We start from the raw sequence: 54971 nt of genomic DNA on the forward strand, positions 1-54971 counted from the left end.
CGAGGAAATCCCCGCCCGGCCGCGCAACCGCAGCGCCGGAGGCGCGAGGACGCGCAATCAGGGAGAAGGCATGCGGGTGGAGAAACTCTGATGCCGGATTTGTTGCTGGAACTCCGCTCCGAGGAAATCCCCGCCCGGCCGCGCAACCGCAGCGCCGGAGGCGCGAGGACGCGCAATCAGGGAGAAGGCATGCGGGTGGAGAAACTCTGATGCCTGATCTTTTGCTAGAACTTCGCTCCGAGGAAATCCCCGCCCGCATGCAGCGCAAGGCGGCGGGCGATCTCAGGAAGATGCTGACCGACGGTCTGGTCGAGGCGGGTCTGACCTATGACGCCGCGCGCGAATACTGGACGCCGCGGCGCCTGGCGCTCGATGTCAGGGGCCTGACCGCGCGCTCGAAGGACATCCACGAGGAGATCAAGGGGCCGTCGACGGCGGCGCCGGACCAGGCGGTGCAGGGTTTTCTGCGCAAGGCAGGCCTTGCCTCGGTTGCCGAGGCGCATGTCCATTCCGATCCGAAGAAGGGCGATTTCTACGTCGCCCATATTTCGAAGCCGGGCAGGGCGGCGGAAGAAATCGTCGCCGAACTGGTGCCGGCCATCATCCGCAGCTTCCCGTGGCCGACATCGATGCGCTGGGGGCCGGCTTCGGCTAAGCCCGGTTCGCTGCGCTGGGTGCGGCCGCTGCAGACGATCCTGTGCACCTTCGGCCCGGAGACCGAGGAGCCGGCGGTGGTCGATTTCGAGATCGATGGCATCCGCTCGGGCAATATCACCTATGGCCATCGTTTCATGGCGCCGGGTGAAATCACCGTGCGCCGCTTCGACGACTACGTGACCAAGCTGGAAGCGGCCAAGGTCGTGCTCGACGGCGACCGGCGCAAGGAGATCATCCTTGCCGACGCCCGCAACCTCGCCTTCGCCAACGGGCTCGATCTGGTCGAGGACGAAGGGCTGCTGGAAGAAGTGTCGGGCCTGGTCGAATGGCCGGTGGTGCTGATGGGCGAATTCGAGCAGGCCTTTCTTGCCATTCCGCCCGAGGTGGTGCGGCTGACCATTCGCGCCAATCAGAAATGCTTTGTCACCCGTCCGCAAGGCGACGGCGAAAACCTTTCCAACCGCTTCATCCTCACCGCCAACATCGAGGCGAAGGATGGCGGCAAGGAGATCGCGCACGGCAACGGCAAGGTGGTGCGCGCGCGCCTGTCGGATGCGCTGTACTTCTGGCGGACCGACCAGGGCGATCTGCCCGATCTCGAGCAGCTTGAAGCATCGGCGGAAAAGTTCGGGCTCGATCTGAAAAAGCCGCTCGACCAACGCATGGCCCGCCTCGACCATCTCGGGGTGACTTTCCACGCCAAGCTCGGCACGCAAGGCGAGCGGGTAGAGCGCATCAAGCGGCTGGCGGAGGAACTGGCGCCAACAGTGGCGCAGTCGATCTCCCCCCTTGAGGGGGAGATGGCCGGCAGGCCAGAGGGGGTCGGTTCGGCTGCCGCGACGCAATCTGGCTTTGCAAAGAAAGAGGGAGTTGGCGCTCCACGCGAGACGACCCCCTCTGTCGCCTTCGGCGACATCTCCCCCTCAAGGGGGGAGATTGCCGCGCTCGCCGGGCGTGCGTCGGTGCTCGCCAAGGCCGATCTCACCACCGAAGTGGTCGGAGAATTCCCCGAACTGCAAGGCGCCATGGGCCGCAAATACGCGCTGCTGCAGGGCGAGCATCCGTCCGTGGCTGCAGCGATCGAGGAGCACTACAAACCGCAAGGTCCGTCTGATCGCGTGCCGACCGATCCGGTGTCGATTGCCGTCGCGCTGGCCGACAAAATCGATACGCTGGTCGGCTTCTGGGCCATTGATGAAAAGCCGACGGGGTCGAAGGACCCTTACGCGCTGAGAAGGGCCGCACTGGGCGTGGTGAGGATCCTGATCGAGAATGGGATCTCACTGCCGCTGACATCGCTCTTCGATAGTGCCTATCAAACGGCGAGTTATCTCGCGTCTAAGGCTGGACGGGCCTTTGGCCCCGACCTCCTCGCCTTCTTCCACGACCGCCTGAAAGTCTATCTCCGCGACCAGGGTGCCCGCCATGATCTCATCGACGCGGTGATCACTCCGCAGTCGGACGACCTCCTGCAGATCGTGCGTCGCGTCGAAGCTCTGGGGTCCTTCCTCGACACCGAGGACGGCAAAAACCTGCTCGCCGGCGCCAAGCGGGCGGCCAACATTCTGGCTGCCGAGGAGAAGAAGAAAACGCTCGTCGCCGAGACTGTTGAGCCGGCGCTATTTCGCGAGGAGGCCGAGAAATCGCTGTTTGCAGCGGTGAATCAGGCGGAGAGAGAAGCCGGCGAAGCGATTCAAAACGAAGACTTTTCCGCCGCCATGCTGGCGCTTAGCGTGCTGCGCGAACCGGTTGATTCATTCTTTGAACGTGTTCTCGTGAATGATGAGGACCAGGCCGTGCGCGCCAACCGTCTGGCATTGCTCGCCCGCATCCGCACGGCCACCGACCAGGTGGCTGATTTCTCCAGAATAGCTGGCTAGCTAAGGGACGGACAAGCCCGAACACGGGCGGCGTTCACACGCCGCCCGTCTTGTTTTCAGTCCTCCCGAGGCTGACTCCGTCAGTCCTCCAAAATGCTGACATGCACGCTGTCTGAATAGACGTCGACCTGGATCAGCGGCTCGCCATTGACGATGGCGTTCCGTGTCGAGGAGCTCATCGCGCCACCGCGCTTCAGCATGCGTTCCAGATACGCGCGATCATCGTTGCTGCGGAACCAGTCATCGCCCTGGTCGTCGGCATCGCGCCGGTGGAACTTGTGCCAGTTGGCACGGTCCTGCCGCACCATCTGTGCTGCGCTGCTCAGCTCATAGCCGTCGCTGGCATGGTGGTCGCGATCGGAAATGCGCGCGACGTAGGACCCTAGCTCGTCACCGGCCTGCGCGCCGCCGACACCTATAGGTGACGCCAGCAACAGGCCGGCAATAATCAAAGATTTCGTCATGTTCATGATAACCCCTCGCTCTCCTACAACCCGGCGCGCTCATGCCAAAACCGATTGGCGAAATTGGGGCCGCCGCCGCCAAGCCGATCGTGCGCCGGGCTGTCGATTGGCGTCAAGCGGCATGGATTGGCCGACTGTCTTGGCCGACTGTTTTGGCTGAATGGCCTACTCGGCTTTGCCGACGCCCTCGATCGGCTGCTGCGGTGTTGTTGCCGGCTGCGGCGCTGCCGGTTGCGACTCAGGCTTGCCGTTCGATGCCGTTGCAGTTCCGGCTGGTGCGGTCTCTGCCGTCGGCTCAGTTGCCGGCGCCGCGGCGCTCGCCCTGGCCGGAGCCGGCGCGGCGAAGGCGCCGCCGACGATGCCGCCGCGAATGATCATCGGATCCTGCCTAGGCTTTTCGGGGATCGCCGCGACCTTTTCATAAGTCACATCGGGCTGGGCATCGCCGAGCGCGACGATCGATGGCGTCGAGGCGGTCCTGACCGGTTCGGATCCGCCAACCTTGATGACCGATGGCGTCGAGGTCGAGACGCCGAGAAAGACGATCGACGAGGCGTGCGCCCCACCGGTCATCGCCGCCAGGGTGAAACCAAGCGCTCCAAGCACACGCATCGACATCGAAACCGTCCCCTTGCCCAACAAGCCGCCAGCCCTAACCCAAATAGCCTTAACCCGAGTGGATTGATGCCGGCTTGCAGGGAAACATAGCATTTTAGGCATTGATAATTCGCCAACGCCGGCTTGCCCGAAAACCACTGCCGTATTAGAGCAATTCCAGGAAAAGTGAGTAGCGGTTTTCCGTCCGGAATTCCGCAAAAACAAATACTTAGAGCGTTTAAGCGAACAGCTGAACCGCTCTAATGCATGTCGCTCAAAAGTGGCCCCGGTTTTGAGAGAACGACATGCATCAAAACAAAGACCTAAAGCGCGTCGCATGAATCCGGTTCAGCGCGACGCGCTTTAGGTCCGGTGCCTGTGAGGTGAAGCGAGTGGCTGAGATACTATCCGTCGGCGAAGCGATGGAGCAGGCGTTGGCGCTGCTTGAGGGCGGCGACGTGGTCGCCATCCCGACGGAGACCGTCTATGGACTGGCCAGCGACGCGACCAATGGCGTCGGCGTCGCCCGCATCTTCGAAGCCAAGGGCCGGCCGCGCTTCAACCCGCTGATTGCCCATGTCGCCGATCTGGCGATGGCCGAGCGCATTGCGGCCTTCGATCCGCTGTCGAAACGGCTGGCCGAGGCGTTCTGGCCGGGGCCGCTGACGCTGGTGCTGCCGCTCCAACCCGGCAACGGCATCCATCCGCTGGTCACCGCCGGGCTGGACACGATCGCGCTGCGCATGCCCAGGGGGTTCGGCGGCGAGCTGATCGCCAGACTCGGCCGGCCGTTGGCCGCGCCCAGCGCGAACTCTTCGGGCAAGATCAGCGCCACGACGGCGCAAGCCGTCGCGGCCGATCTCGGCGCCAAAATCCGGCTGGTGGTCGATGGCGGCGCCACCCCGGTCGGGCTGGAATCGACCATCGTCAAGGTCGAAGGCAACAGCGTGCGGCTGCTGAGGCCAGGCGGCATCGCTGCCGCCGATATCGAGGCCGTCACCGGCATCAAGCTGCAGCGCGGCGCGACAGCCGGCATCGAGGCGCCCGGCATGCTGGCGTCGCATTATGCGCCGCGCGCATCGGTGCGGCTCGATGCACAGAGTGTGGCTGAAGGCGAGGCCTTGCTGGCCTTTGGTGGCGACCGCGCCGAAGGCTGGCAAGCGGCGGCCGCCTTGCGCAACCTGTCCGCGTCAGGCGATTTGCGCGAAGCCGCAAGCAATCTGTTCGCGTATCTGCAGGAACTCGACCGCAGCGGTGCGGCGACGATCGCCGTCGAGCCGATCCCGTTCGATGGGCTCGGCGAGGCGATCAACGATCGGCTGTTTCGTGCCGCTGCCCCCCGTGACAAGCTCGACTGAGCGCCATAGTTTGCGCCCATGAACGACGCACCCTTCGACCTCGATCCCGCTCTCATCGACCGCTTTGCGGCAATCGTCGGCGACAAATATGCGCTGCGCGACCAGGCCGATATTGCGCCGTATCTTACCGAGCGGCGCGGCCTATGGCACGGCAGGACCGCCTTGGTGCTGCGTCCCGGCAGCGTCGACGAGGTCAGCCGGATCATGCGGCTGGCGAGCGAGACGGGAACGCCGGTCGTGCCGCAAAGCGGCAACACCGGGCTGGTCGGCGCCCAGGTGCCTGACGCATCCGGCCGCGAGATCGTGCTTTCTTTGTCGCGGCTGAACCGCATTCGCGAGATCGACGTCTTCTCCAACACGGTAACAGTCGAGGCCGGCGTCATCCTGCAGACGCTGCAGGAAGCCGCCGACGCCGCCGACCGGCTGTTTCCGCTGTCGCTTGCCGCGCAGGGCTCCTGCCAAATCGGCGGCAACCTCTCGTCCAATGCCGGCGGCACCGGCGTGCTCGCCTATGGCAATGCGCGCGAACTCTGCCTCGGCGTCGAAGTGGTGCTGCCGACCGGCGAAATCTTCGACGATCTGCGCAAACTGAAGAAGGACAACACCGGTTACGATCTGAAGAACCTGTTCGTCGGCGCCGAAGGCACGCTCGGCATCATCACCGCGGCGGTGCTGAAACTGTTTCCCAAGCCCAAGGGGCGCGAAGTGGCCTTTGCCGGCCTGTCGTCGCCGGAAGCAGCGCTTTCGCTGTTCAGCCTGGCGATGGACCGGGCAGGGGCGGCACTCACCGCCTTCGAGCTGATCGGCCGGCGTCCGTATGATTTCACGCTGCGCCATGCGCAGGGCGTCACGCGGCCGCTGGCGCAGGATTGGCCATGGTATGTGTTGATGCAGGTGTCGTCGGGCCGTTCAGCCGAGGACGCCAGGGGGCTGATCGAAGAAGTGCTGTCGGCAGGCCTCCAGCAAGGCATCGTCGGCGACGCGGTGATCGCGGCCAGCCTGGCGCAGGGCGACGCGTTCTGGAACTTCCGCGAGGTGCTGCCGGATTCGCAAAAGCCCGAAGGTGCTTCGATCAAGCATGATATTTCGGTGCCGGTGGCATCCATCCCGGCGTTTATCGAAAAGGCGGCCGGTGCAGTGGCTTCGGTCAGTCCGCAGGCGCGCGTGGTCTGCTTCGGTCATATGGGCGACGGCAATCTGCACTACAACATCTCCCGGCCGGAGGGCGGTGACGACGAAGCGTTTCTCGGCCTCTACCACGCCATGAACCATGCCGTGCACGATGTCGTGCGCTCCTTCCACGGTTCGATCTCGGCCGAGCATGGCATCGGCCAGTTGAAGCGCGACGAACTGATCGCCACCGCGCCGCCAATGGCGATCGAACTGATGCGCCGGGTGAAGGCCGTCTTCGATCCGGCCGGCATCATGAATCCCGGTAAGGTTATCTGATCCTTTCAACATTTTGTGGCTGGTCTCATTCCGATAACCATCGCCTGAGATCAGCAAAATTTAACTGACTTTCTTAAGCCGGGCGGCAGAAGCTCGCGCTAATGTTTCACACAACGAGGCCGGGAAAACCGGCCCGGTGGGATCCGTGAAAGCGGCTCTCAGGAGAAACACAGGAAGGCAGCAGATGAACAGTGTATTGAAGCCCGTCTGGGCCGGGCGCAACATGCGCCTCGACCCATTCCGCCTGCCGCAAGTGGTGAGCTATGCCACGCGCGACGACTATGGCGACGTTACCTTCACCATCGACCAGCGCGGCGCCGTCATCCGCCGCACGCTCGAGATGAGCGGCGTGCCGGCGATCATCGCGCTGCCCGCCAACGCGTTTCGCGGCGTCGCCGCCCGCGCGATGGAGGATGCGCAAGGCAATGTCACGGTAACCCTCGAACTCCTGCACAACGACCCGATGCTGTCGGTGCCGCTGCTGGTGGCCGACGATCTCGACGACGTCGCCGCCGACTGGCGCGCCTGGGCCGATGCTTACCGGCTGCAGATGCTGCTGATCGAATCCGACGGCATTGCCCGCACGCTTGAGGAATCGCTCGGCGCCGCCATCAAGGCGCTGCCGGCCAAGGATCGCCGCAAGGGCCGGGTCTCGACCACGCGCCGCCCGCGCTTCCTCGCCCGCCGCAGGGCCGGCGACCTCGGGCTGAGGCTGGTTATTGATGGCCAGGAGATTATTTCGAGAGAATAGAGCGCTCTTCTCCTTCCCCCCTTGTGGGGGAAGGTGGATTGCCGCGAAGCGGCAAGACGGATGAGGGGTGTTCCAGGGAACGCCAACGCCTCACTCCGCTGGAGCACCCCTCATCCGTCTCGGCGCTGCGCGTCGATCCACCTTCTCCCACAAGGGGAGAAGGAAGAGGGAGCCTACACCAGCGGCTTCAGCGCCACCCACAGCGCACCGCCGATCAGGCCGAGGAAGATCAGCCAGCCGACCTGGTTGCTCGATTTGAACAGCCGCAGGCATTGATCGGGATCGTTGATATCCAGAACCGCTATCTGCCGCGCCATATGCGCGCCGGCGGCGATCAGCCCGGCCAGCGCCACCACCGGCGCCTGCACCGAGGCGAAGGCGATGGCGAAGCAGACCAGCGTGCCGCCATAAAGCCCGACCAGCCAGGTCTTGGTGTTGTCGCCGAACAGCCGCGCCGTCGAGCGCACGCCGACGATTGCGTCGTCTTCCTTGTCCTGATGTGCATAGATGGTGTCGTAGCCGATCACCCACAGGATCGAGCCGATGTAGAGCATGATGGCCGGGCCATCGAGATCGCCGAACTCGACCGCCCAGCCCATCAGCGCACCCCAGGAGAAGGCGAGCCCGAGCACCAATTGCGGCCAGTTGGTGAAGCGCTTCATGAAGGGATAGACGGCAACGATGACCAGCGAGACGATGCCGAGCGGAATGGCGAAGTCGTTGAACTGCAGCAGCACGACGAGGCCCAGCAAGGCCTGGATGACCAGGAACGCCCAGGCTTGGCGGCGCGTCACCTTGCCGGCCGGCAATGGCCGCGAGCGCGTGCGCTCGACCTTGTTGTCGATGTCCTGGTCGACAATGTCGTTATAGGTGCAGCCGGCGCCACGCATGGCGACGGCGCCGACAAAGAACAGGAACAGGAACCACGGCGACGGCAGCAATGTCAGCAACGGATCGGTGGGGCGGGGATAGGCGCTGGCCGCTAGCGCTGCCGACCACCAGCAGGGCCACAGCAGCAATTGCCAGCCGATCGGCCGGTCCCAGCGGGCAAGCTGCGCATAAGGCCACAGCCAGCGCGGCAATATCTTGTAGACCCAATGGCCGCTCGGCGCATCGGCGACGCGGCCCTGGGCGGCTTTCGACTGGATGGTTTCCATCGTGCTGGAGTGGCAGCAGCAGCAGGCGCCGTCAAGCGGCCGCATTGTCGCTCAGGCGGTGAAAACATCGTGGCTGGCAAACCACTCCTTCGCCACCTCGATGAAGGCCAGCGCCGCCTTCGACAGCCTTTGCCTTGTGTCATGGGTCAGGATGATCCGCTGCATCGGCAGCGGATCGGACAGCGGCTTGCAGACCAGCGGCAGCCCGTCATAACTCCTGTCGCCATAGGGCCTTGTGTAGCTCACCGCGACGCCGAAGCCGTTGGCGACCATGCTGCGCTGCAGTTCGAATGAACTCGTCGTCGGTTGCGAGACCGGCGACAGGCCGCGGCTGAGGAACAGGTCCAGCATATGCTGCCAGCTATGCGGCTGGTCGGTGGTGATCAAGGGATGGGTCGCCAGCTCCGCCAGGCTGACGCTCGCCTGGCTGGCCAGCGCATGGCCCTGCGGCAGAAGCGCGTGCGGCCGCAGCTCGTGCAGCAGGATGCGGGCGAAGTGCGAGGGCAAGCCGAGATCGTAGGTCAGGCCGAGATCTATTGCCGCATCGCCGAGCCGCCGGCCCAGCGTCTCGAAGGTCTCGTCGCGCACGACTACGGTGACCGCCGGACAGCGCTGCGAAAAAGCGCGGATCAGCGCCGGCGCGAAATAGGGCGCCAGATCCTCGAAGCAGCCGAGCACCAGCTCGCCGCCGACATCGGCGTCACGCGTCCCGAGCCCAACCAGTTCATCCACCTCGGCCAGCACCTGCTTTGCCTTCGCCACCGCGCTGCGGCCGAACGAGGTCAAAGCGATGCCGCTGCCGCGCTGGCGCACGAACAATTTCTGGCCGAGCGCCGCTTCGACATTGTCGATCGCCACCGAGATCGACGGCTGCGAGACGTTCAGCATCCGGGCGGCCGCGGTGACGCTGCCGTGGCGGGCAACGGCGACGAGGTAACGCAACTGGGTGAGGGTAAGGTTCATAGGTCAAGACTATAAGAGAGATGAGAAGTTATTATTTTACGCGATGTGCGGCGGCTGCGATAGTCGGTCATCGAAACAGGGGAGACATGAGATGGCCGCCAGACACATCGACGCCGCAGCGATTGCCGACTACCAGCGCGACGGCGCGGTCTGCGTCCGCGGCGTCTTCAAGGACTGGGTCGGCACCATCGCCGCCGGCATCGAGCGCAACATGCAAAACCGCAGCGCCGCAGCGTCCGACATCGCCAATGGCAAGGGCAGCTTCTTCGACGATTATTGCAACTGGGAGCGCATTCCTGAATTCGTCGACGTCGTGCGCAATTCCCCGGCCGCCGAAGTCGCGGCGGCAGCGATGCAGTCGCGCAGCGCCCAGTTCTTCCACGACCATGTGCTGGTCAAGGAGCCGGGCACGCAGAAGCCGACGCCCTGGCATCAGGACATTCCGTACTATTTCGTCGACGGCAGCCAGACCGTCAGCTTCTGGATCCCGATCGATCCGGTCAAGGAGGCGACGCTGCGGCTGATCGCCGGCTCGCACAAATGGGACAAGATGGTGCTGCCGGTGCGCTGGCTGAACGATGACAATTTCTACGCCGGCGAGGGCGATTATCGGCCGGTGCCCGATCCCGACAACGACCCGTCGCTGAGGGTGCTCGAATGGGCGATGGAGCCGGGCGACGCAATCCTGTTCGACTTCCGCACTGCGCACGGCGCGCGCGGCAATCTAACCTCGGCGCGGCGCCGGGCGCTGTCGCTGCGCTGGGTCGGCGACGATGTGCGCTATGTCGAGCGCCCCGGCCGCACCTCGCCGCCCTATCCCGGCCATGACATGAAGCCCGGCCAGAAACTGCGCGAGGACTGGTTTCCGGTTGTCTACCAGAGCTGAGTCGCGAGAGCCGCGCTTCTGCTTCGGCTTGCCGGTGCGTGCGACGCTGCCGTGCGCAACCGGCAAGCAGCGGACCAAAAGTCTTGACCCGCGCCGCGCAGCGCAATAGCGCAGTCCCTGTCGTGAAATGACAAGGGACATCGGCATGCGCGTTTTGTTGATCGGCTCCGGCGGCCGCGAACATGCCCTGGCCTGGAAGATCGCGGCCTCGCCGCTTTTGACCAGGCTCTATGCCGCGCCCGGCAATCCGGGCATCGCCCACGAGGCCGAACTGGTCAAGCTCGACATCGCTGACCATGCCGCTGTTGCCAGCTTCTGCCAGAACAACGCGATCGATCTCGTCGTCGTCGGGCCGGAAGGGCCGCTGGTCGCCGGCATTGCCGACGATCTGCGTGAGCAGGGCATCCGCGTCTTCGGCCCGTCGAAGCGGGCAGCGCGGCTCGAAGGCTCGAAAGGTTTTACCAAGGACCTTTGCGCCAAATACGGCATCCCGACCGCCGCCTATGGCCGCTTCACCGATCTTGCCTCGGCGAAAGCCTATGTCGAAAAGGTCGGCGCGCCGATCGTCATCAAGGCCGACGGGCTTGCCGCCGGCAAGGGCGTCACCATCGCCATGACGCTGGACGAGGCGCGCGCCGCCCTCGATGCTTGTTTCGACGGCGCATTCGGTGACGCCGGCGCTGAGGTAGTAGTCGAGGAATTCATGACCGGCGAGGAGGCGAGTTTCTTCTGCCTGTGCGACGGCACGACCGCACTTCCCTTTGGCACCGCGCAGGACCACAAGCGCGTCGGCGACGGCGACACCGGCCCCAACACCGGCGGCATGGGCGCCTATTCGCCGGCGCCGGTGATGAGCCCCGAAATGGTCGAGCGCACCATGCGCGAGATCGTCGAGCCGACCATGCGCGGCATGGCCGAGCTTGGCGCGCCGTTCGCCGGCATTCTCTTCGCCGGGCTGATGATCACGGACAAAGGGCCGAAGCTGATCGAATACAACACCCGCTTCGGCGATCCCGAATGCCAGGTGCTGATGATGCGGCTGAAGGACGATCTGCTGGTGCTGCTCAACGCCGCCGTCGACGGCCAGTTGGCGCACAGTTCGATCCGCTGGCGCGACGATGCCGCGCTGACCGTGGTGATGGCGGCACAGGGCTATCCCGGGACGCCGGAAAAAGGCTCGGTCATCCGCGGGCTGGAAGAGGCGGCCGGCGATGGTGTTGAGATTTTCCACGCCGGCACCGCCATCAATGGCGGCGCGCTGGTCGCCAATGGCGGCCGCGTGCTCAACGTCACCGCGTCAGGCAAGACGGTCGGCGAAGCGCAGAGCCGCGCCTACGCCGCGCTCGACCGCATCGACTGGCCGCGAGGCTTCTGCCGCCGCGACATAGGCTGGCAGGCGGTGGCGCGGGAGAAAGCCAGCGCCACCTGAGCCTCAGCGCTCGCGAACGAGTTCCGTCGAAGCGGTGCTGACCGGGTCGGCGGCCTGCGAGAAGGCGGCCTCGAGCAGAGCCTCCGAACGATACGCAGTCCGCTTCCAGGCGACATACTCGGCAATGCCGAAGCGCGCGCGGCGCGGCACCGTCTTGACCACCGGCATGCGGAAGGCGGCGCGGAATGTCTGCCAGCGCGCGCCCAGCACCGCCACCATTTCCTCGACCGTCGGTGGCGTCGCCACATCGGCGTATGTGATGGTGACTTTGCCGGCGAGCCCGGCCGCGCGCGACACCGGCACCGGTATTGAGGCGAGGTAGTCGGGCGGCACGTCGATCAGGCCGCCGAAGGGCCATTGCTGGCGCAGTGCCGCCGCGTCCATCGGCGCGACGTTGACGTCGATGTCGTTGGGCGTGCCGGCGACGCGGTAGGGGCAGCGCAGGCGCCCGCAATTGGCCTGCGCCGAGAACTGCCACAGCGCATAGCCCTGCCAGTTGCCCATCGGAAAATGCACGTCGATGTCGGGCTTGTAGCGCGCATACCAGAGCGGCAGCCGCGACAGCAGACGGTATTGGTAGCGGTTGTCGGCGATGTACTGGGCGGTCTTGCCGTTGGTGTAGAGGATCGGGAAACGGCCGAGCCGCCGGTGCACCTGGCGCACGAATTCCTCGGCATCCTCGAGCGACATCCATTGCGAGGGGTCGTTGCCTTCGAGATCGAGGGCGAGCAGATCGTCAGGGGCTGGCTCGGCGAAATCGATGAAACTGTTGGCCTGCTCGAGCGGATTGCCGGGGCGGGCAAGATGATACGCGCCCCATTTCAGGCCGAGCGCCTTGGCCACCACCTTGCGCGTCTGGAACAGCTCGCGCGTCACCGCAAAGCGTTTCCACAATGTCTTGCAGAGTTTGACCGTAGGCTCGTCGCCGTAGCAGAAATAGGGCGGCGGCAGCCCGTCGGAGGCCTTGTTGATGAAGCCGACAATGCGCTTGTCGGTGGCAAGCTGCGCCCAGTCGATGGAATTGTATTCATAGGCGTCGACCACCAGCGCGCGGTCGCCATCCCGCCAAGGCTCGGAAAAGTCCGAGGCTGTAGCCGCTGACGTCAGCGCCATCATCGCCGCGAGAGCGATCGCTGAGCGGCGAAGAAGATGCGCCGGCGTTTTCAAACAGGGGATCCCCGCTGACCAAACACCGATGGTGGACCGGTATGGTTAAGGAAGTGCTTTCGGGCAGGAGTCCTGTCGCTCTCGCGATTTCGTCATTCTATGGCGAAGCAAGGAGCGAAGCGACGCGGCGCGGGCCATAGTATGCATTCCGCGACTTCGAAGCGCTGCCACGGCGCGGAATTCTGCACCGTTGCGCCCCTAGCGCGAGGTCGCGACATGGTACTCGGCGTCCGCTACGCTCCCGCTCCACCTGTGGACGACGAAGTTCGATGAAAATCCGCGTGACAAAGTTTGACGTTTACGTAAAAAGAAGGTCGGAGGCCGCCCAGAGGCGGATGGTTTTGCATCGGCCCGGGTCCTAGGATCGAGCGGCCGGAGCAGCGGAGGAGAAAGCGGCATGTACAAGGCCCCGGTCGGCGACATTTCGTTCACGCTCAAGCATGTCGCCGGGCTCAAGCCGGCGCTCGACCGCGGCACGTTCGGGGACCTCGGCGAAGACCTTGTCGACGCCATCCTGTCCGAGGCCGGCCGCTTCGCCAGCGAGGAAGTGGCGCCGCTCTACAAGATCGGCGACCAGCATGGCGCGGTGCTGAAGGATGCGACCGTGACCACGCCGCCCGGCTGGAAGGCGCTTTACCGCAGCTGGATCGACGGCGGCTGGAACGCGCTGTCGGGACCGGAAGAATTCGGTGGCCAGGGCCTGCCGACCATGGTCGGCGTTGCCGCGCTCGAAATGTGGAACTCCGCCGCCATGGCCTTTGGCATCGGCCCGACGCTGACCATGGGCGCGGTCGAGGCGCTCGACAAGCATGCTTCCGAAGCGCTGAAGGCAAAGTATCTGGCAAAGCTCGTCTCCGGCGAGTGGATGGGGACGATGAACCTGACCGAGTCGCAGGCCGGTTCCGATCTCGCCGCCTTGCGCAGTCGCGCCGAGCCTGCCGGCGACGGCACCTACCGCATCTTCGGCCAGAAAATCTTCATCACCTATGGCGAGCATGATTTCACCGACAACATCATCCATCTGGTGTTGGCGCGGCTGCCCGACGCACCGGCCGGCACGCGCGGCATCTCGCTGTTTTTGGTGCCGAAATTCCTGGTCAATGATGACGGCTCGCTCGGCGCCCGCAACGACGTCTTCTGTTCCGGCCTCGAGCACAAGCTCGGCATCCATGCCTCGCCGACTTGCACCATGATCTATGGCGACGGGTTCCAGGGTGCTGCGCCCGGCGCCATCGGTTGGCTGATAGGCGAGGAGAACAAGGGGCTCGCCTGCATGTTCACCATGATGAACAACGCGAGGCTTTGCGTCGGCATGCAGGGCGTGGCAGTGGCCGAAGCCGCGACGCAGAAGGCGATCGCCTATGCCAATGAGCGCCGCCAGGGCAAGGCATCGGACTTTTCAGGCGCCGGGATGGCGCCGATCGTCCATCACCCCGACGTGCAGCGCAATCTCTTGACCATGAAGGCTTTGACCCAGATCGCCCGCGCCATCTCGTATTCCTGCGCCTATGCCATCGACTTCGCGCGTGTGTCGACAGGCGAGGAGGCCGCGCATTGGCGCGATCGCGCCAATCTGCTGACGCCGCTGGCCAAGGCCTTTTCCACCGATATCGGCGTCGACGTTGCGTCGCTGGGTGTCCAGGTCCACGGCGGCATGGGCTTCATCGAGGAGACGGGCGCGGCCGCGCTCTATCGCGACGCCCGCATTGCGCCGATCTATGAAGGCACCAACGGCATCCAGGCGATCGACCTTGTAGCCCGCAAATTGCCGCTTGGCGGCGGCGAGCATGTGCACGGCTATATCGCCGAACTGAAGGCCATCGCCGACGAGGTGCGGACCTCGAACCTGCAGGGCTTCGGCCGCGCCGCCGAAGCGCTTGACCAGGCGTTCGACGATCTCACCGAGGCGACGCGCTTCCTGCAGAAGCTGCTGGCCGACGGCCGTCTGGACGAAGCGCAAGCCGGTGCGACCCCCTATCTCAGGCTGATCTCGCTTGCTGCCGGCGGCGCTTATCTGGCGCGTGGCGGACTTGCCCAGCAGAGCCGCATCGCCCTTTGCCGCTTTTTCGCCGAAAACCTGCTCGGCGAAGTCAGCGCCTTGAAGGAACGCGTAATCGATGGCGCCGAGAGCCTCGCTACCGCCGGCAAGGCGCTGATAACGGCCTGAATACCAGAGCGCTCACCAGGGAAGAATGACCGTGACAGACCATATTCTCGTCGAGCGCCAGGGCGCCATCCAGATCATCCGCATGAACCGTCCCGACAAGAAGAACGCACTGACGCGCGCCATGTACGCGACAATGTCCAAGGCGCTGGCCGAGGGCGATGCCGATCCGGCGGTCCGCGTCCATGTCTTCCTCGGTGTTTCAGGCGCCTTCTCTTCCGGCAACGATCTCGCCGATTTCCTGGTCATCGCCACCGGCGGTGAGGGCGGCAACGAGGTCTGGGACTTCCTGATGGCGCTGGCCAAAACGGAGAAGCCGATGGTCTCCGGCGTCGACGGCATTGCGGTCGGCATCGGCACCACGCTCAATTTGCATTGCGACCTGACTTTCGCCACGCCGCGCACGGTGTTCCGCACACCCTTCGTCGACCTCGGCCTGGTGCCGGAGGCGGGCTCCAGCCTGCTGGCGCCGCTCATCCTCGGCAGGCAGGGCGCCTTTGCGCTGCTTGGACTCGGCGAAGGTTTTTCCGCCGAACGCGCCAAGGCCGCCGGCCTGATCTATGAGGTGGTCGAGGAGGACGGGCTAGAAGCCGCGGCACTCGCCGCGGCCGGCGCGATCGCCGCCAAGCCGCCGCAGGCGCTGAAGATCGCGCGTGACCTGATGCGCGCCCCGCGCCACGAGCTTGTCGCCCGCATCAAGGTGGAGAGCGAGCATTTCTCCGAGCGGCTGAAGTCCGACGAAGCGCGCGCCGCGTTGACGGCCTTCATGACGCGCAAGAAGGCCTGAACCTCTCCTCAGGGATAAAGCCGTGTCTTGTCCCAGCCGCCTTCGGCGTTGCGCGAAAAGACCAGCCGATCGTGCAGCCGGAATGGCCGGTCGTGCCAGAACTCGATCGCCTGCGGCACGATGCGGAAGCCCGACCAGTGCTTTGGCCGCGGGATTTCGCCGATAGGGTAGCGCGCCGTGTATTCGGCCACCGCCTTCTCCAGGGCAAAGCGGCTTTCCAGCGGCCGCGACTGTTTCGAAGCCCATGCGCCGATCCGGCTGCCGCGCGGCCGCGTCGCGTAATAGGCGTCGGCTTCAGCGTCGCTGACCATCTCCACCGGACCGCGTATGCGCACCTGGCGGCGCAGCGATTTCCAGTGGAAGCACATCGCCGCCTTCATGCTGCCAAGAATCTCGCGGCCCTTGGCGCTCTCGAAATTCGTGTAGAAGACAAAGCCGCTTTCATCGAAACCCTTGAGCAGCACCATCCGCACATCCGGCATGCCGTCGGCATCGACGGTTGCAAGTGCTACGCCGTTGGCGTCGTTGATTTCGCTTTTCTTGGCGTCCTCCAGCCACTCAGCAAAGAGCCGGAACGGCTCGGCGGCTTCGGTAAAGTCACTACTTGTTAACTCAGTGTCACTCATAGTTTTTCTCAAATTGTCTCGAGCTTCAGGAGGTTGCCGATTGTCGCGTATCGCGCAAGCTTTTGACAGCGGGCAATGGAGCGTTATCGCTTCGGCCAGTTCGAAAGCCGTGATCGTGATTATCGCCCTGCCGCTTGCCGCCTGCGGCGCCGGCGGCTTCAGCCTGGAAAAGGCCGAGGTCGACCGTTCCATCGTCACCTCAAGCGCGCCGGCCAGGGTGACATCGACGGACGCCGACAGCGCTTCCGACCAGACCACGATCGGCAATGCGGTGTCTTCGGCCGACATCGAGGAGCTTCGCGGCCAGGCCGTGCCGTGGGCGAATGCCGACACCGGCTCGCGGGGCTCCATCACCGAACTCGCCGAAGTGCAGGACAACGGCCAGGCCTGCCGCAGCTTTACCGCCTCGCGCGAAAGCTTCGACGGCGTCGCTTTGTTCAAGGGGCAATTGTGCATCGCCGCGGCCGGCGGCTGGCACATGCAGGACTTCAAACCGCTCTGATTTTCGAGGTTTGCGGGCATCGCAATTTCAACCCTCGATAAGCCTGCGCGCCACTGGAATTTCTTCCTATGGGAGCGCATATAAGGGCCAACGTGGATTTAACTCATTTTCCAGGGCAGGACGCATGCGCGACCCCTATGAGGTGCTGGGCGTTGCCAAGAACGCATCGGCCAAGGACATAAAATCGGCTTACCGCAAGCTCGCCAAGAAGTATCATCCGGACCAGAATCCGAATGATCCCAAGGCCAAGGACCGTTTTGCCGCCGCCAATCAGGCCTATGAGGTCGTCGGCGACGAGAAGAACCGTGCGGCCTTCGACCGCGGCGAGATCGACGCCGACGGCAAGCCGAAATTCCAGGGCTTCGAGGGCGCAGCCGGCGGCGGCGATCCGTTCGGTGGCTTCCGCCGCCAGCAGGGCGCCGGCGGCTCGCGCTTCGAATTCCGATCGGGGCGTCCGGGCGGCGATCCGTTCGACGGCAACAGCGACATTTTCAGCCAGATCTTCGGCGACGCCTTTTCCGGCGCGCGCGGCGCCGGAACAGGCGACCGCCGCCAGCAGGCGACCGCCGCCGATCTGAACGTCACGCTCGACGTCACCATCGAGGAGATAGCGACCGCCGAAAAGGTGACGGCGATGTTCCCCGACGGCCGCAAGATCGCGGTCAAGCTGCCGGTCTATGTCGAGGATGGCCAGACCATCCGGCTGAAGGGCCAGGGCGAGCAGGGGCCGGGACAGCCGGGCGATGCGCTGGTCAAGATCCGTATCCGCAGGCACCCGCGCTACCGCATCGAGGGCCGTGACTTGCATGCCGATCTGGAGGTAGCGTTGGCCGACGCGGTGCTGGGCGCCAAGGTGCCGGTCGACACGCCGACCGGCAGGCTGGCGGTCAACATTCCGGCCTGGTCGAGTTCCGATAAGGTGCTGCGCCTGAAGGGCAGGGGCTTGCCGGAAAAGGCCGGCGGCCATGGCGATCTCTACGCCCATGTCCGCATCATGCTGCCGGAAGGCGGCGACAGCGAACTCGAAGCGCTGATGCGCAGCCGCAAAGGCTGACGCGGCTCGACTTCGCTGGCTAACTGCCGGGCGCCACTTCCTCCATCCGCCGGATGGTTTCGCCGAAGCGGCGCAGCGCCTGCCGTACCGGGACATGCGGGCTCTCGATCTCCAGCAGGATCATCGTCTCGCTGCCGAGGAAGGCGGCGCTGACCAGGCTGGTCACTTCGGCGGCGGAGAATGGCCCGAGGCCGCCGAACCGCCGCTCCGCCTCTTGCGCCAGTCCGTCCAGCAGTTCGAACCAGCCGCGCAGGTCGCGGCGCACCGCCTTGGCGATTTCGGGGCTCGACAGGCTTGCCGCGATCATCTCGTGCAGGATCCGGACATAGCCGGACGCCAGATCATCGTCGAGGAAATCGCAAGCGCGTTCCCAGCGCTGCCACAGCGGCATCGGTGCCGCAAAAGTCTCCGCCTGGCGTTTCAGCAGGCCCTCGTTCAGATGGTCGAGCAGGGCCAGGAACAGCCGTTCCTTGGAGCCGAAATGGTAATGGATCTGGCTGAGCGGAACGCCGGCGATCTCGGCAACGCGGCGCGTCGACAGATCGGCGTAGCCGCCTCGATGGAGGCATAACTCGGCGGCCGAAATCAGTTCGGCGCGCGTGTCGCGCTTTTGCTTGTTCTGCGGCGGGGTAACGGATTCGGCAGCGTCCGTCATGCGGCGTGGCTGCCGCTGTTAGCGGTGCAATCTGGGCGGATCATAGCTTCTCCTGTCCGGGGCTGGACGTCCCTCCACTCTATCTCGGTCGAGCGACCGATCAAGTTGACTCGTCAGAAATTTATGGTTTTTTGACGCTGAATTCGGTCGACCGACCGAATCCTGATGCTTGCATGGAGGGGCAGTCATGGCGGGCGTAATCACCCTTATCTACGGCGTTGCCGCATACCTGATTTTTCTCGGTTCGTTTCTCTATGCGGTCGGTTTCGTCGGCAACATGGTCGTGCCGAAATCGATCGATTCCGGAGTCGCTGGAAGTCCGGTCGAAGCCGTCATCGTCAATGCACTGCTGCTCGGCCTTTTCGCCGCCCAGCACAGCATCATGGCGCGGCCGGTTTTCAAGCGCTGGTGGACACGGATTGTCCCGCACGCGGCCGAACGCAGCACCTATGTGCTTTTGGCCAGCCTCATCCTGCTGCTGCTCTACTGGCAATGGCGGCCGATTCCCGGTCTCGTCTGGACGGTCGAGAACCCGGTCTGGGTCGCCGTCATCCATGGCGTGTTCTGGCTCGGCTGGGCGGTATTGTTGACCAGCACCTTTCTGATCAACCATTTCGAACTGTTCGGCTTGCGCCAGGTTCTCGCCGCTTTGCGCAAGAGCGAACCGGCGCCGCCCGTGTTCAGGACGCCGCTGTTCTACAAATGGGTCCGGCACCCGCTCTATGTCGGCTTTCTCCTGGCCTTCTGGGCGACGCCGTCGATGACATGGGGCCATCTTCTGTTCGCGGCGGGCAGCACCGGCTACATCCTGCTCGGCATCTTCCTCGAGGAACGCGATCTCGTCGCGATGTTTGGCGATCAGTACCGCCTCTACCGCAAGCAGGTAGGAATGCTCATTCCCTGGCGCAAAATGGCTGGATAGGGCCGATGCGTTGCCGACCAGCCGATTCGGCTGGTCGGCCGGGCCTGGGTCATCAAGGCGCGCTGGCCGCAGTGAGGCGTTCAAATCTCACAACAACGTTATTATCCCCCATTCCTTGTCACGCCGAGTGTCTGAATTGAACGCGCGCCCCGTCTGCGCTTGATGCGCCTTTCTGCCTGTGCGATAGGCACTCCAAAGCAGAAAATCTTTCGGAGAGCGCTGACATGGCGGGTGGACAGGGCCTTATGGCCGGCAAGCGCGGCCTTATACTGGGCGTCGCCAACAACAGATCGATTGCCTACGGCATCGCCAAGGCCTGCGTCGACCATGGCGCCGAGATCGCGCTGACCTATCAGGGCGAGGCGTTCAAGAAGCGCGTCGAGCCGCTGGCTGCGGAATTGGGCGCCTTTGTCGCCGGTCATTGCGATGTCACTGATCCGGCGAGCCTCGACGAGGTGTTTGCCAATGTCGCCAAGCATTGGGGCGGCAAGCTCGACTTCCTCGTCCATGCCATCGCCTTTTCCGACAAGGACGAGTTGACCGGACGCTATGTCGAGACGACGCGCGACAATTTCCTGCGCACCATGGACATTTCGGTCTATTCCTTCACCACCATCGCCAAGCGCGCCGAAGCGCTGATGACCGATGGCGGCTCGCTGCTGACGCTGACCTATTATGGCGCCGAAAAGGTTATGCCGCATTACAACGTCATGGGTGTCGCCAAGGCAGCGCTCGAAGCCAGCGTGCGCTATCTCGCCGTCGACCTCGGCGGCAAGAAGATCCGCGTCAACGCTATCTCGGCCGGGCCGATCAAGACCTTGGCTGCTTCGGGCATCGGCGACTTCCGCTACATCCTCAAGTGGAACGAATACAACTCGCCGCTCAAGCAGACCGTCACCCAGGAAGAAGTCGGCGATTCCGCCGTCTATTTCCTGTCGGACCTGTCGCGTGGCGTCACCGGCGAGGTGCACCATGTCGATTCCGGCTATCACGTCGTCGGCATGAAGGCGGTCGACGCGCCGGATATTTCGACCGTCAAGGAATAGATCTGCCGCGGTTTCCGCCTGCCTGTCCTGATTTCCGGAAGACCTGATGGTTCCGCTCGTCTACATCGTGCGCCATGGCCAGACGCAGTGGAATGCCGAGTCGCGGCTGCAGGGCCAGGCCGACACCGATCTCAACGCGCTCGGCCGCGAGCAGGCGACCCGCAATGGGCGGCGGCTGGCCGAACTGATCCAGAACCCTCAGGATTTCGACTTTGTCGCCAGCCCGATGAAGCGGACGCGCGAGACGATGCAGCGGCTACGCTTGGCGATGCAGCTCGATCCCGATGCCTACCGCATCGACCCGCGTCTGGTCGAGGTGCACTTTGGCGACTGGCAGGGCTTTACCTATGCCGAACTCGATGCGCGAATGCCGGGCTCGGCGAAGGCGCGACGGCGCAACAAATGGAATTTCCAGCCGCCGGGCGAGGGCGCCGAAAGCTACCAGATGCTGCTCGAACGGGTGAAGCCGTGGTTCGACGCGCTCGACCGCCAGACGGTCTGCGTCACGCATGGTGGCGTCGTGCGGACCGTGTTTCGGATGGTCGAAGGTGTTTCCGAACACGAAGCGGCAAACCTGGAAGTGCGGCAGGACCGGGTGCTCAGGCTGCAGGACGGGCGTCTGGATTGGCTTTAGGTTCGAGCAGATAAAAACAGGACGACTGTCCTGTTTATCCGTGCAGGGCTCCGCCGAGCGGCAAGGGCCTGTGCGATGTCGGTGTTACTCGGTGTCGGGCAGTTCCATGTCGGTGACGACGTTCTCGCCATTCGTCACGTCATAGGCAATGACGATATCCATGCCCGGTTTCAGCGAATCGAGATCGGTCTCGGCGTTGAGCTTGAAGGACTTACCGTCCTCCAGCGTCAGCGTCAGCGCGTCCTTGTCGACCTTCTTGATCAGGCCTTCGGTCTGGCCGGCATAGGCGGCGGTGGAAATCAGCAACATGGCGGCAGCAGCGCCAATCAGGGTACGCATCGTCGTCCTCTTTGTCATTGCGCCTGCACGGATGGCGGCGAGCTTTCAACGGGCGGATGGAAGAGAGCAGAAACCAACCGAATGTGTCAAAACTAAAACCGCCGGATCACAGTTTGACCGCTGTGGAAAACGCCAATAGAACGCACCTTTGATCCGGTCCGCTGCCGGGCAGGGCTAAAAATTCATGTCTCACAACACGTTCGGCCATCTCTTCCGCGTCACCACCTGGGGCGAAAGCCATGGCCCGTCGCTCGGCTGTGTCGTCGACGGCTGCCCGCCCGGCATCCGCTTCACGCGGCAAGAGATACAGGCCGAACTCGACAAGCGCCGTCCCGGCCAGTCGCGTTTTGTGACCCAGCGCCGCGAACCGGACGAGGTGAAGGTGCTATCCGGCTTCATCCTCGACGAGGACGGCGAGACGATGATCACCACCGGCACGCCCGTCTCGATGCTGATCGAGAATGTTGACCAGCGCTCCAAGGACTATGGCGAGATTGCCCGCCAGTACCGTCCCGGCCACGCCGACTACACCTATGAAGTCAAATACGGCGTGCGCGACCATCGCGGCGGCGGTCGTTCCTCGGCGCGCGAGACCGCCGCGCGCGTGGCCGCCGGCGCCTTGGCGCGCAAGGTGGTGCCCGGAATGGTGGTGCGCGGCGCGCTGGTCTCGATGGGCGAAAAATCGATCGACCGCGCCAACTGGAACTGGAATTTCATCGGTGACGCCGAAAACCCGTTCTTCACCCCCGATCCGGCCTCGGTTCCGGTCTTCACCAGCTATCTCGACGGCATCCGCAAATCCGGCTCCTCGGTGGGCGCGGTTATTGAAATCATCGCCGACGGCGTGCCAGCCGGCCTTGGCGCGCCGATCTATGCCAAGCTCGACCAGGACATCGCGTCCGGCCTGATGTCGATCAACGCCGTCAAGGGCGTCGAGATCGGCAACGGTTTCGAAGCCGCGCGCATCACCGGCGAACAGAATGCCGACGAGATGCGCATCGGCAATGACGGCAAGCCGGTCTTCCTGTCCAACAATGCCGGCGGCATTCTGGGCGGCATCTCGACCGGCCAGGCGATCGTCGCCCGCTTCGCCGTCAAGCCGACCTCGTCGATCCTGACGCCGCGAAAATCCATCGACAAGGACGGCAACGACGTCGACGTCATGACCAAGGGCCGCCACGACCCCTGCGTCGGCATCCGCGCCGTGCCGATCGGCGAAGCCATGGTTGCCTGCGCCATCGCCGACCATTATCTGCGGCACCGGGGACAGACAGGCCGGGGATTAGGCAGTAGGGATTAGGCAATAAGCCAGCCCGTACTTCCTTCCCTAACTCCTACTGCCCAACCCCTATTCCCTGCGAGCGAAGCGAGCCAATGCCATACGATCAGAAGAAAATCGTCGAAGCCATCCGCGCCTTCGAGCGCGGCGAGATCGTCGTCGTCATGGACGATGACGGGCGTGAGAACGAGGGCGACCTGATCGTTGCCGCCGTGCATTGCAGCCCGGAGAAAATGGCCTTCATCATCCGTCACACCTCCGGCATCGTCTGCACGCCGATGCCGCGCGAGGAGGCCAAGCGGCTCAATCTGCAGCCAATGGTCGCCGACAATGATTCCGCCCACACCACGGCCTTTACCGTCAGCGTCGATTTCAAGCATGGCACCACCACCGGCATTTCGGCCGAGGACCGCACGCTGACCGTGCGCAACCTGGCCAACGGCAATGTCGGCGGTTCGGATTTCGTTCGCCCCGGCCACATCTTCCCGCTGATCGCTAGGGAAGGCGGCGTGCTGATGCGTTCGGGCCATACCGAAGCCGCGGTCGATCTCTGCAAGCTTGCCGGCCTGCCGCCGGTTGGCGTGATCTCGGAGTTGGTCAATGACGACGGCACCGTCAAGCGCGGCCCGCAGGTGGCGAGCTTTGCCGAGGAACATGGCCTCAAGCAGGTTTCGGTCGCCGACCTCATCGCCTACCGGCAGCGCAAGGAAACGCTGGTCGAACGCGTCGCCTGCTCCGAAATCGACACACTCGGCGGCAAGGCACAGGTCTTCACCTACACGCTGCCCTGGGATTCCATGCACCATGTCGCGGTCGTTTTCGGCGACATCCGTGACGGCGAGGACGTGCCGGTGCGGCTGCATTCGGAGGATGTGGTGACCGACGTGTTCGGCACCAGCCACCGGCTCGACGCCATTATGAAGGCGATGGGCGAACGCAAGCGCGGCGTCATCGTTTACCTCCGAGAGGGTTCGGTCGGCGTCGCCCATCAGGAGCGCAACCGGCCGATGAGTGCCGACCGTGAGGACCACGAAGAGGCCCGCCGCCGTGAGAACGAGTGGCGAGAAATCGGCCTCGGCGCGCAGATTCTCAAGGATCTCGGCATCTCCTCGATCAATTTGATCGCCTCGCGCGAACGCCACTATGTCGGGCTTGAGGGCTTTGGCATTCATATCGCCAAGACCGAGATTTTCTAGGGGACAGGGGGCGGTCGGATGAGCTTCGAGGCCTATCTCAATTGCTTTGAAGATGGCGAAGAGAGCTACTTCCCCACATCGATCGTCGAGGATGCCTTCGCGCCGTTCGTCACCAGGCGTGAACCTGAATTCACCTGCTGGGTCGTCGCCTATGACGATGCGTCGTCGGCCGACCTCTATCTCAATTTCGACCCCGGCGATGCCTCGCGATGTTCAGGCTTCACCGTCGCGCGGCCGCCCGACGATCCGCGCCTCTACGAAGCGCTGTGGAAAATCCTGCGTGTCACCAGCTCGGTCGTGTATTGCGCCGGAGAATGTCCGCCGATGGTCGGGCGCGCTGAAACAATACCCCATCTGAACCCGGATATGGTCGAGACACTGGGAAGTCCCGTCGTCGTTGTTGATGGGGACGAGATTCGCAACAGGTTTGAACACTCCTAGGAAGCCCGGCTTCTTCAAGGTGAACGGCGTCCGTTCCGTGAGCTGAACCGGACGCTTGTGCTCCTATTCCGCGGGAACGGCGGCCGCGTCGCATCCGTCCAGCTCGCATTCATGGGTGGCCAGGCTGCGCTGGCCGGCGAGCACCGTGACCAGTGCGATAGTGCCGGCCGCCACCGAGACCCAGAACCCGTTCTGAGCTCCAAAGGCGTCCACGACGGCGCCGGCGGCAAACGAGCCCAGCGCCATGCCGATGCCAATCCCGGTCATCACCCAGGTGATCCCCTCGGTCAGCATCGCTTCCGGCACGTGCCGCTCGATCAGGCCGAAGGCGGTGATGAAGGTCGGCGAAATCGCCACGCCGCTGATGAACACGGCCAGCGCCAAGAGCGGCACGGTGCCGGCCGTTAGGGGCAGCAATGTGCCGAGCGCGACAAGAGCGACCGCGATGGCCAGTTGGCGCTGCAACGGTGCTTTCAGATTGAGCGCGCCGACAACGAGGCCGAGCACGAACGATCCCAGCGCATAGACCCCGATAACGAGGCTGGCGGCGCCCGGTTGGCCGAGTTCCTTGGTGATCGCCACCGTGCTCACTTCCGTCGTCGCGAAGGTGGTGCCGACGAAGATCAGGGCGAAGGTGATGATCTGCACTGGGCGCAGCCGGATTGCCGAGCCGCTTGTGACACGATCCACCGGCCGCACTTGCGGCTCGGTCGAGCGCTGCAGGATGAAAGCTGTCGAGCCGATGGCGAGGAACAGCGTGCTCACCAGAACACCAGCTTCGGGGAAGAGGGCGGCGCTCAAGCCCACCGACAGCGATGCGCCTGCGATGTAGACGAGTTCGTCCGCAGCCGACTCGAAGGCGAAAGCGGTGTTCATCTGCGGCCGGCCGCGGAAAATCTCGGTCCAACGCGCGCGCACCATGGCCGGCATGCTGGGCATGGCGGCAGCCGCCAATGCCGACACGAACAATGTCCATAGCGGCCAGTCCTGATTGGCTGCCGCAATCAGCACCGCAAAGGCGATCACGGTGACAATGGTGGTGGGAACAACGATACGCGTCTGGCCGAGCCGGTCGACCAGCCTTGAGATTTGCGGCGCCACGAAAGCATTGCTCAGCGCGAAGGTCGCCGCGACGGCGCCGGCCAGCCAGTATTCGCCATGCGTTTGCGACAGCATCGCCACGAGTCCGATCGGCGCCATGGCGATCGGCAGGCGCGCCAGGAAGCCGGCGCTGGCAAAGCCCTTGGCTCCGGGGGCACGAAAGATTTCGGCGTAGGGGTTTTGCATTGCGGGCTCCTCGACAAAGGCCAATTCAACAATTACATACGATGCGTATGATTGTAAGATAGTGCATACGCGGCGTATGTCAATTGGCATACGATGCGTATGTGAATAAGGCCAGAACCATGCACAGACCCCGCAAGGAGATGATCGCCGAAACGCGCGCCAAGCTGATCACGGCGGCCCGCCATGCCTTCGGTACGATCGGCTATGCCGAGGCGTCGATGGACGATTTCACCGCCTCGGCCGGGCTGACGCGCGGCGCGCTCTACCATCATTTCGGCGACAAGAAGGGGCTGCTGCAGGCGGTCATCGCCGAAATCGATGGCGAGATGGCGGTTCGCATAAATGAGATCGCGTCGAAAGCGCCGACCCGCTGGCAGCATTTCGTCGACGAATGCACGACCTATATCGAAATGGCGCTGGAGCCCGAAATCCAGCGCATCATGTTCAGGGATGGCCCGGCCGTGCTGGGGGATCCGGCGCAATGGCCGAATGCCAATGCCTGCGTCGGTTCAATGACCGATCATCTGACCGCTCTGCAGCAGGAGGGGGTGGTCGTCCCCGGTGTCGACCCCGAAACCGCCGCGCGGCTGATCAACGGCGCCAGCAGCCAGGCGGCGCAGCGCATCGCCAATTCGAGCGACCCCGAAGCGACGTCGAAGACCGTGGTGGCGGCCTTCAAACAGTTGCTCGAAGGGTTGCTGAAGAAGCAGGGTCCTCAGCCGGTCTGAAATCTCACCGCCGAGACCCGGCATTTTGGCAGTGGATCAGTTTGAGATTGCGGACATCGTTGCGCTGATCGAGGCGAAGGAAGCTGAGAAGCCGATGGTGCGGGCACCTATAGAAAGCGTGGAGAATTGCCCCTATGAGAGCACAATACAAGGGTCACCGAGTTGTAGAGACCAAAGCTGGCACATTCGCCCTTGACACGTGGAAGCCGCGCGATCCCACCGACTTTTCCATTACTATAGATTTCTACGCGGGCCCAGAAGGAGATGCGAGCGCCGACGCATTTACGGCGACAGTCTGCTCTCCGAACTATTTTCTTCGCTCGCAAAGCGGCAACGTGTTTTCTGGAGACAGCGTAATTTTCATGCTCAGATTCGACTACGCTGAACTGGAAAAGTTTCTCATAGATCGTTGCGCAGCTACCGAGGGCGATACATGGGACGCGATAGCTGCGCAACTAACGAGGCTGGGACGCTGGGAGTTCGACTATCACCTTCAGATTTCAAACTGACCCACGACTCGGGATTTGCCGATGTTGACAATTCCAGGCCCGGGATCATCCTCGCCGTCCATTCTCTGAGGGGAGATTCGGGCGCATGTGGGATTTCGAAATCGGCAGGTCGGTGTCCATCATGATCAGGACATGGCCGTTCATCGTCTTTCGCATGATCGTCTATTTCGGCATCACGCTGGCTTATATCGTGGCGACCGGCAGCGGCGCCTCGGTCGGCTATGGCGTCGGCCACATCTCCACCGATCCCGACGGGCCGCTGTCCTTTGCACTCTGGGGCGGCATCGTCGGCATTGGCGTCGTTTCGATCGCGCTTTACTGGATCCGCGAATACATCCTCTACGTCGTCAAAGCCGGCCATATCGCCGTCATGGTCCATCTGATCGACGGTAGGGACGTTCCCAATGGCCAGGACCAGATCGCCTACGCCAAGGATGTTGTGAAGGAGCGTTTCGCCGAGGCCAACATCCTTTTCGTGCTCGACCAGCTGGTCAAGGGCGCCATCCGCGCCATCACCGGCCTGATCGGCGGCATCGCCGCCTTCCTGCCCATTCCGGGCCTCGGCGGCCTGGTCGCTTTCATCAACACAGTCATCCGCCTGTCGCTGACCTATGTCGACGAGATCATCCTCGGCTACAACATCCGCATCAACTCGTCCTCGCCCTTCGAGACGGCGCGGCAAGGCGTCGTGCTCTATGCCCAGAACGGCAAGACCATGGTCAAGAACGCCGTCTGGCTGGCGGTGATCATGTGGGGCGTGTCCTTCGTCATCTTCCTGCTGATGCTGGCGCCGGCCGCCGCCATCATGTGGTTCATCCCGGGGCAGCTCGGCGGCTGGGCCTTCGTGCTGGCGATCCTGCTGGCCTGGGCCTTCAAGGCGGCATTCATCGAACCCTTCGCCATCGCCTGCCTGATGCAGGTCTATTTTAGGACGATTGAAGGCCAGGTGCCGAACGCCGAATGGGACCAGCGGCTGGCCGAGGCGTCGTCCAAGTTCCGGGAGCTCAGGGACAAGGCGCTGGCCTCATTCGGCGGCTCGCGCTGGACGCAGCCGAGCACCTAAACCCTGTTGAACGTCGGGGCGGCGCGGCGTCAAACCATGGTCAAAGCGGCCGGGCGCGCCTATATCGGGTCATGGTCACAAGGCTCTACACCCATCCGATCTTCCTCGAACATCTGACGCCGCCCGGTCATCCGGAGCGACCCGACCGCTTGCGCGCCATCGAGCGCGTGCTCGATGACGAGGCCTTTGCGGCGCTCGATCGGGTCACGGCGCCGCAAGGCGACGAGGCGACGATCCTCTATGCCCACCCTGAGGATTTCGTGGCTCGGGTCCGCGCCGCGATCCCTGAAAGCGGCATTGCCCCGATCGACGCCGACACCAGCGCCAGCCCGAAAAGCTGGCAGGCGGTGGTGACCGCCATCGGCGCGGCCAATGCCGCCGTAGACGATGTCTTCGAGGGCCGTGTCGCCAACGCCTTCGTCGCCGCGCGTCCGCCCGGCCACCATGCCGAAAAGACCACGGCGATGGGCTTTTGCCTGTTCAACACCGCGGCCATCGCCGCGCGTTATGCGCAGAAGAAACACGGCGCTGAGCGCGTCGCCATCGTCGACTGGGACGTCCATCACGGCAACGGCACGCAGGACATCTTCTGGGACGATCCGTCGGTGCTCTATTGTTCGACGCACCAGATGCCGCTCTATCCCGGCACGGGGGCCAAGACCGAAACCGGCGCCGGTAACATCGTCAACGCGCCGCTGGCGCCACAGACCGGCTCAGAGGTCTTTCGCGATGCCTTGCTGTCGCGCGTCCTGCCGGCGCTCGACAATTTCGCGCCCGATCTGATCATCATTTCCGCCGGTTTCGACGCCCACCATCGCGATCCGCTGGCCGAGATCAACCTCAACGAGGGCGATTTCGACTGGGCGACCGGCCAACTGCTGGAGCGCGCCGGGCGCCACAGCGGCAACCGGCTCGTCAGCCTGCTCGAGGGCGGCTACGATCTGCAAGGACTGGCATTTTCGGTGGCCGCCCATGTCGGGCGGCTGATGAAGGGGTAAAGTATGGCTGGCGAAGCAAATGAAGACGTCAAGGCGATGAGCTTCGAGCAGGCACTCGACGCGCTGGAGAAGATCGTCGATGATCTCGAACGCGGCGACGTGCCGCTCGACCAGTCGATCAAGATCTATGAGCGCGGCGAGGCGCTGAAGGCCCATTGCGACCGGCTGCTGAAGGCGGCCGAAGACAAGGTCGAGAAGATCAGGCTGTCGCGTGATGGCAAACCGGTGGGAACGGAGCCGCTCGACGCGGAGTAGTGGAATGGGGCGGGCATAAAGCAGATAGGAGTTCAAGCATGTGCAGAAACATCAAGACCCTGTTCAATTTCGAGCCGCCGGCGACCCATGACGAGATCCGCGACGCCGCCCTTCAATTCGTGCGCAAACTGAGCGGAACGACGCGCCCCTCGCAGCGCAACCAGGCAGCCTTCGACCGCGCCGTCGAGGCGATCGCCGAATCGGCGCATGAATTGCTGCATTCGCTGGAAACCACGCATCATCCGCGCAATCGCGAAGAGGTGGCGGCCAAGGCAAAAGCCAAATCGGCGCTCCGCTTCGCCTGAAGACATCCAGATGAGTTTCTTCCCCGGCAAGGACCCTGAGCCTGGCGATGCCTTCGCCAGCGACCAGATCGAGCTCATGGTCATTCCAAACGCCAAGGACATTGGCGGCTTCCAGGTTCGCCGCGCTCTGCCGACGGCAAAGCGGCGGCTGGTTGGTCCCTTCATCTTCTTCGACCGCATGGGGCCGGCCATCTTGCGCGCCGGGCAGGCGATGGATGTGCGCCCGCACCCGCATATCGGGCTTTCCACCGTCACCTATCTGTTCGACGGCAATATCAGGCACCGCGATTCGCTCGGCACCGAGATGGTCATCCAGCCCGGCGACGTGAATTTGATGACCGCCGGCCGCGGCATTGTCCATTCCGAGCGCACGCCCGAAGAACTGCGCGGCGCGCCGATGTCGGTCTCCGGCCTGCAGACATGGCTGGCTTTGCCCGACGGCAAGGAGGAAGTGGCGCCGGTGTTCGAGAACACGGCCGCGCTCCTTCTGCCCGAGATCGACGCCGAAGGTGTTTCCGGCCGCGTGGTGATCGGCGATTTCCAGGGACTGCGCTCGCCGGTAAGAGCCGACACCGAGACGCTCTACGCCGATCTGAGGCTGGCGCCCGGCGCCAGCGTCAAAATTCCCGCCGACGCCGAGGAACGCGCCATCTACACGCTGGACGGCGATGTCTCAATCTCGGGCGACCGTTTTCCGGCCGAACGGCTGCTGGTGTTCCGGCCTGGCGACGAGATCGTCGTGTCGTCCGAGCGCGGCGCCCATTTCATGCTCTTCGGCGGCGCTTCGCTCGGCTCTCCGCGCCACATCTGGTGGAACTTCGTCTCGTCGTCGAAGGAACGCATCGAACAGGCCAAGCAGGAATGGAAGACCGGCCGCTTCGATATCGTTCCCGGAGACGAGGAAGAGTTCATTCCGTTACCGGACAATTAACGTCAGCATCACCCGCGTCACTGACACGCATTTACATTCCGGCGACGCAGGCATATTTCGCCATGATCGACGCGCATCATAGCTGAGCAGGCCCTTTACCAGTGAACGCAACGCTGCATACGCCGCTTCTCGACAAGGTCCGCATTCCAGCCGACCTGAAGAAGCTTGACGAAAGCGAGCTGCCGCAGCTGGCCTCGGAGCTGCGCGCCGAGCTGATCGATGCCGTCTCGCATACGGGCGGGCATCTCGGCGCCGGCCTCGGTGTCGTCGAACTGACGGTGGCGCTGCACTATGTCTTCAACACGCCGGAAGACCGCGTGATCTGGGATGTCGGCCACCAGGCCTATCCGCACAAGATCCTGACCGGCCGCCGCGACCGCATCCGCACGCTGCGCCAGGAGGGCGGCCTGTCCGGCTTCACCCGTCGCGCCGAGAGCGAATACGACCCGTTCGGCGCCGCGCACTCCTCGACCTCCATTTCCGCCGGCCTCGGCATGGCCATGGCGCGCGACCTCTCCGGCGGCCACAACAATGTCATTGCCGTCATCGGCGACGGCGCCATGTCTGCCGGCATGGCCTATGAAGCCATGAACAATGCCGGCGCGCTCGATGCTCGCCTGATCGTCATTCTCAACGACAACGACATGTCGATCGCGCCGCCGACCGGCGCCATGAGCGCCTATCTGGCGCGGCTTGCCTCTGGCAAGACCTATCTTGGCCTGCGCGATTTCGGCAAGAAACTGACCTCCTATCTCGGCAAGCGCGCCGATCGCGCCATCAAGCGGGCGGTCGAGCATGCGCGCGGCTACGTCACCGGCGGCACGCTGTTCGAGGAGCTTGGCTTCTACCATATCGGCCCGATCGACGGCCACAATCTCGAGCATCTGATCCCGGTGCTGAAGAACGTCCGCGACCATGCCGACGGTCCGGTGCTGATCCATGTCGTGACCCAGAAGGGCAAGGGCTACGCGCCGGCCGAGGCCGCGGCCGACAAATATCATGGCGTCAACAAGTTCGACGTCATCACCGGCGCGCAGACCAAGGCCCCGGCCAATGCGCCGGCCTACACCAAGGTGTTTGCCGAAAGCCTGGTCCAGGAAGCCCGCCTGGACGAACGTATCGTCGCCGTCACCGCCGCCATGCCGAACGGCACCGGCCTCGATTTGTTCGGCGAAGCGTTTCCGACCCGGACCTTCGATGTCGGCATTGCCGAGCAACATGCCGTGACCTTCGCCGCCGGCCTCGCCAGCGAGGGCTACAAGCCCTTCGCCGCCATCTATTCGACCTTCCTGCAGCGCGCCTACGATCAGGTCGTCCATGATGTGGCGATCCAGAAACTGCCGGTGCGTTTCCCGATCGACCGCGCCGGTTTCGTCGGCGCCGACGGCGCCACTCATTGCGGCGCCTTCGACACCACCTTCCTGGCGACGCTGCCGGGCTTCGTGGTGATGGCGGCCGCCGACGAGGCGGAGCTTCGCCACATGGTGCGCACCGCCGCCTATTATGACGAAGGCCCGATCGCCTTCCGCTATCCGCGCGGCAATGGCGTCGGCGTCGACATGCCGGAGCGCGGCTCGGTGCTCGAAATTGGCAAGGGCCGCATCGTCAGGGAAGGCACCAAGGTGGCGCTTCTGTCCTTTGGCACGCGGCTGCAGGATTGCCTGCTGGCGGCCGAGGAACTCGGCGCGGCCGGATTGTCGACAACGGTTGCGGATGCCCGTTTCGCCAAGCCGCTCGACGAGGATTTGATCCGCCGTCTCGCCCGCTCGCACGAAGTGCTGGTGACGGTGGAAGAGGGCGCTGTCGGCGGTTTCGCCAGCCACGTGCTGCAGTTCCTCGCCCATGAAGGCTTGCTGGAAAGCGGTCTGAAAGTTCGGCCGCTGGTGCTGCCGGACGAGTTCACCGACCACGCCAAGCCGGAAAAAATGTATGCCGATGCCGGGCTCGACGCGGCCGGCATCGTGCGCACCGTGTTCGTCGCGCTCGGCCATTCCGCGCGCGCGCAACGGGCCTGAATCAAACCTCACGCAGCTGAAGCAGTTGCCTGTGCAAGCCTAACACTTTGTTAACGCTTCTCTTTGGCGTTTCGCTTACCGTCTCTTTTGGCCGTTTTTCAACGCCGCCCTGCTAGAACTGCCTCCAGGCAGGGAGTTAAAAACAATGCGAACGCTTCTGTGCGGCGCGGCCCTTTTGGCCGTCATCGCCGCGCCGGCTATGGCCGAGACGCGCTATGACCGCAAGCTTGAACAGGCGGTGGCAGGCATCGTCGCCCGCAAGATGGGCGATATCAGGGGCGCTTTTTCCTACAAGCAGGTGCCGCAGCTTGTCGTCGTGCCGGACGCACCAGTCGTTGCTGTCGAGCGCCCGCGCAAGCAGGCTTCAGATGACGGAAGCGACGGCCTGATGCCGGCCGTTGAACGGCAGGTCTCACGGACGATCTTCTAAAACCACATATCGCGCACGCAGCGCCCATCGCGCGGCAGGTCGTCATAAGTGTCCAGCCCGTCGAAATGGTCGATCGGCAGGTCGGCGACCGCCTCCGGCGGTGCCAGCCTGACATTGACGGCGATACGCGTGCGGCCGCTGTCGCTGCGGCGCAAACCGCGCCAGGCAAGCACACAGGCACATGTCGGGCAAAACAGAATTTCCAGCGACGGCGTCTCCTTGCCAGCGCGGGTGTAGGACTGCACAGGCCCCGCAAGCCGGATACGCTCGTCGACAAAGTCATAGGCCCAGAGCGTGCCATAGCGGCGGCAAAGCGTGCAATTGCAGGCCGTGATCGGGCCGGGATCGCCTTCCAGGGTCCAGTGGGCGGCGCCGCAATGGCAGGTTCCCGTCAGCATTCGTCTTCCTCCGCATTGCCTGAGCCTCTACATCTTGCCGGACTGGCTGCGATATTCAACCGGGCGGACTGGCTTGCGGCCCGGGTCTCGACGTCCTCCCATGCCAATGTCCTTGCCTTCGCGGCCGGCTTTCGCCATGAAGGCCGATGAACTCCCCTCTGCCAGCCAGCACACGCCAGCGGCTCGACGAATTGCTCGTCCAGCGCGGCCTGTTTGCGAGCCGCTCGCGCGCCCGCGACGCGGTCGAGCGCGGCACCGTGACGGTCGACGGCGTGGTCGCCCGCAAGCCCGGCCAGATGGTTCTGCCGCACTGTCTCATCGTCATCGACGATCCGGCGCAGGGTTATGTCTCACGCGCGGCGCTGAAGCTGATCGCCGGGCTCGACCATTTCGGTCTCGATCCTGCGGGTAGTGAAGCTCTCGATATCGGCGCCTCGACAGGCGGCTTCACCCAGGTGCTGCTCGAACGCGGCGCGGCCCATGTCACTGCCATCGATGTCGGCCACGGCCAGATGCATCCTGGTGTCTCGTCCGACCCGCGCGTCACCGTGATCGAGGGCCTCAACGCTCGCGAGCTCACGGCTGCCGATCTCGGCGGCCGCATCCCGGATTTCATCGTCTCCGACGTCAGCTTCATCTCGTTGAAACTGGCGATGCCATCGGCGTTGGCATTGGCACGGGACGGCGCTCGTGCGGTGTTTCTGGTCAAGCCGCAATTCGAGGCCGGCCGCGAGGCAATCGGCAAGGGCGGTCTGTTGAAAGACCCTTATGACGCCGCCCGTGTGGCCGGCTTGCTGCAGGAATGGCTCGAAGGCGTCCCTGGCTGGCGTACATTGGGTCTGCACATGTCGCCGATCGAAGGCGGCGACGGCAACCGCGAATTCCTGCTTGCCGGGATCAAGGATGCCGGGATCAAGGATGCCGGGACCAAGGACCGATGAGCACGGGCTTCACCATCAAGAGACTGGGTTCGCAGGGCGACGGCGTCGCCGAGACGGAAACCGGCGAGCTGTTCATTCCCTTCACCCTGCCCGGCGAGACCGTCACCGCCGCGCGCGAGAGGGATCGCGCCATGCTGATGGCGGTATTGGAGACGTCGCCGCTGCGTATCGATCCGGCCTGCCGGCATTTCACCGAATGTGGCGGCTGCGCCGTCCAGCATCTGCAAGCCGACGCTTACCAGCAATGGAAACGCGACAAGGTCGTGCATGCCTTGAAAGGCATTGCCGGCGACATCGGCGCCCTGGTGCCGTGTGCGCCACACACACGCCGCCGCGTCGTGCTTGCCGCCAGGCGCGCCGACACAGGCATGCTGCTTGGCTTCCATCGCCATCTGTCGCCGGAAATCATCCCCATCGAGGAATGTCCGATCTCGCTGCCGGAGATCGTTGCCGCGCTCGATCGCTTGAGGTCGGTCGCCGACCTGGTTTGCGCCACCACCAAATCGTTCCGGATGGAGGTCACTGTGACGGGCTCGGGGCTTGACGTCGCTGTCTATGAGTCGGGCAAGCTGGGCGAGAACCAGCGCCGGGTCGCCTCCAACTTCATCATGGCCAATGGCTTTGCCCGGCTTTCGATCGACGACGAGATTGTCATCGAGCCGAAAAAGCCGGTGGTCATGTTCGGCACCGTCGCTGTCGCCATACCGCCTGGCGCCTTCCTGCAGGCAACGCAAGCCGCCGAACAGACGATGGCCGATCTCGTTGGCGGACATCTGAAGCGTGCCAGGAAAGTCGCGGATCTTTTCGCCGGCTGCGGCAGCTTTGCGCTTCGGCTGGCGGCCAAATCCGAAGTCCACGCGGTCGAAGGCGACGCGGCAGCCCTTTCGGCGCTCGACCGCGGATCGCGCTTCGCCACCGGCCTGAAGCGGGTAACCGGCGAACGCCGCGACCTGTTCCGGCGGCCGCTGACGTTCAAGGAGCTGAATGCTTTCGATGGCGTCGTCTTCGACCCGCCGCGCGCCGGCGCCGAGGACCAGTCGAAGCAGATCGCCCGCTCGGATGTGCCGATCGTCGCCGCCGTCTCCTGCAATCCGGTGACGCTGGCACGAGACCTGCGCATCCTGATTGACGGCGGCTACATCTTGAAGAGCGTCACGCCCATCGACCAGTTCCTGTGGTCGCCGCATGTCGAGGCCGTGGCGCTGCTGGAGAAGCCGAAACGGCGACGTTAATCCGCCGATTTTCACAAGGCCGTGCTTGAGTTTGCCGCCCCCCGCAAGACGTAGCCGGCTGGCAAACTAGCCTTCGCGAACGCTTTCGTACCCGGCCGCTTGTGCGGCCTTGATGAACTTACGGTCGAAGGACACAAATGCTGAGCAGTGCGAGGACTTGCCCAGATGGAGCGCATCGGCGAAATCCATTCCCGTCTCGGCTAGATCGACCGCGGAAGAGACCATCGCAGCATCCTCTATCTCGACAGTGGGAAGCCCGCCGAACACCCGCAGTGCATTGACGATCGAGGCCTGATCATAACCATAGCCGCTGCGCAGCACCCACTCAGCCTCCAGGATCACCGTGACGGCGACGAAAACGGGCTGACCGTCGATCAGCCGCCGGGCTCGCGGGGACTGCTCGGGATCGTCGTTCGTCAGATACCTGACGACAACGTTGGTATCAATCGCGAGCATGGCGCCGCCGTGCTTCAGCAAGGACGGCCGCGTCCATCTCCTCCAAGGTCTTCGGTCTGCCACTGTGCGGCAGGACACCAAAGACATCTTCTGGTCGTGTCGGGGCAAAGGCAGGCGCCGGTCTCAAAAGTACACCGTCCGGTGTGTCTTCGACCTGCAGGCGCGTGCCCGCGCCCCAGTCCCTCCGCTTGCGGATAGCGCTGGGCAGGATGACTTGTCCCTTGGTCGAGACGGTCGTTATAAGCTTTTCTATTGCACCCATTGCGGTATTACCCTTGTGTAAGACAAAGGTAAGATATCCCTGTGAGGGGAACTATTCAAGCCCGCCGACGTCTCCTCGCTCAAACCCTGGTGCCGCCGACCGTCATCTGGTTCATCCTGAGATGCGGCTGGCCGACGCCGACCGGCACGCCTTGTCCGGCCTTGCCGCACATGCCGATGCCGGTGTCGAGTTTCATGTCGTTGCCGATCATCGACACACGGTGCATGGCGTCCGGTCCGTTGCCGATCAGCATGGCGCCCTTTATCGGCTGCGTCACCTTGCCGTTTTCGATCATGTAGGCCTCGGTGCAGCCGAACACGAACTTGCCTGAGGTGATGTCGACCTGGCCGCCGCCGAAGGATACGGCATAGATGCCGTTCTTGACCGAGGCGATGATCTCGTCCGGCTCCATGTCGCCCGCCGTCATATAGGTGTTGGTCATGCGCGGCATCGGCTGGTGCGCATAGCCTTCGCGCCGGCCGTTTCCCGTGGCTTTCATGCCCATCAGCCGGGCGTTCTGGCGGTCCTGCATGTAGCCGACAAGCTTGCCGTCCTCGATCAGCACATTGCGGGCCGAAGGCGTGCCTTCATCGTCGACGGTCAGCGAACCCCGCCGCTCCGGCATGGTGCCGTCATCGACCACGGTAACGCCCTTGGCGGCGACCTGCTGGCCGAGCAGGCCGGCAAAGGCGGAGGTCTTCTTGCGGTTGAAGTCGCCCTCCAGCCCGTGGCCGACGGCTTCGTGCAGCATCAGGCCCGGCCAGCCGCTGGACAAAACGATGTCGAACGTTCCGGCCGGCGCGGGAATGGCTTCGAGATTGACCAGCGCCTGCCTGAGGGCCTCCCTGGCAGCATGCTTCCAGGCGTCCTCGACCAGGAACTCGCCGAACGCCTTGCGCCCGCCCATGCCATAGGAGCCGCTTTCCTGGCGGTCGCCGTCGCCGACGACGACCGAAACGTTGATGCGGACCAGCGGGCGGATGTCGCGCACGATCTGGCCGTCGGCGCGCACGATCTCGACATGCTGCCAGGACGCCGCGAGCGAGGCCGTCACCTGGCGCACGCGCGGGTCCTCGGCACGCAGCCATGCGTCGATCTCCTGCAACAGCTTGGCCTTGACCTCGAAGGAAGGCGAGGGGATCGGGTTCTCCTCGCCATAGAGATGGCGGTTGGTGCGCGCGGGCGCCGCGGCAAGCGTGCCGGAATAGCCGCCCTTGACGGTCGAGACCGCGTCGGCGGCGCGCAGCAGCGACGCCTCGGAAAGATCGCTGGAATGGGCGTAGCCGCTGGCCTCGCCGGCCACGGCGCGCAGGCCAAAACCCTGGTCGGTGTTGAAATTGGCGGTCTTCAGCCTGCCATTGTCGAACATCAGCGCTTCGCTCTCGCTGTATTCGAGGAACAGTTCGCCATCATCGGCGCCGTTCAGTGTGTCGGCGACGATCCGCTTGATGCGATCGTCTGAAATGTCGAATTGGCCGGTCAGGCTGTTCATGGCAGGTCCGCTCACAAGAGGAATGGTGTTGCCACGATGTAGGCGCGAAGACGCGCCTGCACAATCCGCAATGACGATCCGCAGCAGGTAGGAGCGGGTAACCCCGCCCCTGAACATGACATCCATCTTGAAGCTCGACCCGTCACCCGAAAAGGCCTTCACCCAGCGATATTTCTTGTTCCATTCATTGGCCTGGTCGGCCGTGAAGGGGTCGGTATAGCCCGAGGAGAACTGGATCGACTTGCACTTCTCATGGTTTTCGCAGCCATAGAAGTAGATGACATATTTCATGCCCTGAAGCCGGCCCGAGACCATCGGATCGCCCCGTCGTCCTTGTCCATCTTGGCCGAGCCATAGCCTTTCGCAAGCTCGAAAATGACGGCCGGATCGGGCGCCGTGATGATTTCGGAATCCTCGGCAAAGGCGACGGAAACGGCGCCGGTCAGGATCAGACCGGTCGACAAAAGCAAAGAACAAGCACGCATGATGACCCCCACAGCCAAAGATCAAACCCGTGGGAATTGTGAGGAAAGACGGTTTCGCAAGCATCAAGCTCAGGGCAGGGCGGCAAAACCGTCGGCGAAGCCCTTGAGGTCGACGGGGATGCCGATGCCTTCTTCCGGCGTCTGGAAGACGATGAAGGTGGCCGACGTCCCGGTCTTCAGCGTATCGAGCAGCGGCTTTTCGAGAATGACCTCGGCATAGCAGCCGTCCTGGAAGCAGCGCACGAAATAGGCGCGGCCAATATCCTTGCCGTCGACATTGAGGCCCAGGCCATTGGGCAGCAGAACGCCGAGCGGGGCCAGCACGCGCAGGATCTCGGCCTTGTTGTCGGCGGTGCGCAGGACGACGACGGACAGTCCCATTTCCGGGCGATCCTCGGCAACGACGTTCTGCATCATCACGCATTGTTCCGAGGTGGCGCCGGCCGGCGTGTCGCAGATGATCGACCACGCGCCATGCGTTGACTTGACCGTGCCGCTGGGCTGCGCTGCATTGGCGACGCCGGTTGCGGACGAGCCGATACCGATCAGGGCGGCGAGAAAAACGACCTTCGCCCCGCTTCTCGAAAGCCAAGCGCTTTTCGAATGCCAGGCGCTCTTCGAATGCCAGGCGCTCTTCGAATGCCAGGCGTTTCTCGAAAGCCAAGAGGTCATGACGGCTCCATTGCGAATCACGGCACTTTAAGCCGCGCCAAGGCCAAGTAAAGGATAGGGCGACCGCCGGTCAGCCCCGGCAGGCGCAATAATGCGCTTTTCCCTAGCAAATTCGCCCGAATTGCGACCGTCAGGCGCATTCCGGACACAAGCCCGCATAGCCTGTCTGTCGACGACCCGCGCGGGCCACGAGGCCGTCGAAACAGCGCGGCAGCACTTGCGCGCAAAAATGCCGCACGGTTTCGCCCGCTCCTTTCTTGCGGAGGGAAATAGAGTATGGTTTGAACCACCCTTGGGACTGTCCGGGATTCCCATCCCGGCATTGTTCGATATTCTTGCGTCGCGATCGCGAGGAACCGGGAGATGAAGAGGGCGATGAGAAAATTCCCAGCAAGCGCCAAATTGATGGCAACAGCAGGCGCCGCCGCCGCATTTTTCGCCGGTGCCTCCGCCCATGCGGCCCAGCCGCAGCCGTGGGAGATGACTTTTCAGCCGCCGGCGACAGACATGATGCGGCAGATCGAGTGGTTCGGGAATTACACGATGTGGTTCGTCGTCCCGATCACTGCTTTGGTTCTGGCGCTTCTCGCCTGGTGCATCTTCAGGTTCCGCGCCAGCAAAAACCCGGTTCCGTCCAAGACCAGCCACAACACGCTGATCGAGATCATCTGGACAGTCGGGCCGGTCGTCGTCCTGCTGTTCATCGCCATTCCCTCGTTCCAACTGCTGACGGCGCAGTACACGCCGCCGGAAGAGGCCAAGCTGACCGTCAAGGTAACGGGCAATCAGTGGAACTGGGACTATGAGTACCAGACCGAGAACACGCTCTCCTTCAACTCGGCCATCCTGCAGGACGCCGACCGCGCCGCGATCGGCAAGGAAGACCGCAAGGTCTATCCGCGCCTGCTGGCGGTCGACAACGAGCTGGTCGTGCCGGTCAACACCATGACGCGCGTCCTGGTTACCGCAGCCGACGTGATCCATTCCTTTGCCGTGCCGGCCTTCGGCATCAAGATGGACGCGGTTCCCGGCCGTACCAACGAGACCTGGTTCAAGGCGGAAAAGGAAGGCATCTATTACGGCCAGTGCTCGCAGCTCTGCGGCAAGGACCATGCCTTCATGCCGATCGCCGTCCGCGTCGTATCCGATGCGCAGTACAAGACCTGGCTGGCAGCAGCCAAGACCGACCTCCCCGGCGCCAACAAGGCGCTGATGGCCGAGGTCGACGGTACCAACAAGGTAGCGGCCGCCGGCAATTGATGCCGCGGGTTAGCAAGAATTAGGGAACGGAGCCGACCATGGCAGAAGCTGCAGCTCACGACGACCACGACCACAAGCCCTATCATGGCTGGGTCCGGTGGGTGTACTCCACCAACCACAAGGACATCGGCACGCTCTACCTGATCTTCGCGATCTTCGCGGGCATCGTCGGCGGCGCGCTTTCGGTCGTCATCCGCATGGAGCTGCAGGAGCCGGGCATCCAGATCTTCACCGGTCTGGCGCAGATGGTCTATGGCATGAACGGCGATGCCGCCATCGACGGCGGCAAGAGCATGTACAACGCCTTCGGCACCGCGCACGCGCTGATCATGATCTTTTTCATGGTCATGCCGGCGCTGATCGGCGGCTTCGCCAACTGGATGGTGCCGATCATGATCGGCGCGCCTGACATGGCCTTCCCGCGCATGAACAACATCTCGTTCTGGCTGCTGCCGCCGGCCTTCCTGCTGCTCATCGCTTCGGCTTTCATGCCGAGCGCGCCCGGCGCCTATGGCGTTGGCGGCGGCTGGACGCTCTATCCGCCGCTGTCGACCTCCGGCCAGCCCGGGCCGGCCATGGATCTGGCGATCCTGTCGATCCACATTGCCGGCGCGTCCTCGATCCTCGGCGCCATCAACTTCATCACCACCATTTTCAACATGCGCGCGCCGGGCATGACGCTGCACAAAATGCCGCTATTTGCCTGGTCGGTTCTGATCACCGCCTTCCTGCTGCTCTTGTCGCTTCCGGTTCTGGCCGGTGGCATCACCATGCTGCTTACCGACCGCAATTTCGGCACCACCTTCTTCGCCCCGGATGGCGGCGGCGATCCGATCCTGTTCCAGCATCTGTTCTGGTTCTTTGGTCACCCCGAAGTGTACATCCTGATCCTGCCGGGCTTCGGCATCATCAGCCACATCGTCTCGACCTTCTCGAAGAAGCCGGTGTTCGGCTATCTCGGCATGGCCTACGCCATGGTCGCGATCGGCGCCGTCGGCTTCATCGTCTGGGCGCACCACATGTACACGACCGGCCTGTCGCTCGACACGCAGCGCTACTTCGTCTTCGCCACCATGGTCATCGCCGTACCGACAGGCGTGAAGATCTTCTCCTGGATCGCGACGATGTGGGGCGGCTCGATCTCGTTCAAGACGCCGATGCTGTGGGCGCTGGGCTTCATCTTCCTGTTCACGGTCGGCGGCGTCACCGGCGTCCAGCTCGCCAACGCCGGCCTCGACCGCTCGCTGCATGACACCTATTTCGTCATTGCCCACTTCCACTATGTGCTGTCGCTGGGTGCGGTCTTCGCCATCTTCGCCGGCTGGTACTACTGGTTCCCCAAGATGACCGGCTACATGTACTCGCCGGTGATCGCCAACACCCACTTCTGGGTCACCTTCGTCGGCGTCAATTTGATCTTCTTCCCGCAGCATTTCCTCGGCCTGGCCGGCATGCCGCGCCGCACCATCGACTATCCCGACGCGTTCGCCGGCTGGAACATGGTGTCGTCCTACGGCTCCTATATATCGGCCGTCGGCGTGGTGATCTTCCTCTATGGCGTGTTCGAGGCCTTCCAGAAGAAGCGCGTCGCCGGCGCCAACCCGTGGGGCGAGGGTGCAACGACGCTCGAATGGCAGCTGCCTTCGCCGCCGCCTTTCCACCAGTGGGAACAGCTGCCGAAGATCAAGTAAGGCAGCCCGAATACGAAACCGCCGGCCCGCCGGCGGTTTTCGGCCAACGGAATGATTGGACTTATGTACGCATGGCCCTTGTCGACGACCCAATGATTGACGAAGCGGGCTTTCGCATGTCGGAAGCCACGTCGGGCGATTTCTTCGCCCTGCTGAAGCCGCGCGTCATGTCGCTGGTGGTGTTCACGGCCTTTGTCGGCATGGTCGCTGCGCCCGTGACCATCAACCCGCTGCTGGCGGTGATCGCCATCCTGGCCATTGCCATCGGCGCCGGCGCCTCGGGTGCGCTCAACATGTGGTACGACGCCGACATCGATGCGGTGATGAGCCGGACCGCCGGCCGCCCGGTACCGTCCGGCCGTATCCTGCCCGGCGAAGCCCTGAGCTTCGGCCTTGTGCTGTCGGTGCTGTCGGTGATGACGCTGGGCGTGCTGGTCAACTGGCTGTCGGCGGCGCTGCTTGCCTTCACCATCTTCTTCTACGCCGTCGTCTACACGATGTGGCTGAAGCGCTCGACGCCGCAGAACATCGTCGTCGGCGGCGCCGCCGGCGCCATCCCGCCGGTCATCGGCTGGGCCGCGGTGACCGGAACGGTGAGCCTGGAAAGCCTCGTCCTGTTCCTGATCATCTTCCTGTGGACGCCGCCGCACTTCTGGGCGCTGGCGCTGTTCAAGTCCGACGACTACGCCAAGGCCGGCATCCCGATGATGCCGAACGTTGCCGGCCAGGCCTCGACCCGCCGCCAGATCTTTGCCTACGCCCTGATCCTGGCGCCGATCGGCGTGCTGCCCTGGGCGCTCGGTTTCACCACCGCCTTCTATGGCGTCGCGTCAGTCGCTCTAGGCGCCGGCTTCGTCTGGTATGCCTGGAAAGTGCTGCGCATGACCGATAGCGACCGCGTCATGAAGCCGGCCAAAGCTCTGTTCGCCTATTCGCTGCTCTACCTCTTCGCCATCTTCGCCATCTATCTTGCCGACTGTGTCGTCGGTCGCGCTTTGGCCATCGGTGGAGCATGACCATGATCGACAAGAAGCTTGAACTGGTCACGCTGACCGAAAGCCAGAAGAGGGCGCGGCGCAACCGTTCGGCGGCGATCGGCGTCGCGCTGGCGATTCTGGTCGTCATCTTCTACGTCGCGACCATCGTGAAATTCGGCCATACCGGATGAGGCCGATGATGACCCGCCAGACCGTGACCGATCCCAGGAAGAAGAACACCAACCGCGTCGTCGCCGCCGTCTGCGTCGCCTTTTTCGGCGGCATGATCGGGATGGCCTACGCCGCGGTGCCGCTCTACAAGATGTTCTGCCAGGCCACCGGCTATGGCGGCACGACGCAGCGCGCCGAAAAGCAATATGCCGGCCGCATCCTCGACCGCGACATCACCGTGCGCTTCGACGCCAACACCAACGGCATTCCGTGGCAGTTCCAGCCGGTCGCCCGTTCGGTCACCATCAAGATCGGCGAGACCACGCAGGCGCATTACAGCGCCACCAACAAGTTCGACCGCGCCGTTACCGGCCGCGCCACCTTCAACGTGCAGCCGGAACTGGCGGGCCCCTACTTCAACAAGGTCGAGTGTTTCTGCTTCACCGACACGACGCTGAAGCCCGGCGAGACGCTGGACATGCCGGTCGTGTTCTATGTGGATCCCGATATCGTCAACGTGCCGGAACTGAAGGACTTGAAGACCATCACCCTGTCCTACACGATGTTCCCGGTCCAAAAGAACAAGCCGGTGGCGTCATCGACGCCGGACAGCAGCAGCAAAGTTTCAGATACCGAAGCAAATCTCGGGGGTTGATATGGCAGACGCGCACGCAAAACCACAACACGACTACCATCTCGTCAACCCGAGCCCGTGGCCCTTCCTGGGGTCGATAGGCGCACTGGTGACTGCAGTCGGCGGCGTCGCCCTGATGCAGTATCTCAAGAACGGCGATTTCCCGATTTTCGGCCACAACATCGCCAATCCATGGCTGTTCTTCATCGGCCTCGTCATCGTCCTCTACACGATGTTTGCCTGGTGGTCGGACACCATCAAGGAAGCGCATGAGGGCCACCACACGCGCGTCGTGTCGCTGCATCTGCGCTACGGCATGATCATGTTCATCGCTTCGGAAGTGATGTTCTTCGTTGCCTGGTTCTGGGCCTATTTCGATGCCAGCCTGTTTCCGAGCGAAGTGCAGAATTACGCCCGCACCGCTTTCACTGGCGGCGTCTGGCCGCCGAAGGGTCTCGAAGTCCTCGATCCCTTCCATCTGCCGCTCTACAACACCATCATCCTGCTTCTGTCGGGCACCACGGTGACATGGGCGCACCATTCGCTCATCCATGGCGACCGCAAGGGCCTGATCAACGGCCTGGTGCTGACCGTCGGCCTCGGCATGCTGTTCACCATGGTGCAGGCCTACGAGTACATGCACGCTCCGTTCGGCTTCAAGGATTCCATCTACGGCGCCACCTTCTTCATGGCGACCGGCTTCCATGGCTTCCACGTCATCATCGGCACCATCTTCCTGCTGGTCTGCCTGATCCGCGCCTGGAAAGGCGACTTCACGCCCAAGCAGCATTTCGGCTTCGAGGCGGCTGCCTGGTACTGGCACTTCGTCGACGTGGTCTGGCTGTTCCTGTTCGCATCGATCTACGTCTGGGGATCGGTCGGCGCGGTGATCGAAGGCCACTGACGGCTTTCACCGAACCGACAAATCAGAAGGGCGGTCGCGGCAACGCGGTCGCCTTTCTTCTTTTCGGCGCCCCATCAATGGCCAACGGATTCGGCTGGTCGGGCTGGCTGCTTCAATTGGTCGACTGGACCGATGGCTGCATTGGGGTTACCGACTGCGACATGGACGAAATCTGGACTATGGTGCCGGATGGAACGCTGATCGAAATCGAGCCGTAAAGCATGACTATCCATGAGTGAAGATAGGGCGATCTGGCCACCCATTGAGCCGATCTCGGCCGGCCTGCACGGATGCTGCCCGCGCTGCGGCGAAGGACGGCTGTTTTCCGGCTTCCTCACCGTCGGCAAGCGCTGCAACAATTGCGGCCTCGACTATTCCTACGCCGATGCCGGCGACGGCCCGGCGGTGTTCGTTATCCTGATCATCGGCTTCATCGTCGTGGGGCTGGCGCTGTGGGTGGAGGTGACGCTGAGCCCGCCGCTCTGGCTGCATTTCATCATCTGGATACCGCTGGCCGTGGGACTGTGCCTGACGGCGCTGAGGTTGATCAAGGGGGTGCTGCTGACGCTTCAATACGCCAACAAGGCGGCCGAAGGCCGCCTGGACCAGGGGCAATGAGCGAGGCGCTGACCAAGCCCGCCGGCCGCTCGCGGCCGAAGACGGCATTGCTGCTCGGCCTCGGCCTGGTGGTGTTCGTCATCCTGCTCGGGCTTGGCACATGGCAGGTGCAGCGCCTGTACTGGAAGGAAGCCCTTCTGCAGACCATCGACCAGCGCACCCATTCAGCGCCGCAGCCGCTGGCGGACGTCGAGAAGGAATTCGCCGCAACCGGTGATGTCGACTACACGCCGGTCACCGTCAGCGGGACGTTCCTGCACTCCGGCGAGCGGCATTTCTACGCCACCTGGGACGGCGACGCCGGCTTCAACGTCTACACCCCGCTGGCCCTCGACGATGGCCGCTATGTCCTGATCAACCGCGGCTTCGTTCCCTATGATGTCAAGGATGCCGCCAAGCGGCCGCAAGGGCAGGTGACCGGCAAGGTCACGGTCACCGGCCTGGCGCGCAACCCGCTGCCGGGCAAGCCGTCGATGATGCTGCCCGACAATGACGTGGCCAAGAACATCTTCTACTGGAAGGATCGTGATGTCATGGCGGCGAGTGCCGGCCTGCCGGCCGGTGCCGTGCTGGTGCCGATCTTCATCGACGCCGACAAGACGCCGAACCCGGGCGGGCTGCCGGTCGGCGGCGTCACCATCATCGACCTGCCGAACTCTCATCTGCAATATGCCTTCACCTGGTATGGCCTGGCGGCGGCTCTTGCCGCGGTTCTGATCGTCAGGCTGCGCGGTCCGGCAAAGACTGAATGATCCAGAGCATCATCCCGAAAAGTGGGAACCGGTTTTCGGACAAGATCATGCTCCAACAAAGAGTTAGATCAGGTTGACCATTCAACCTGATCTCAACTGCCCTTGACAGGGCAGGGGTGCACACCTCATTTCGCGTCACGATACGATCAACCGATCTGGAATCATGCTGCAGACCGCCACAAAACCACCGCTGACGATCCGGCTCTGCCAGCCGCGCGGCTTTTGCGCCGGTGTCGACCGCGCGATCCAGATCGTCGTGCTGGCGTTGAAGAAATACGGCGCGCCGGTCTATGTCCGCCACGAGATCGTGCACAACCGCTATGTCGTCGAAGGCCTGCAAAGCCTTGGCGCGGTTTTCATCGAGGAACTCTCGGAAATCCCGGCCGAGCACCGCAAGTCGCCGGTTGTCTTCTCGGCCCACGGCGTGCCGAAATCGGTGCCGGCCGACGCCAAGGCACGCGAGCTCTTCTATCTCGACGCCACCTGCCCGCTGGTGTCCAAGGTGCACAAGCAGGCGATGCGCCATCAGCGGCTCGGCCGCCATGTGCTTCTGATCGGCCATGCCGGCCATCCCGAAGTGATCGGCACCATGGGCCAACTGGCTGAAGGCGCCGTCACGCTGATCGAGACCGAAGCCGACGCTGGGACCTTTGCCCCCGCCGACCCGGAAGCGCTCGGCTTCGTAAGCCAGACAACGTTGTCGGTCGAAGACACTGCCGGCATATTGCGGGTGCTGCAGGAGCGCTTCCCGCAACTGCATGCACCGGCCGCCGAATCGATCTGCTACGCCACCACCAACCGCCAGGAAGCGGTCAAGGAAACCGCCGCCGGCGCCGATCTCTATCTGATCGTCGGTGCGCCCAATTCCTCCAATTCGCGCCGTCTTGTCGAAGTGGCGGAGCGCGCCGGCGCCACCATGTCGCTTCTCGTACAGCGCGCCGCCGAAATTCCGTGGAATGACATCACAAATATCTCGACGCTCGGCCTGTCTGCCGGCGCGTCGGCGCCGGAGATCATCGTCGACGAGATCATCGACGCCTTCCGCCAGCGCTTCGAGGTGACCATCGACCTGGCGATCACGGCCACCGAAACGGAGGATTTTCCAGTCATGCGGGTTCTGCGCGATGTCGAACTGACGCGGGCCGACATGGCCTTCGTCAACGGAGCCGCGTGAACAGCCCATGGCGGTCTACACCGACGTCAATGAGGGCGAACTCGGCGCGTTCCTGAGGGCATATCCGGTCGGCGAACTCTTGTCCTACAAGGGTATCGCCGAAGGCACGGAGAATTCGAATTTCCTGCTGCACACCTCAAGCGGCTCTTACATACTGACGCTCTACGAGAAGCGCGTCGACAAGGCCGACCTGCCGTTCTTCCTCGGCCTGATGGGCCATCTCGCCCGCAAAGGCATTTCCTGCCCGTTGCCGGTGACCGCGCATGACGGCACCGTCATCGGCACGCTGGCCGGCCGTCCCGCGGTCATCATCACCTTCCTCGAAGGCCTGTCGCTCCGGCGGCCGACAGCGGCGCATTGCGCGGAGGTCGGCAAGGCGCTCGCCGCCCTGCATCTCGCCGGCCAGGATTTTGCGATGACGCGTGACAACGCACTGGCCATCGAGGGCTGGCGCAAATTGTGGAACGCCTCGCGCGACCGCGCCGACGAGGTCGAGCCGGGACTGGCGGCCGAGGTCGACGCGGATTTCGCCGACTTCGGACGCCATTGGCCGCAAGGCCTGCCGGCAGGCATCATCCATGCCGATCTGTTTCCCGACAATGTCTTCTTCCTCGGCGAGAAACTGTCCGGCCTCATCGACTTCTATTTCGCCTGCAACGACCTCTACGCCTATGACGTCGCCACCTGCCTCAATGCTTGGTGTTTCGAGAAGGATTTCTCCTTCAACCTGACCAAAGGCACGGCGCTGCTGGCCGGCTATCAGAGCGTGCGGCCTTTGAGCGAGGGCGAGAAAGCAGCGCTGCCGATGCTTTCGCGCGGCTCGGCGCTGCGCTTTATGCTGACCCGGCTCTATGACTGGCTGACGGTTCCCGAGGGCGGGCTGGTCATGAAGCGCGATCCGACCGAATATATCCGCCGCATGCGCTTCCACCGCGCGATCAGGTCGCCTTCGGAATACGGACTGACATGACCAAGCAGGTTGAAATCTTCACCGACGGTGCCTGCTCGGGCAATCCCGGTCCCGGCGGCTGGGGCGCCATCCTGCGCTTCAACGGCAAGACCAGGGAATTGTCGGGCGGCGAGGCCGAGACGACCAATAACCGTATGGAGCTGCTGGCCGCCATCTCGGCGCTGAATGCGCTGAAGGAGCCGTGCGCCGTCGAGCTTCACACCGACAGCAAATATGTCATGGACGGTATCTCCAAATGGATCCACGGCTGGAAGAAAAACGGCTGGAAGACCGCTGACAGGAAGCCGGTCAAGAACGGTGAACTGTGGCAGGCGCTGGATGAGGCCAATCGGCGCCACAAGGTGACCTGGAACTGGGTCAAGGGCCATGCCGGCCACACCGAGAACGAACGCGCCGACGAACTCGCAAGGGAAGGTATGGCGCCGTTCAAGAGGGGCTCAGCCAAACCTGCGGCGCCGAAAGTGGCGCTGAAGCCGGCGGCATCCGAGAAGCAGCCGGCGCCACGGGCACGGCGCTCGACCCAAAGCTATTGAGCTCAAGCTATCGGCAGGGGATCTCACTCATGCCGATCGTATACTACATCACCCATCCCCAGGTTCAGATCGATGCCAACGTTCCCGTGCCGCACTGGGGGCTATCCGAGATCGGACGAGCGCGAGCATCAGCCATGCTCGATCAGCCATGGGTCGGATCGATCCGCCGTGTCGTCTCGTCGGCCGAGCGCAAGGCGATCGAAACCGCCGAGATTCTTGGCAAACACCTCGGCCTCGCGGTCGAGGTGAGGGAGCGCATGCATGAGAACGATCGGTCGGCAACCGGCTTCCTGCCGCCGCCGGAGTTCGAGGCGGTCGCCGACCAGTTCTTCGCCGACCCGCACAAAAGCATCCGCGGCTGGGAGCGGGCCATCGATGCCCAGCAACGCATTGTCAGCGAGGTCGAAACGGTGCTGGGTGCTGCCGATGGCGGCGACATTGCCTTCGTCGGCCATGGCGGCGTCGGAACATTGCTGCTGCTCTCGCTCAGCGGCCGCGCAATCAGCCGCGCGGCGGACCAGCCGGCCGGCGGTGGTAATTACTTCGCCTATGATGTCGGCACGCGCCGCGTCGTCCACGGATGGCGGCCGATAGACAGTCTGGCGCCGCGCTAAAGCGGATGTCAGGAGATCATCGATACCGTAGCCGCGATGAAGCCGCGCGCGACCAGCGAATAGAACCTGTCCTCAGCGGATCAGCAGGGCCGTGCCGTAGAGGCCGAGCGCGAACACCGTGTGCGAGATCACGTTGAAGGCGCGGATCTGCATCGCGTTGGGGCGCTTTGACGCAGCCCAGCCGGCGCCCATGCCGGGCGCCAGCAGGAACCAGCCGGCGCCGATGGTGACCATGCCGAGGATGAAGGCCGGCAGGAAGGTCGGCGCGTCCAGCCATGCCGTGCCCGCCAGCGCCACCAGGATGAAGCCGTAGACGATGCCGGTGACATAGTGGAAAGCCCAGCCCAGCGCCTGCTCATGCGCATAGGGCGCGGCTTGTGCGATGTCGTCGTGGAAAACCTTGCCTTCCCTGAAGTGCCAGACCCAGCGGCCGGGCGGCCCCCAGTTCGGCCGCGGCTGACTGAGCGCCAGATGCAGGAACATCGCCCAGAGATCCATCAGCACCGTGGCGCCGATGCCAATCGCAATGCTGCGCCAGATGATGTCAAACATCGTCGATGTCCCCCAAAGCAGGCAATCCGGCTGGAAGCGCGTGGTCGTCAGGCCATGGCGTTCATGAGCCGACGCGGCCGCTGCGGTTTAGAGCTGGCTCAGAATGTGAGCGGCGCCCGATGTGTCGACTCCTGGCTTGGTCTCGACATTGAGCGCCGTGACCTTGCCGTTGTCGACGATCATCGAGAAGCGCTTCGAGCGCAATCCCATGCCGCCGCTGGAATAGTCGGAGTCGAGGCCGATCGACTTGGCGAAGTCGCCATTGCCGTCGGCGAGATAGAGGATCTTGCCTTGACCGCCGGTGAAATTGGCCCAGGCACCCATGACATGGACGTCGTTGACCGACACGACGGCGATGGTGTCGACGCCGCGGGCCAGGATGGCATCGTGGTTCTCGAGATAGCCCGGCAGATGATTGTTGCTGCATGTCGGCGTGAAGGCGCCGGGAACACCGAACAGCACGACCTTCTTGCCCGCGAAAATCTCGGCCGAGGTGATCACCTTGGCGCCGTCGGCGGTCATTTCCTTGAAGGTCGCATCGGGCAGTTTGTCGCCAACGGCAATCGTCATGTTGGTCCTCGTGTGAAAAGCAGGGAAGGTTTCTTGCGATAGCGAAATCGGGCATCTCCCGCAACCGCCGACAAGGCCTGGATCAAGGGAAAGCCTGGATCGGGTTCCGTATCAGGGGAACGGCAGAACGCCCTCGACCGCGCCTTCGGCACTTGTCAGGGTGTAATACAACCCGCCACCGGTCGGTGCCGTCGACGGCCGGTCGAGGATCGGAATGGTAAACACCAGCCGGCCGTCCTTCTCGCTGCGCGCAGGCGCCCCGAACATATAGTCGCGTCCCCCGGCGACGAATAAATCCGCCGCCTCCGGATCTCCGGGAAAAGTCGCCTCGACGATCAGCGTCTCATGGTCGCCCGGCAGCACCTTGATCCCGAAATCGGGCTTGGCAGGCGCGGGCAAGGTGGCGAGTGCAGCCTTCACCAGCGCCGCATCCTCGGCATTGTCGGGATCGGCGGCGGGATCGACGCTCAGCCGCGTCTGCACCGGAATACAGATCGTCTCGCAGATGCCAAGAAAGATGTCGGCATCGATGACGGCCGCATCCCCAGGCGACGACAAAGTGAATGTCACCGGCAGCGAGACCGGATGGTTGTAGCCGGCCCATTTGCCGTAGCCGTCGTCATGACGCTGCGGCGGAGGGAAGGAAAACGCCGCATCGGTGATGTTGGTGCTGGCCGAAACGTCGATCTGCGGCGGCACGCCGGCGTCGCCCGGATCGCGCCAATAAGTTTTCCAGCCGGGCTTGAGCGCGATGTCGAGCACGCCCTGTATGCGACCGGCCTCGTCGGCCTTGCCTGATGTCACGAGCCGCACCCTGCCGCCTTCGCTGTTGTACCAGTCGGAAGACGAGGCGGCGGCGGGAAGGGCTACTCCGCATCCGATGGCGGCGCCGAGCAGCAGGATTTTCAAACTTTGCATGGCGTTGATTTGATCGTCAGTTCATGGCCGCGCAATGTTTTCATGGCGCTCTGCGTATCATATTTGCGTGACCTTCGGGCAAGGAACAGTTGGGTTCAAGCAATCGGCCGAGCAAAGTTTACAGCCAGGAATCCGTTATTCCAACCATCGGGCTTTGGCCGAATCCCACGCGGCGCATCTTTTCGGCGTCCCGGAAACGCGTTACGCTCCCGTCCATGGACTTGTTGCGCCACAAAAAGACGGCCGGTGGACGCGGCTTTCTTGACGACCAGTTTCTGATTGCCATGCCCGGCATGAAGGACGATCGCTTCACGCGCTCGGTCATCTACATCTGTGCGCACAGCGATGAAGGCGCCATGGGCCTGATCATCAACCAGACGCAACAGATGCTGTTTCCCGATCTTCTGGTGCAGCTCGGCATCATGAACGAGCAGGAGGCGATCAGGCTGCCGGCGCAGGCCCGCGACTTCGTCGTGCGCAATGGCGGCCCGGTGGACCGCAGCCGCGGCTTCGTCCTGCACTCGGGCGACTACCGGGTGGAATCCTCGCTCACCGTCTCCGACGATATCTGCCTGACCGCGACGGTCGACATATTGCGCGCCATCTCGTCCGGCCGCGGCCCGCGGCGCGCATTGATGGCGCTCGGCTATTCCGGCTGGGGCGCCGGCCAGCTGGAAACCGAGATCGCCGAGAATGGCTGGCTGACCTGTCCGGCCACGCCGGAGCTGCTGTTCGACGCCGACATCGAGCGGAAGTACGACCGCATCCTGGCATCGATCGGGATTGATCTGGCGCATTTGAGCCTGGCCGCGGGGCACGCCTGAGGCCTCGCCTTCGCCGACGTTCCGCCGAACCTTCGCGACTAGCCGAAGCCGCCCGCCACTTTCGTCATCCTAGGGTCTGCGCTGCGTCGCTGCGCTCCTTGCTTCGCCCTAGGATGACGAAGGCGCGGTCGCTTCAGCTAATTTTCGGGGTTCATTCCAATGTAACCACGCGCCTGCACGACGCATGCCTCACCCATCACGCCTGCGTCATCGGGTACTGCTCCTTCAACGCCTTCAGCACCTGGTCGCCGGGCATGGGGGCGCCGAACATGAAGCTTTGCACATACTCGCAGCCCATCTGGCGCAGTTCCAGCGCATCGCTTTCGTCGGAAATGCCCTCGGCCACCACCGACAGGCCGAGTTCATGCGCCATGTTGACCATGGATTTGAGCAGCACCGCCCGCTTCGGCGTCGCATCGTCGACGAAGCTCTTGTCGATCTTGATGGTGTCGAAGGGGAAGCGGGTCAGATAGGCGAGCGAGGAATAGCCGGTGCCGAAATCGTCCAGCGACAGGCCGATGCCGAGCTGCTTGAGCTTGGTCAGCACATGCGAGGTCTGCTCTGGATTGTCCATGACCAGCGATTCGGTAAGTTCGAGCCGGAAGCAGCGCGGCTTCAGATTGGCGCGCGCGATGACCGAGCGGACATCGCTGACCAGGTCGCGGCGGATCAGCTGGCGGCTGGACAGATTGACCGACACCGACAGCGGCGTGTCGCCGATCTGCTTTTGCCAGCCGGCGAGGTCCTCGGCCGCCTGCTGCATGGCAAACAGACCAAGCTGCACGATCAGGCCACAGCTTTCGGCGACCGGAATGAAATCGCCGGGCGGGATCATGCCGCGGCGCGGATGGTCCCAACGCAGCAGCGCTTCGAAGCCGGCAATGCTGCCGTCCTCCAGCCGCACGATCGGCTGGTAGGCAAGGGTGAATTCGCGCCGCTCGATGGCGCGGCGCAGATCGGATTCGAATTGCAGCCGGTCGGTGCCGACGGTGCGGAAGGCCGGCCGGAACGGCTCGATCCTGTCGCCGCCGAAGCGCTTGGCCTGGTGCATGGCAAGCTCGGCGTCCTTGACCATGTCTTCTGCCGAAGTCTGCGCCGAGGTCCAGGTGATCAGGCCGATCGAGGCAGTCAGCACGATCTCGCGCTTGGCGAAGGTGATCGGGTTGTTGATGGCGTGCTTGATGGCGTCTGCCACCGCCGCGATGCGGGAGGGTTCCTGTTCGGAGAGCAGCATCAGGGCGAACTGGTCACCGGCAAAGCGCGACAGCGAATCCTTAGGTTTCAACAGCCGGTGCAAGCGGCGCGCAATGGTGAGCAGGATGGTGTCGCCGGCCGAGATGCCAAGCCCGTCATTGACCTGCTTGAAACGGTCGATGTCGATGACGAAGACGGTGGGGCGCACCTTCTCTTCGGTGCGCGCGATCGAGATGATGGCTTCCAGCCGGTTCATCAGAAGTTCGCGGTTGGGCAGGCCGGTCAGATTGTCGTGAACGGCATCGTGCAGCAGCCTTTCCTCGGACTTTTTCTGCTCGGTAACGTCGACCATGGTGCCGACGCAGCGAATCACTTCGCCATCCGAGCCGATCACCGGCCGCGCCCGAAGCAAGAACCAGTGGTAGTGCCCGTCGGCGCCGCGCAGGCGGAAATTCTGCGAGACCCGGCCGCGCCGATGTTCGAGCACCACGTCGAGGGTGGTGCGGAACGTGTCGCGGTCGTCGGCATGCAGCACCGGCAGCCAGTTGCGGGCCGCACCCCCCAGGCTGTTGGGCGCCAGGCCAAGCTGGATGCTGACGTCGGGCTTGGTGACGACGCGGTCGCGCAGCACGTCCCAGTCCCACACCGTGTCGCCGGAGCCGGCGACGGCCAGCGCCTGGCGCTCGAGATCGGAGAACAGGCCCTGATGCAGCGCGCCGCCGGCAAAGGCATGCTGCATGACGGTGAAGCCGATCAAAAGGATGATCAGGATCAGCCCGCCGCCCAATGCCGGCTGGGCGATGTCGTTGTCGAGCATGCCGGTGATCGCCATCCACGACCCGCACAGCCATAGCAGCACCATCACCCAACTGGGCACCAGCATGATCGCACGGTCGTAACCACGAAGACCGAGCAGGATGATGAGGCCGAGCCCGGTCAGCGCGGTGGCGGCAAAGGACAGCCGGGCAATACCGGCGGCGACGGCCGGATCGATGATGGCCACACCCGCGATCAGCACCAGGCCGAGAATCCAGACCAGCGCGCCATAGCTGAAATGCCCGTGCCACCGGTTGAGGTTGAGATAGGCGAACAGGAACACCACGAAGGTCGCCGCAAGCGCCACCTCCGTTCCCGCCCGCCACATCTGCTCGTTGCCGGGCGATATCTCTATGATCTTGTTCAGAAAGCCGAAATCGACGCAGATATAGGCAAGTACCGCCCACGCAAGTGCGGCTGTCGCCGGAAACATCGAGGTTCCCTTGACGACGAAAAGGATGGTCAGGAAGAGCGCCAGCAACCCGGCGATGCCGATGACGATGCCACGGAACAGCGTATAGGAATTGACCGAGTCCTTGTAGGCTTCCGGCTCCCATAGATAGACCTGCGGCAGCTTCGGCGAGGCGAGTTCGGCGATGAAGGTGATCACCGTTCCCGGGTTCAGCGTCACCCGGAACACGTCGGCGTCGGAGCTTGACTGGCGGTCGAGCGCGAAGCCCTCGCTGGGGGTGATCGCGGCGATGCGGGTGGCGCCGAGATCGGGCCAGAAGATGCCGGAATTCACCAGCCGGAAATGCGGCGCCACGATCAGCCGGTCGAGCTGCTGGTCGGTGGTGTTGGCGAGCGCGAACACCGCCCAGTCGCCGCTCGAGCGCGCGTCATTGGCCTCGACCTCGATGCGCCGCACGATGCCGTCGGGACCGGGCGCGGTCGACACCTGGAAGTTTTCGCCCTGATTGACGTAGATCTGGACGGC

The 54971-nt window shown here is 63.7% G+C and carries 60 protein-coding genes (1 of these 60 running past the window's edge); 41 read left to right on the forward strand and 19 right to left on the reverse strand.

The features are described 5' to 3' along the window. Positions 1-209 precede the first annotated feature (209 nt). Positions 210-2537 carry a glycine--tRNA ligase subunit beta gene (glyS, locus tag NKI15_RS22930; protein WP_352514477.1) on the forward strand — a complete coding sequence of 776 codons (2328 nt, stop codon included), beginning with the start codon at positions 210-212 and terminating at the stop codon, positions 2535-2537. Between the two features lie 80 nt (positions 2538-2617). On the opposite strand, the gene NKI15_RS22935 is transcribed toward glyS, so the two are convergent. Together NKI15_RS22935 and NKI15_RS22940 are read right to left on the reverse strand one after the other, a co-directional pair. Then, the gene (locus tag NKI15_RS22935) at positions 2618-3001 is read right to left on the reverse strand and encodes a hypothetical protein (protein WP_081731237.1); all 384 of its coding nucleotides are present in this window, start codon (positions 2999-3001) and stop codon (positions 2618-2620) included. 165 nt (positions 3002-3166) lie between these two features. Then, positions 3167-3619 carry a hypothetical protein gene (locus NKI15_RS22940; protein ID WP_023684360.1) on the reverse strand — a complete coding sequence of 151 codons (453 nt, stop codon included), beginning with the start codon at positions 3617-3619 and terminating at the stop codon, positions 3167-3169. Between the two features lie 371 nt (positions 3620-3990). On the opposite strand from NKI15_RS22940, the gene NKI15_RS22945 reads away from it, so the two are divergent. From NKI15_RS22945 to NKI15_RS22955, 3 genes are all read left to right on the forward strand, one after another. After that, on the forward strand, positions 3991-4956 hold the full coding sequence (locus NKI15_RS22945; protein WP_031209625.1) for an L-threonylcarbamoyladenylate synthase: 966 nt from the start codon (positions 3991-3993) through the stop codon (positions 4954-4956). A gap of 18 nt (positions 4957-4974) precedes the next feature. Beyond that, complete coding sequence (locus NKI15_RS22950) at positions 4975-6405, forward strand: FAD-binding oxidoreductase (RefSeq protein ID WP_352514478.1); 1431 nt, start codon at positions 4975-4977, stop codon at positions 6403-6405. A 184-nt stretch (positions 6406-6589) separates the two neighbouring features. Continuing rightward, positions 6590-7156: a DUF6101 family protein gene (locus NKI15_RS22955; RefSeq protein WP_023684357.1), complete on the forward strand. Its 567-nt coding sequence runs from the start codon at positions 6590-6592 to the stop codon at positions 7154-7156. Between the two features lie 173 nt (positions 7157-7329). Here NKI15_RS22955 and ubiA read toward each other — a convergent pair whose 3' ends face one another. Further along, positions 7330-8313, reverse strand: coding sequence for a 4-hydroxybenzoate octaprenyltransferase (ubiA, locus tag NKI15_RS22960; RefSeq protein WP_352514504.1), 984 nt, complete (start codon positions 8311-8313; stop codon positions 7330-7332). Between the two features lie 51 nt (positions 8314-8364). After that, positions 8365-9276: a LysR family transcriptional regulator gene (locus NKI15_RS22965; protein WP_352514479.1), complete on the reverse strand. Its 912-nt coding sequence runs from the start codon at positions 9274-9276 to the stop codon at positions 8365-8367. Positions 9277-9367: 91 nt separating this feature from the next. Here NKI15_RS22965 and NKI15_RS22970 point away from each other — a divergent pair, with 91 nt between their 5' ends. Together NKI15_RS22970 and purD are read left to right on the forward strand one after the other, a co-directional pair. After that, complete coding sequence (locus tag NKI15_RS22970) at positions 9368-10162, forward strand: phytanoyl-CoA dioxygenase family protein (RefSeq protein WP_352887160.1); 795 nt, start codon at positions 9368-9370, stop codon at positions 10160-10162. A gap of 145 nt (positions 10163-10307) precedes the next feature. Then, on the forward strand, positions 10308-11591 hold the full coding sequence (gene purD / locus NKI15_RS22975) for a phosphoribosylamine--glycine ligase (protein ID WP_023698497.1): 1284 nt from the start codon (positions 10308-10310) through the stop codon (positions 11589-11591). 3 nt (positions 11592-11594) lie between these two features. Here purD and NKI15_RS22980 read toward each other — a convergent pair whose 3' ends face one another. Further along, a complete protein-coding gene (locus NKI15_RS22980; protein ID WP_032997391.1) occupies positions 11595-12707 on the reverse strand; it encodes a glycoside hydrolase family 25 protein in 1113 nt (370 codons plus the stop codon). Positions 12708-13155: 448 nt separating this feature from the next. Between NKI15_RS22980 and NKI15_RS22985 the strand changes: the two genes are divergently transcribed. Together NKI15_RS22985 and NKI15_RS22990 are read left to right on the forward strand one after the other, a co-directional pair. Then, the gene (locus NKI15_RS22985) at positions 13156-14925 is read left to right on the forward strand and encodes an acyl-CoA dehydrogenase family protein (RefSeq protein ID WP_352887162.1); all 1770 of its coding nucleotides are present in this window, start codon (positions 13156-13158) and stop codon (positions 14923-14925) included. Positions 14926-14956: 31 nt separating this feature from the next. After that, on the forward strand, positions 14957-15709 hold the full coding sequence (locus NKI15_RS22990) for a crotonase/enoyl-CoA hydratase family protein (RefSeq protein ID WP_352887196.1): 753 nt from the start codon (positions 14957-14959) through the stop codon (positions 15707-15709). Between the two features lie 8 nt (positions 15710-15717). Here the strand turns inward: NKI15_RS22990 and pdxH are convergent, their stop codons facing one another. Further along, entirely contained in the window at positions 15718-16347 is a 630-nt protein-coding gene (pdxH, locus tag NKI15_RS22995) for a pyridoxamine 5'-phosphate oxidase (RefSeq protein ID WP_280938676.1), read from the reverse strand. A gap of 28 nt (positions 16348-16375) precedes the next feature. Here pdxH and NKI15_RS23000 point away from each other — a divergent pair, with 28 nt between their 5' ends. Further along, positions 16376-16837 carry an RT0821/Lpp0805 family surface protein gene (locus tag NKI15_RS23000; protein WP_023687129.1) on the forward strand — a complete coding sequence of 154 codons (462 nt, stop codon included), beginning with the start codon at positions 16376-16378 and terminating at the stop codon, positions 16835-16837. 124 nt (positions 16838-16961) lie between these two features. Further along, a complete protein-coding gene (locus NKI15_RS23005) occupies positions 16962-17891 on the forward strand; it encodes a DnaJ C-terminal domain-containing protein (protein WP_023692090.1) in 930 nt (309 codons plus the stop codon). A gap of 19 nt (positions 17892-17910) precedes the next feature. Here the strand turns inward: NKI15_RS23005 and NKI15_RS23010 are convergent, their stop codons facing one another. Further along, positions 17911-18546, reverse strand: coding sequence for a TetR/AcrR family transcriptional regulator (locus NKI15_RS23010; protein ID WP_352842026.1), 636 nt, complete (start codon positions 18544-18546; stop codon positions 17911-17913). A 187-nt stretch (positions 18547-18733) separates the two neighbouring features. Between NKI15_RS23010 and mddA the strand changes: the two genes are divergently transcribed. The 3 genes from mddA to NKI15_RS23025 all read left to right on the forward strand — a co-directional run bounded on the left by mddA (position 18734) and on the right by NKI15_RS23025 (position 21148). Next, positions 18734-19468, forward strand: a complete 735-nt coding sequence (gene mddA / locus NKI15_RS23015; protein WP_023834474.1) for a methanethiol S-methyltransferase — start codon at positions 18734-18736, stop codon at positions 19466-19468. 224 nt (positions 19469-19692) lie between these two features. Next, positions 19693-20514, forward strand: coding sequence for an enoyl-ACP reductase FabI (fabI, locus tag NKI15_RS23020; RefSeq protein ID WP_023727494.1), 822 nt, complete (start codon positions 19693-19695; stop codon positions 20512-20514). A 46-nt stretch (positions 20515-20560) separates the two neighbouring features. Next, a complete protein-coding gene (locus NKI15_RS23025; RefSeq protein ID WP_023698506.1) occupies positions 20561-21148 on the forward strand; it encodes a histidine phosphatase family protein in 588 nt (195 codons plus the stop codon). An 84-nt stretch (positions 21149-21232) separates the two neighbouring features. Here the strand turns inward: NKI15_RS23025 and NKI15_RS23030 are convergent, their stop codons facing one another. Further along, positions 21233-21487 carry a DUF1344 domain-containing protein gene (locus tag NKI15_RS23030; protein ID WP_023685405.1) on the reverse strand — a complete coding sequence of 85 codons (255 nt, stop codon included), beginning with the start codon at positions 21485-21487 and terminating at the stop codon, positions 21233-21235. Positions 21488-21671: 184 nt separating this feature from the next. On the opposite strand from NKI15_RS23030, the gene aroC reads away from it, so the two are divergent. The 3 genes from aroC to NKI15_RS23045 all read left to right on the forward strand — a co-directional run bounded on the left by aroC (position 21672) and on the right by NKI15_RS23045 (position 24403). Continuing rightward, complete coding sequence (gene aroC / locus NKI15_RS23035; protein ID WP_286441366.1) at positions 21672-22787, forward strand: chorismate synthase; 1116 nt, start codon at positions 21672-21674, stop codon at positions 22785-22787. A 74-nt stretch (positions 22788-22861) separates the two neighbouring features. Beyond that, positions 22862-23962: a 3,4-dihydroxy-2-butanone-4-phosphate synthase gene (ribB, locus tag NKI15_RS23040; protein WP_023685407.1), complete on the forward strand. Its 1101-nt coding sequence runs from the start codon at positions 22862-22864 to the stop codon at positions 23960-23962. An 18-nt stretch (positions 23963-23980) separates the two neighbouring features. Continuing rightward, a complete protein-coding gene (locus tag NKI15_RS23045; protein ID WP_023692085.1) occupies positions 23981-24403 on the forward strand; it encodes a hypothetical protein in 423 nt (140 codons plus the stop codon). A 63-nt stretch (positions 24404-24466) separates the two neighbouring features. Here NKI15_RS23045 and NKI15_RS23050 read toward each other — a convergent pair whose 3' ends face one another. Continuing rightward, a complete protein-coding gene (locus tag NKI15_RS23050; RefSeq protein ID WP_023692084.1) occupies positions 24467-25690 on the reverse strand; it encodes an MFS transporter in 1224 nt (407 codons plus the stop codon). Between the two features lie 119 nt (positions 25691-25809). Here NKI15_RS23050 and NKI15_RS23055 point away from each other — a divergent pair, with 119 nt between their 5' ends. The 9 genes from NKI15_RS23055 to NKI15_RS23095 all read left to right on the forward strand — a co-directional run bounded on the left by NKI15_RS23055 (position 25810) and on the right by NKI15_RS23095 (position 32924). Beyond that, on the forward strand, positions 25810-26418 hold the full coding sequence (locus NKI15_RS23055; RefSeq protein ID WP_023692083.1) for a TetR/AcrR family transcriptional regulator: 609 nt from the start codon (positions 25810-25812) through the stop codon (positions 26416-26418). Between the two features lie 134 nt (positions 26419-26552). Beyond that, positions 26553-26927 (forward strand): Imm8 family immunity protein, encoded by a 375-nt coding sequence (locus tag NKI15_RS23060; RefSeq protein WP_023692082.1) that lies wholly within the window; start codon positions 26553-26555, stop codon positions 26925-26927. Positions 26928-27012: 85 nt separating this feature from the next. Continuing rightward, on the forward strand, positions 27013-27990 hold the full coding sequence (locus tag NKI15_RS23065) for a hypothetical protein (protein WP_023692081.1): 978 nt from the start codon (positions 27013-27015) through the stop codon (positions 27988-27990). A gap of 71 nt (positions 27991-28061) precedes the next feature. Beyond that, entirely contained in the window at positions 28062-28988 is a 927-nt protein-coding gene (locus tag NKI15_RS23070; RefSeq protein ID WP_023692080.1) for a histone deacetylase family protein, read from the forward strand. A 3-nt stretch (positions 28989-28991) separates the two neighbouring features. Then, positions 28992-29243 carry an exodeoxyribonuclease VII small subunit gene (locus tag NKI15_RS23075; RefSeq protein WP_023668433.1) on the forward strand — a complete coding sequence of 84 codons (252 nt, stop codon included), beginning with the start codon at positions 28992-28994 and terminating at the stop codon, positions 29241-29243. Between the two features lie 38 nt (positions 29244-29281). Continuing rightward, complete coding sequence (locus NKI15_RS23080; RefSeq protein WP_023668432.1) at positions 29282-29548, forward strand: DUF2277 domain-containing protein; 267 nt, start codon at positions 29282-29284, stop codon at positions 29546-29548. 10 nt (positions 29549-29558) lie between these two features. Next, complete coding sequence (locus NKI15_RS23085; RefSeq protein ID WP_023685413.1) at positions 29559-30479, forward strand: pirin family protein; 921 nt, start codon at positions 29559-29561, stop codon at positions 30477-30479. 101 nt (positions 30480-30580) lie between these two features. After that, positions 30581-32494 (forward strand): 1-deoxy-D-xylulose-5-phosphate synthase, encoded by a 1914-nt coding sequence (gene dxs / locus NKI15_RS23090; protein ID WP_023685414.1) that lies wholly within the window; start codon positions 30581-30583, stop codon positions 32492-32494. A 145-nt stretch (positions 32495-32639) separates the two neighbouring features. Next, a complete protein-coding gene (locus NKI15_RS23095; protein WP_023668429.1) occupies positions 32640-32924 on the forward strand; it encodes a hypothetical protein in 285 nt (94 codons plus the stop codon). On the opposite strand, the gene NKI15_RS23100 is transcribed toward NKI15_RS23095, so the two are convergent. After that, entirely contained in the window at positions 32921-33322 is a 402-nt protein-coding gene (locus NKI15_RS23100) for a GFA family protein (RefSeq protein WP_023687142.1), read from the reverse strand. The genes NKI15_RS23095 and NKI15_RS23100 overlap by 4 nt on opposite strands. A gap of 146 nt (positions 33323-33468) precedes the next feature. On the opposite strand from NKI15_RS23100, the gene NKI15_RS23105 reads away from it, so the two are divergent. Both NKI15_RS23105 and NKI15_RS23110 read left to right on the forward strand, forming a co-directional pair. Further along, a complete protein-coding gene (locus NKI15_RS23105) occupies positions 33469-34263 on the forward strand; it encodes a TlyA family RNA methyltransferase (RefSeq protein ID WP_352447690.1) in 795 nt (264 codons plus the stop codon). Beyond that, complete coding sequence (locus NKI15_RS23110) at positions 34260-35495, forward strand: class I SAM-dependent RNA methyltransferase (RefSeq protein WP_023708730.1); 1236 nt, start codon at positions 34260-34262, stop codon at positions 35493-35495. Before NKI15_RS23105 ends, NKI15_RS23110 begins: the two co-directional genes overlap by 4 nt. Before the next feature lie 66 nt (positions 35496-35561). Here NKI15_RS23110 and NKI15_RS23115 read toward each other — a convergent pair whose 3' ends face one another. The 5 genes from NKI15_RS23115 to NKI15_RS23135 form a co-directional block, all read right to left on the reverse strand. Further along, complete coding sequence (locus tag NKI15_RS23115) at positions 35562-35951, reverse strand: type II toxin-antitoxin system VapC family toxin (RefSeq protein WP_023687145.1); 390 nt, start codon at positions 35949-35951, stop codon at positions 35562-35564. After that, complete coding sequence (locus tag NKI15_RS23120; protein ID WP_081725433.1) at positions 35938-36213, reverse strand: AbrB/MazE/SpoVT family DNA-binding domain-containing protein; 276 nt, start codon at positions 36211-36213, stop codon at positions 35938-35940. The genes NKI15_RS23115 and NKI15_RS23120 overlap by 14 nt, the downstream gene beginning before the upstream one ends. Positions 36214-36292: 79 nt before the next feature. Further along, complete coding sequence (gene tldD, locus NKI15_RS23125) at positions 36293-37996, reverse strand: metalloprotease TldD (protein WP_352514484.1); 1704 nt, start codon at positions 37994-37996, stop codon at positions 36293-36295. Beyond that, a complete protein-coding gene (locus tag NKI15_RS23130; protein WP_155923284.1) occupies positions 37993-38190 on the reverse strand; it encodes a hypothetical protein in 198 nt (65 codons plus the stop codon). Before NKI15_RS23130 ends, tldD begins: the two co-directional genes overlap by 4 nt. 69 nt (positions 38191-38259) lie before the next feature. Continuing rightward, a complete protein-coding gene (locus NKI15_RS23135) occupies positions 38260-38862 on the reverse strand; it encodes an invasion associated locus B family protein (protein ID WP_502897120.1) in 603 nt (200 codons plus the stop codon). 405 nt (positions 38863-39267) lie between these two features. Between NKI15_RS23135 and coxB the strand changes: the two genes are divergently transcribed. The 13 genes from coxB (at position 39268) to NKI15_RS23200 (ending at position 49160) form a co-directional block, all read left to right on the forward strand. Continuing rightward, positions 39268-40122, forward strand: coding sequence for a cytochrome c oxidase subunit II (coxB, locus tag NKI15_RS23140; protein WP_023685420.1), 855 nt, complete (start codon positions 39268-39270; stop codon positions 40120-40122). Positions 40123-40160: 38 nt separating this feature from the next. Then, positions 40161-41813, forward strand: coding sequence for a cytochrome c oxidase subunit I (gene ctaD / locus NKI15_RS23145; RefSeq protein ID WP_023668420.1), 1653 nt, complete (start codon positions 40161-40163; stop codon positions 41811-41813). A 71-nt stretch (positions 41814-41884) separates the two neighbouring features. Next, positions 41885-42829, forward strand: coding sequence for a heme o synthase (locus NKI15_RS23150; RefSeq protein WP_352514486.1), 945 nt, complete (start codon positions 41885-41887; stop codon positions 42827-42829). After that, positions 42826-42981 carry a cytochrome c oxidase system small membrane protein gene (locus tag NKI15_RS23155; RefSeq protein WP_502898710.1) on the forward strand — a complete coding sequence of 52 codons (156 nt, stop codon included), beginning with the start codon at positions 42826-42828 and terminating at the stop codon, positions 42979-42981. Before NKI15_RS23150 ends, NKI15_RS23155 begins: the two co-directional genes overlap by 4 nt. A gap of 8 nt (positions 42982-42989) precedes the next feature. Then, positions 42990-43616, forward strand: coding sequence for a cytochrome c oxidase assembly protein (locus NKI15_RS23160; RefSeq protein WP_023692073.1), 627 nt, complete (start codon positions 42990-42992; stop codon positions 43614-43616). A gap of 1 nt (position 43617) precedes the next feature. Next, entirely contained in the window at positions 43618-44499 is an 882-nt protein-coding gene (locus NKI15_RS23165) for a cytochrome c oxidase subunit 3 (protein ID WP_023668416.1), read from the forward strand. Between the two features lie 77 nt (positions 44500-44576). Further along, positions 44577-44717, forward strand: coding sequence for a L,D-transpeptidase family protein (locus NKI15_RS23170; protein ID WP_023668415.1), 141 nt, complete (start codon positions 44577-44579; stop codon positions 44715-44717). Positions 44718-44730: 13 nt separating this feature from the next. Further along, positions 44731-45117, forward strand: a complete 387-nt coding sequence (locus tag NKI15_RS23175; protein ID WP_023709870.1) for a DUF983 domain-containing protein — start codon at positions 44731-44733, stop codon at positions 45115-45117. Continuing rightward, entirely contained in the window at positions 45114-45869 is a 756-nt protein-coding gene (locus tag NKI15_RS23180) for an SURF1 family protein (RefSeq protein ID WP_352514487.1), read from the forward strand. The genes NKI15_RS23175 and NKI15_RS23180 overlap by 4 nt, the downstream gene beginning before the upstream one ends. 163 nt (positions 45870-46032) lie before the next feature. After that, complete coding sequence (gene ispH, locus NKI15_RS23185; RefSeq protein WP_023685425.1) at positions 46033-47043, forward strand: 4-hydroxy-3-methylbut-2-enyl diphosphate reductase; 1011 nt, start codon at positions 46033-46035, stop codon at positions 47041-47043. Between the two features lie 7 nt (positions 47044-47050). Beyond that, complete coding sequence (locus NKI15_RS23190; RefSeq protein ID WP_023698519.1) at positions 47051-48013, forward strand: homoserine kinase; 963 nt, start codon at positions 47051-47053, stop codon at positions 48011-48013. Next, positions 48010-48546 (forward strand): ribonuclease HI, encoded by a 537-nt coding sequence (rnhA, locus tag NKI15_RS23195; protein WP_352512892.1) that lies wholly within the window; start codon positions 48010-48012, stop codon positions 48544-48546. The genes NKI15_RS23190 and rnhA overlap by 4 nt, the downstream gene beginning before the upstream one ends. Positions 48547-48575: 29 nt before the next feature. Then, on the forward strand, positions 48576-49160 hold the full coding sequence (locus tag NKI15_RS23200) for a histidine phosphatase family protein (RefSeq protein ID WP_023692069.1): 585 nt from the start codon (positions 48576-48578) through the stop codon (positions 49158-49160). A gap of 72 nt (positions 49161-49232) precedes the next feature. Here the strand turns inward: NKI15_RS23200 and NKI15_RS23205 are convergent, their stop codons facing one another. The 3 genes from NKI15_RS23205 to NKI15_RS23215 form a co-directional block, all read right to left on the reverse strand. Beyond that, the gene (locus tag NKI15_RS23205) at positions 49233-49712 is read right to left on the reverse strand and encodes a DUF2938 domain-containing protein (protein WP_352514488.1); all 480 of its coding nucleotides are present in this window, start codon (positions 49710-49712) and stop codon (positions 49233-49235) included. An 87-nt stretch (positions 49713-49799) separates the two neighbouring features. Further along, positions 49800-50282: a peroxiredoxin gene (locus NKI15_RS23210; RefSeq protein ID WP_023668407.1), complete on the reverse strand. Its 483-nt coding sequence runs from the start codon at positions 50280-50282 to the stop codon at positions 49800-49802. A gap of 111 nt (positions 50283-50393) precedes the next feature. Continuing rightward, a complete protein-coding gene (locus NKI15_RS23215) occupies positions 50394-51200 on the reverse strand; it encodes a protein-disulfide reductase DsbD domain-containing protein (protein ID WP_352514489.1) in 807 nt (268 codons plus the stop codon). 215 nt (positions 51201-51415) lie between these two features. Here NKI15_RS23215 and NKI15_RS23220 point away from each other — a divergent pair, with 215 nt between their 5' ends. After that, complete coding sequence (locus NKI15_RS23220) at positions 51416-52024, forward strand: YqgE/AlgH family protein (RefSeq protein ID WP_023668405.1); 609 nt, start codon at positions 51416-51418, stop codon at positions 52022-52024. Positions 52025-52220: 196 nt separating this feature from the next. Here NKI15_RS23220 and NKI15_RS23225 read toward each other — a convergent pair whose 3' ends face one another. Further along, positions 52221-54971, reverse strand: partial view of an EAL domain-containing protein gene (locus NKI15_RS23225; protein ID WP_023692066.1) — the 3' portion only. 138 nt of this gene lie beyond the right edge of the window; the window shows 2751 of its 2889 coding nt (coding positions 139-2889); its start codon lies off the right edge, out of view — the gene reads right to left on this strand; the stop codon is at positions 52221-52223.

Origin of the sequence: Mesorhizobium sp. M0862 (assembly GCF_040319795.1) — a bacterium.
In the GTDB taxonomy this organism is placed as follows: Bacteria; Pseudomonadota; Alphaproteobacteria; order Rhizobiales; family Rhizobiaceae; genus Mesorhizobium.

Coding starts and splice junctions, on each gene's coding strand:
- glyS (WP_352514477.1), top strand. CDS start 210: ATGCCTGATCTTTTGCTAGAACTTCGCTCCGAGGAAATCCCCGCCCGC.
- NKI15_RS22935 (WP_081731237.1), bottom strand. CDS start 3,001: ATGACGAAATCTTTGATTATTGCCGGCCTGTTGCTGGCGTCACCTATA.
- NKI15_RS22940 (WP_023684360.1), bottom strand. CDS start 3,619: ATGTCGATGCGTGTGCTTGGAGCGCTTGGTTTCACCCTGGCGGCGATG.
- NKI15_RS22950 (WP_352514478.1), top strand. CDS start 4,975: ATGAACGACGCACCCTTCGACCTCGATCCCGCTCTCATCGACCGCTTT.
- NKI15_RS22955 (WP_023684357.1), top strand. CDS start 6,590: ATGAACAGTGTATTGAAGCCCGTCTGGGCCGGGCGCAACATGCGCCTC.
- ubiA (WP_352514504.1), bottom strand. CDS start 8,313: ATGGAAACCATCCAGTCGAAAGCCGCCCAGGGCCGCGTCGCCGATGCG.
- NKI15_RS22965 (WP_352514479.1), bottom strand. CDS start 9,276: ATGAACCTTACCCTCACCCAGTTGCGTTACCTCGTCGCCGTTGCCCGC.
- NKI15_RS22970 (WP_352887160.1), top strand. CDS start 9,368: ATGGCCGCCAGACACATCGACGCCGCAGCGATTGCCGACTACCAGCGC.
- purD (WP_023698497.1), top strand. CDS start 10,308: ATGCGCGTTTTGTTGATCGGCTCCGGCGGCCGCGAACATGCCCTGGCC.
- NKI15_RS22980 (WP_032997391.1), bottom strand. CDS start 12,707: ATGATGGCGCTGACGTCAGCGGCTACAGCCTCGGACTTTTCCGAGCCT.
- NKI15_RS22985 (WP_352887162.1), top strand. CDS start 13,156: ATGTACAAGGCCCCGGTCGGCGACATTTCGTTCACGCTCAAGCATGTC.
- NKI15_RS23005 (WP_023692090.1), top strand. CDS start 16,962: ATGCGCGACCCCTATGAGGTGCTGGGCGTTGCCAAGAACGCATCGGCC.
- NKI15_RS23010 (WP_352842026.1), bottom strand. CDS start 18,546: ATGACGGACGCTGCCGAATCCGTTACCCCGCCGCAGAACAAGCAAAAG.
- mddA (WP_023834474.1), top strand. CDS start 18,734: ATGGCGGGCGTAATCACCCTTATCTACGGCGTTGCCGCATACCTGATT.
- fabI (WP_023727494.1), top strand. CDS start 19,693: ATGGCGGGTGGACAGGGCCTTATGGCCGGCAAGCGCGGCCTTATACTG.
- NKI15_RS23025 (WP_023698506.1), top strand. CDS start 20,561: ATGGTTCCGCTCGTCTACATCGTGCGCCATGGCCAGACGCAGTGGAAT.
- NKI15_RS23030 (WP_023685405.1), bottom strand. CDS start 21,487: ATGCGTACCCTGATTGGCGCTGCTGCCGCCATGTTGCTGATTTCCACC.
- aroC (WP_286441366.1), top strand. CDS start 21,672: ATGTCTCACAACACGTTCGGCCATCTCTTCCGCGTCACCACCTGGGGC.
- ribB (WP_023685407.1), top strand. CDS start 22,862: ATGCCATACGATCAGAAGAAAATCGTCGAAGCCATCCGCGCCTTCGAG.
- NKI15_RS23045 (WP_023692085.1), top strand. CDS start 23,981: ATGAGCTTCGAGGCCTATCTCAATTGCTTTGAAGATGGCGAAGAGAGC.
- NKI15_RS23050 (WP_023692084.1), bottom strand. CDS start 25,690: ATGCAAAACCCCTACGCCGAAATCTTTCGTGCCCCCGGAGCCAAGGGC.
- NKI15_RS23055 (WP_023692083.1), top strand. CDS start 25,810: ATGCACAGACCCCGCAAGGAGATGATCGCCGAAACGCGCGCCAAGCTG.
- NKI15_RS23060 (WP_023692082.1), top strand. CDS start 26,553: ATGAGAGCACAATACAAGGGTCACCGAGTTGTAGAGACCAAAGCTGGC.
- NKI15_RS23065 (WP_023692081.1), top strand. CDS start 27,013: ATGTGGGATTTCGAAATCGGCAGGTCGGTGTCCATCATGATCAGGACA.
- NKI15_RS23070 (WP_023692080.1), top strand. CDS start 28,062: ATGGTCACAAGGCTCTACACCCATCCGATCTTCCTCGAACATCTGACG.
- NKI15_RS23075 (WP_023668433.1), top strand. CDS start 28,992: ATGGCTGGCGAAGCAAATGAAGACGTCAAGGCGATGAGCTTCGAGCAG.
- NKI15_RS23080 (WP_023668432.1), top strand. CDS start 29,282: ATGTGCAGAAACATCAAGACCCTGTTCAATTTCGAGCCGCCGGCGACC.
- NKI15_RS23085 (WP_023685413.1), top strand. CDS start 29,559: ATGAGTTTCTTCCCCGGCAAGGACCCTGAGCCTGGCGATGCCTTCGCC.
- NKI15_RS23095 (WP_023668429.1), top strand. CDS start 32,640: ATGCGAACGCTTCTGTGCGGCGCGGCCCTTTTGGCCGTCATCGCCGCG.
- NKI15_RS23100 (WP_023687142.1), bottom strand. CDS start 33,322: ATGCTGACGGGAACCTGCCATTGCGGCGCCGCCCACTGGACCCTGGAA.
- NKI15_RS23105 (WP_352447690.1), top strand. CDS start 33,469: ATGAACTCCCCTCTGCCAGCCAGCACACGCCAGCGGCTCGACGAATTG.
- NKI15_RS23110 (WP_023708730.1), top strand. CDS start 34,260: ATGAGCACGGGCTTCACCATCAAGAGACTGGGTTCGCAGGGCGACGGC.
- NKI15_RS23115 (WP_023687145.1), bottom strand. CDS start 35,951: ATGCTCGCGATTGATACCAACGTTGTCGTCAGGTATCTGACGAACGAC.
- NKI15_RS23120 (WP_081725433.1), bottom strand. CDS start 36,213: ATGGGTGCAATAGAAAAGCTTATAACGACCGTCTCGACCAAGGGACAA.
- tldD (WP_352514484.1), bottom strand. CDS start 37,996: ATGAAATATGTCATCTACTTCTATGGCTGCGAAAACCATGAGAAGTGC.
- NKI15_RS23130 (WP_155923284.1), bottom strand. CDS start 38,190: ATGCGTGCTTGTTCTTTGCTTTTGTCGACCGGTCTGATCCTGACCGGC.
- NKI15_RS23135 (WP_502897120.1), bottom strand. CDS start 38,862: ATGACCTCTTGGCTTTCGAGAAACGCCTGGCATTCGAAGAGCGCCTGG.
- coxB (WP_023685420.1), top strand. CDS start 39,268: ATGGCAACAGCAGGCGCCGCCGCCGCATTTTTCGCCGGTGCCTCCGCC.
- ctaD (WP_023668420.1), top strand. CDS start 40,161: ATGGCAGAAGCTGCAGCTCACGACGACCACGACCACAAGCCCTATCAT.
- NKI15_RS23150 (WP_352514486.1), top strand. CDS start 41,885: ATGGCCCTTGTCGACGACCCAATGATTGACGAAGCGGGCTTTCGCATG.
- NKI15_RS23155 (WP_502898710.1), top strand. CDS start 42,826: ATGACCATGATCGACAAGAAGCTTGAACTGGTCACGCTGACCGAAAGC.
- NKI15_RS23160 (WP_023692073.1), top strand. CDS start 42,990: ATGACCCGCCAGACCGTGACCGATCCCAGGAAGAAGAACACCAACCGC.
- NKI15_RS23165 (WP_023668416.1), top strand. CDS start 43,618: ATGGCAGACGCGCACGCAAAACCACAACACGACTACCATCTCGTCAAC.
- NKI15_RS23170 (WP_023668415.1), top strand. CDS start 44,577: ATGGCCAACGGATTCGGCTGGTCGGGCTGGCTGCTTCAATTGGTCGAC.
- NKI15_RS23175 (WP_023709870.1), top strand. CDS start 44,731: ATGAGTGAAGATAGGGCGATCTGGCCACCCATTGAGCCGATCTCGGCC.
- NKI15_RS23180 (WP_352514487.1), top strand. CDS start 45,114: ATGAGCGAGGCGCTGACCAAGCCCGCCGGCCGCTCGCGGCCGAAGACG.
- ispH (WP_023685425.1), top strand. CDS start 46,033: ATGCTGCAGACCGCCACAAAACCACCGCTGACGATCCGGCTCTGCCAG.
- NKI15_RS23190 (WP_023698519.1), top strand. CDS start 47,051: ATGGCGGTCTACACCGACGTCAATGAGGGCGAACTCGGCGCGTTCCTG.
- rnhA (WP_352512892.1), top strand. CDS start 48,010: ATGACCAAGCAGGTTGAAATCTTCACCGACGGTGCCTGCTCGGGCAAT.
- NKI15_RS23200 (WP_023692069.1), top strand. CDS start 48,576: ATGCCGATCGTATACTACATCACCCATCCCCAGGTTCAGATCGATGCC.
- NKI15_RS23205 (WP_352514488.1), bottom strand. CDS start 49,712: ATGTTTGACATCATCTGGCGCAGCATTGCGATTGGCATCGGCGCCACG.
- NKI15_RS23210 (WP_023668407.1), bottom strand. CDS start 50,282: ATGACGATTGCCGTTGGCGACAAACTGCCCGATGCGACCTTCAAGGAA.
- NKI15_RS23215 (WP_352514489.1), bottom strand. CDS start 51,200: ATGCAAAGTTTGAAAATCCTGCTGCTCGGCGCCGCCATCGGATGCGGA.
- NKI15_RS23220 (WP_023668405.1), top strand. CDS start 51,416: ATGGACTTGTTGCGCCACAAAAAGACGGCCGGTGGACGCGGCTTTCTT.